Annotated in this window: 57 protein-coding genes (1 of these 57 running past the window's edge); 26 read left to right on the forward strand and 31 right to left on the reverse strand. The window is 43.3% G+C overall.

Going from position 1 to position 57,671, the window contains the following annotated elements:
* Positions 1-210: 210 nt before the first annotated feature.
* The 5 genes from potA to AAGA51_RS07610 all read left to right on the forward strand — a co-directional run bounded on the left by potA (position 211) and on the right by AAGA51_RS07610 (position 5,234).
* Positions 211-1,326 (forward strand): spermidine/putrescine ABC transporter ATP-binding protein PotA, encoded by a 1,116-nt coding sequence (potA, locus tag AAGA51_RS07590; protein WP_042482371.1) that lies wholly within the window; start codon positions 211-213, stop codon positions 1,324-1,326.
* A complete protein-coding gene (potB, locus tag AAGA51_RS07595; RefSeq protein ID WP_174435412.1) occupies positions 1,310-2,167 on the forward strand; it encodes a spermidine/putrescine ABC transporter permease PotB in 858 nt (285 codons plus the stop codon). Before potA ends, potB begins: the two co-directional genes overlap by 17 nt.
* Positions 2,167-2,937 carry a spermidine/putrescine ABC transporter permease PotC gene (potC, locus tag AAGA51_RS07600; protein WP_042482364.1) on the forward strand — a complete coding sequence of 257 codons (771 nt, stop codon included), beginning with the start codon at positions 2,167-2,169 and terminating at the stop codon, positions 2,935-2,937. Before potB ends, potC begins: the two co-directional genes overlap by 1 nt.
* A 105-nt stretch (positions 2,938-3,042) precedes the next feature.
* Positions 3,043-4,074 (forward strand): extracellular solute-binding protein, encoded by a 1,032-nt coding sequence (locus AAGA51_RS07605; protein ID WP_042482361.1) that lies wholly within the window; start codon positions 3,043-3,045, stop codon positions 4,072-4,074.
* Between the two features lie 122 nt (positions 4,075-4,196).
* On the forward strand, positions 4,197-5,234 hold the full coding sequence (locus AAGA51_RS07610; protein ID WP_042482357.1) for an extracellular solute-binding protein: 1,038 nt from the start codon (positions 4,197-4,199) through the stop codon (positions 5,232-5,234).
* 92 nt (positions 5,235-5,326) lie between these two features.
* Here AAGA51_RS07610 and cobB read toward each other — a convergent pair whose 3' ends face one another.
* On the reverse strand, positions 5,327-6,070 hold the full coding sequence (gene cobB / locus AAGA51_RS07615; RefSeq protein ID WP_042482354.1) for a Sir2 family NAD+-dependent deacetylase: 744 nt from the start codon (positions 6,068-6,070) through the stop codon (positions 5,327-5,329).
* Positions 6,071-6,256: 186 nt separating this feature from the next.
* Entirely contained in the window at positions 6,257-7,477 is a 1,221-nt protein-coding gene (locus AAGA51_RS07620; RefSeq protein ID WP_042482351.1) for an ammonium transporter, read from the reverse strand.
* A 676-nt stretch (positions 7,478-8,153) separates the two neighbouring features.
* Here AAGA51_RS07620 and AAGA51_RS07625 point away from each other — a divergent pair.
* A complete protein-coding gene (locus tag AAGA51_RS07625; RefSeq protein WP_042482348.1) occupies positions 8,154-9,557 on the forward strand; it encodes an HD-GYP domain-containing protein in 1,404 nt (467 codons plus the stop codon).
* Positions 9,558-9,783: 226 nt separating this feature from the next.
* Here the strand turns inward: AAGA51_RS07625 and AAGA51_RS07630 are convergent, their stop codons facing one another.
* The 11 genes from AAGA51_RS07630 to AAGA51_RS07680 form a co-directional block, all read right to left on the reverse strand.
* The gene (locus AAGA51_RS07630) at positions 9,784-10,200 is read right to left on the reverse strand and encodes a GNAT family N-acetyltransferase (protein WP_042482345.1); all 417 of its coding nucleotides are present in this window, start codon (positions 10,198-10,200) and stop codon (positions 9,784-9,786) included.
* Between the two features lie 55 nt (positions 10,201-10,255).
* Positions 10,256-10,633 carry a GFA family protein gene (locus tag AAGA51_RS07635; protein WP_042482343.1) on the reverse strand — a complete coding sequence of 126 codons (378 nt, stop codon included), beginning with the start codon at positions 10,631-10,633 and terminating at the stop codon, positions 10,256-10,258.
* 327 nt (positions 10,634-10,960) lie between these two features.
* The gene (locus AAGA51_RS07640) at positions 10,961-11,380 is read right to left on the reverse strand and encodes a hypothetical protein (RefSeq protein WP_042482780.1); all 420 of its coding nucleotides are present in this window, start codon (positions 11,378-11,380) and stop codon (positions 10,961-10,963) included.
* Positions 11,381-11,384: 4 nt separating this feature from the next.
* On the reverse strand, positions 11,385-12,464 hold the full coding sequence (locus AAGA51_RS07645) for a formate dehydrogenase subunit gamma (protein ID WP_042482339.1): 1,080 nt from the start codon (positions 12,462-12,464) through the stop codon (positions 11,385-11,387).
* 6 nt (positions 12,465-12,470) lie between these two features.
* Positions 12,471-13,079, reverse strand: a complete 609-nt coding sequence (gene fdh3B, locus AAGA51_RS07650) for a formate dehydrogenase FDH3 subunit beta (RefSeq protein WP_042482336.1) — start codon at positions 13,077-13,079, stop codon at positions 12,471-12,473.
* Positions 13,080-13,090: 11 nt separating this feature from the next.
* Complete coding sequence (locus AAGA51_RS07655) at positions 13,091-15,946, reverse strand: formate dehydrogenase subunit alpha (RefSeq protein ID WP_042482333.1); 2,856 nt, start codon at positions 15,944-15,946, stop codon at positions 13,091-13,093.
* 10 nt (positions 15,947-15,956) lie between these two features.
* Entirely contained in the window at positions 15,957-16,157 is a 201-nt protein-coding gene (locus tag AAGA51_RS07660) for a twin-arginine translocation signal domain-containing protein (protein WP_042482330.1), read from the reverse strand.
* Positions 16,158-16,220: 63 nt separating this feature from the next.
* On the reverse strand, positions 16,221-16,817 hold the full coding sequence (locus AAGA51_RS07665; RefSeq protein ID WP_042482777.1) for a TorD/DmsD family molecular chaperone: 597 nt from the start codon (positions 16,815-16,817) through the stop codon (positions 16,221-16,223).
* A gap of 27 nt (positions 16,818-16,844) precedes the next feature.
* Positions 16,845-18,506 (reverse strand): 4Fe-4S binding protein, encoded by a 1,662-nt coding sequence (locus AAGA51_RS07670; protein WP_042482327.1) that lies wholly within the window; start codon positions 18,504-18,506, stop codon positions 16,845-16,847.
* Between the two features lie 196 nt (positions 18,507-18,702).
* Positions 18,703-19,248: a DUF3306 domain-containing protein gene (locus tag AAGA51_RS07675; protein ID WP_042482325.1), complete on the reverse strand. Its 546-nt coding sequence runs from the start codon at positions 19,246-19,248 to the stop codon at positions 18,703-18,705.
* Positions 19,238-19,672, reverse strand: a complete 435-nt coding sequence (locus AAGA51_RS07680; protein ID WP_174435411.1) for a DUF3305 domain-containing protein — start codon at positions 19,670-19,672, stop codon at positions 19,238-19,240. The genes AAGA51_RS07675 and AAGA51_RS07680 overlap by 11 nt, the downstream gene beginning before the upstream one ends.
* Before the next feature lie 283 nt (positions 19,673-19,955).
* Here AAGA51_RS07680 and fdhD point away from each other — a divergent pair, with 283 nt between their 5' ends.
* The 3 genes from fdhD (at position 19,956) to AAGA51_RS07695 (ending at position 24,241) form a co-directional block, all read left to right on the forward strand.
* On the forward strand, positions 19,956-20,795 hold the full coding sequence (gene fdhD, locus AAGA51_RS07685) for a formate dehydrogenase accessory sulfurtransferase FdhD (protein ID WP_042482318.1): 840 nt from the start codon (positions 19,956-19,958) through the stop codon (positions 20,793-20,795).
* 194 nt (positions 20,796-20,989) lie between these two features.
* Positions 20,990-23,338, forward strand: a complete 2,349-nt coding sequence (locus tag AAGA51_RS07690; protein WP_042482315.1) for an AAA family ATPase — start codon at positions 20,990-20,992, stop codon at positions 23,336-23,338.
* Positions 23,339-23,362: 24 nt separating this feature from the next.
* Entirely contained in the window at positions 23,363-24,241 is an 879-nt protein-coding gene (locus tag AAGA51_RS07695) for a mechanosensitive ion channel family protein (protein WP_102954884.1), read from the forward strand.
* An 87-nt stretch (positions 24,242-24,328) separates the two neighbouring features.
* Here the strand turns inward: AAGA51_RS07695 and AAGA51_RS07700 are convergent, their stop codons facing one another.
* Together AAGA51_RS07700 and AAGA51_RS07705 are read right to left on the reverse strand one after the other, a co-directional pair.
* Positions 24,329-26,359 (reverse strand): sensor histidine kinase, encoded by a 2,031-nt coding sequence (locus tag AAGA51_RS07700; RefSeq protein WP_042482312.1) that lies wholly within the window; start codon positions 26,357-26,359, stop codon positions 24,329-24,331.
* Positions 26,349-27,803, reverse strand: coding sequence for a sigma-54-dependent transcriptional regulator (locus tag AAGA51_RS07705; protein WP_042482310.1), 1,455 nt, complete (start codon positions 27,801-27,803; stop codon positions 26,349-26,351). The genes AAGA51_RS07700 and AAGA51_RS07705 overlap by 11 nt, the downstream gene beginning before the upstream one ends.
* 295 nt (positions 27,804-28,098) lie before the next feature.
* Between AAGA51_RS07705 and AAGA51_RS07710 the strand changes: the two genes are divergently transcribed.
* The 6 genes from AAGA51_RS07710 to AAGA51_RS07735 are packed head-to-tail and all read left to right on the forward strand — an operon-like array spanning position 28,099 to position 32,985.
* On the forward strand, positions 28,099-28,917 hold the full coding sequence (locus tag AAGA51_RS07710; protein ID WP_255209364.1) for a substrate-binding domain-containing protein: 819 nt from the start codon (positions 28,099-28,101) through the stop codon (positions 28,915-28,917).
* A gap of 9 nt (positions 28,918-28,926) precedes the next feature.
* A complete protein-coding gene (locus AAGA51_RS07715) occupies positions 28,927-29,625 on the forward strand; it encodes an ABC transporter permease (RefSeq protein WP_042482306.1) in 699 nt (232 codons plus the stop codon).
* An 8-nt stretch (positions 29,626-29,633) separates the two neighbouring features.
* Positions 29,634-30,344, forward strand: a complete 711-nt coding sequence (locus tag AAGA51_RS07720; protein ID WP_042482305.1) for an energy-coupling factor ABC transporter ATP-binding protein — start codon at positions 29,634-29,636, stop codon at positions 30,342-30,344.
* The gene (mobA, locus tag AAGA51_RS07725; RefSeq protein WP_042482303.1) at positions 30,322-30,909 is read left to right on the forward strand and encodes a molybdenum cofactor guanylyltransferase MobA; all 588 of its coding nucleotides are present in this window, start codon (positions 30,322-30,324) and stop codon (positions 30,907-30,909) included. Before AAGA51_RS07720 ends, mobA begins: the two co-directional genes overlap by 23 nt.
* A complete protein-coding gene (locus AAGA51_RS07730; RefSeq protein ID WP_042482300.1) occupies positions 30,906-32,675 on the forward strand; it encodes a bifunctional molybdopterin-guanine dinucleotide biosynthesis adaptor protein MobB/molybdopterin molybdotransferase MoeA in 1,770 nt (589 codons plus the stop codon). The genes mobA and AAGA51_RS07730 overlap by 4 nt, the downstream gene beginning before the upstream one ends.
* Positions 32,676-32,706: 31 nt before the next feature.
* Positions 32,707-32,985, forward strand: coding sequence for a DUF2960 domain-containing protein (locus AAGA51_RS07735; protein WP_042482298.1), 279 nt, complete (start codon positions 32,707-32,709; stop codon positions 32,983-32,985).
* A gap of 66 nt (positions 32,986-33,051) precedes the next feature.
* Here the strand turns inward: AAGA51_RS07735 and nagK are convergent, their stop codons facing one another.
* Positions 33,052-33,963, reverse strand: a complete 912-nt coding sequence (gene nagK / locus AAGA51_RS07740) for an N-acetylglucosamine kinase (protein ID WP_042482296.1) — start codon at positions 33,961-33,963, stop codon at positions 33,052-33,054.
* A 244-nt stretch (positions 33,964-34,207) separates the two neighbouring features.
* Positions 34,208-34,939: a tRNA-uridine aminocarboxypropyltransferase gene (locus tag AAGA51_RS07745; RefSeq protein ID WP_042482294.1), complete on the reverse strand. Its 732-nt coding sequence runs from the start codon at positions 34,937-34,939 to the stop codon at positions 34,208-34,210.
* Between the two features lie 170 nt (positions 34,940-35,109).
* Here AAGA51_RS07745 and AAGA51_RS07750 point away from each other — a divergent pair, with 170 nt between their 5' ends.
* Entirely contained in the window at positions 35,110-35,901 is a 792-nt protein-coding gene (locus AAGA51_RS07750) for a sterol desaturase family protein (RefSeq protein WP_042482291.1), read from the forward strand.
* 15 nt (positions 35,902-35,916) lie between these two features.
* On the opposite strand, the gene AAGA51_RS07755 is transcribed toward AAGA51_RS07750, so the two are convergent.
* Positions 35,917-37,950 carry a methyl-accepting chemotaxis protein gene (locus tag AAGA51_RS07755; protein WP_042482289.1) on the reverse strand — a complete coding sequence of 678 codons (2,034 nt, stop codon included), beginning with the start codon at positions 37,948-37,950 and terminating at the stop codon, positions 35,917-35,919.
* Between the two features lie 57 nt (positions 37,951-38,007).
* Here AAGA51_RS07755 and AAGA51_RS07760 point away from each other — a divergent pair, with 57 nt between their 5' ends.
* Entirely contained in the window at positions 38,008-38,544 is a 537-nt protein-coding gene (locus AAGA51_RS07760; protein WP_237292681.1) for an NlpC/P60 family protein, read from the forward strand.
* A 1-nt stretch (position 38,545) separates the two neighbouring features.
* Here the strand turns inward: AAGA51_RS07760 and AAGA51_RS07765 are convergent, their stop codons facing one another.
* The gene (locus AAGA51_RS07765) at positions 38,546-38,887 is read right to left on the reverse strand and encodes a DUF3802 family protein (protein ID WP_042482288.1); all 342 of its coding nucleotides are present in this window, start codon (positions 38,885-38,887) and stop codon (positions 38,546-38,548) included.
* 386 nt (positions 38,888-39,273) lie between these two features.
* Between AAGA51_RS07765 and AAGA51_RS07770 the strand changes: the two genes are divergently transcribed.
* Together AAGA51_RS07770 and AAGA51_RS07775 are read left to right on the forward strand one after the other, a co-directional pair.
* Positions 39,274-40,140, forward strand: a complete 867-nt coding sequence (locus AAGA51_RS07770) for a fructosamine kinase family protein (RefSeq protein ID WP_042482286.1) — start codon at positions 39,274-39,276, stop codon at positions 40,138-40,140.
* Between the two features lie 169 nt (positions 40,141-40,309).
* Positions 40,310-40,513 (forward strand): CPXCG motif-containing cysteine-rich protein, encoded by a 204-nt coding sequence (locus tag AAGA51_RS07775; RefSeq protein WP_042482284.1) that lies wholly within the window; start codon positions 40,310-40,312, stop codon positions 40,511-40,513.
* 30 nt (positions 40,514-40,543) lie between these two features.
* Here the strand turns inward: AAGA51_RS07775 and AAGA51_RS07780 are convergent, their stop codons facing one another.
* Positions 40,544-41,152: a riboflavin synthase gene (locus tag AAGA51_RS07780; protein WP_042482282.1), complete on the reverse strand. Its 609-nt coding sequence runs from the start codon at positions 41,150-41,152 to the stop codon at positions 40,544-40,546.
* 110 nt (positions 41,153-41,262) lie between these two features.
* Here AAGA51_RS07780 and AAGA51_RS07785 point away from each other — a divergent pair, with 110 nt between their 5' ends.
* The gene (locus tag AAGA51_RS07785; RefSeq protein WP_042482280.1) at positions 41,263-42,633 is read left to right on the forward strand and encodes an MATE family efflux transporter; all 1,371 of its coding nucleotides are present in this window, start codon (positions 41,263-41,265) and stop codon (positions 42,631-42,633) included.
* 171 nt (positions 42,634-42,804) lie between these two features.
* On the opposite strand, the gene AAGA51_RS07790 is transcribed toward AAGA51_RS07785, so the two are convergent.
* From AAGA51_RS07790 to AAGA51_RS07830, 9 genes are all read right to left on the reverse strand, one after another.
* Positions 42,805-43,641 (reverse strand): patatin-like phospholipase family protein, encoded by an 837-nt coding sequence (locus AAGA51_RS07790; protein WP_042482278.1) that lies wholly within the window; start codon positions 43,639-43,641, stop codon positions 42,805-42,807.
* Between the two features lie 97 nt (positions 43,642-43,738).
* Entirely contained in the window at positions 43,739-44,509 is a 771-nt protein-coding gene (locus AAGA51_RS07795) for a siderophore ferric iron reductase (protein ID WP_237292683.1), read from the reverse strand.
* 86 nt (positions 44,510-44,595) lie between these two features.
* Positions 44,596-45,771 (reverse strand): BTAD domain-containing putative transcriptional regulator, encoded by a 1,176-nt coding sequence (locus AAGA51_RS07800; protein ID WP_174435410.1) that lies wholly within the window; start codon positions 45,769-45,771, stop codon positions 44,596-44,598.
* On the reverse strand, positions 45,771-46,391 hold the full coding sequence (locus AAGA51_RS07805) for an energy transducer TonB (RefSeq protein ID WP_042482273.1): 621 nt from the start codon (positions 46,389-46,391) through the stop codon (positions 45,771-45,773). The genes AAGA51_RS07800 and AAGA51_RS07805 overlap by 1 nt, the downstream gene beginning before the upstream one ends.
* Entirely contained in the window at positions 46,391-46,795 is a 405-nt protein-coding gene (locus tag AAGA51_RS07810; RefSeq protein ID WP_042482271.1) for an ExbD/TolR family protein, read from the reverse strand. Before AAGA51_RS07810 ends, AAGA51_RS07805 begins: the two co-directional genes overlap by 1 nt.
* A complete protein-coding gene (locus AAGA51_RS07815; RefSeq protein WP_042482269.1) occupies positions 46,792-47,334 on the reverse strand; it encodes a MotA/TolQ/ExbB proton channel family protein in 543 nt (180 codons plus the stop codon). The genes AAGA51_RS07810 and AAGA51_RS07815 overlap by 4 nt, the downstream gene beginning before the upstream one ends.
* Before the next feature lie 9 nt (positions 47,335-47,343).
* On the reverse strand, positions 47,344-48,711 hold the full coding sequence (locus AAGA51_RS07820; protein WP_042482268.1) for a MotA/TolQ/ExbB proton channel family protein: 1,368 nt from the start codon (positions 48,709-48,711) through the stop codon (positions 47,344-47,346).
* Between the two features lies 1 nt (position 48,712).
* Positions 48,713-49,480 (reverse strand): DUF3450 domain-containing protein, encoded by a 768-nt coding sequence (locus AAGA51_RS07825; RefSeq protein WP_042482770.1) that lies wholly within the window; start codon positions 49,478-49,480, stop codon positions 48,713-48,715.
* 225 nt (positions 49,481-49,705) lie between these two features.
* Positions 49,706-50,659, reverse strand: coding sequence for a lactate/malate family dehydrogenase (locus AAGA51_RS07830; protein ID WP_042482266.1), 954 nt, complete (start codon positions 50,657-50,659; stop codon positions 49,706-49,708).
* A 330-nt stretch (positions 50,660-50,989) separates the two neighbouring features.
* On the opposite strand from AAGA51_RS07830, the gene AAGA51_RS07835 reads away from it, so the two are divergent.
* The 6 genes from AAGA51_RS07835 to AAGA51_RS07860 all read left to right on the forward strand — a co-directional run bounded on the left by AAGA51_RS07835 (position 50,990) and on the right by AAGA51_RS07860 (position 56,748).
* Positions 50,990-52,282 carry an extracellular solute-binding protein gene (locus AAGA51_RS07835; RefSeq protein WP_042482264.1) on the forward strand — a complete coding sequence of 431 codons (1,293 nt, stop codon included), beginning with the start codon at positions 50,990-50,992 and terminating at the stop codon, positions 52,280-52,282.
* Positions 52,283-52,347: 65 nt separating this feature from the next.
* Positions 52,348-53,229: an ABC transporter permease subunit gene (locus tag AAGA51_RS07840; protein ID WP_042482263.1), complete on the forward strand. Its 882-nt coding sequence runs from the start codon at positions 52,348-52,350 to the stop codon at positions 53,227-53,229.
* A 9-nt stretch (positions 53,230-53,238) separates the two neighbouring features.
* On the forward strand, positions 53,239-54,081 hold the full coding sequence (gene ugpE, locus AAGA51_RS07845; RefSeq protein WP_042482262.1) for a sn-glycerol-3-phosphate ABC transporter permease UgpE: 843 nt from the start codon (positions 53,239-53,241) through the stop codon (positions 54,079-54,081).
* Positions 54,065-55,237: a sn-glycerol-3-phosphate ABC transporter ATP-binding protein UgpC gene (gene ugpC / locus AAGA51_RS07850; protein WP_042482261.1), complete on the forward strand. Its 1,173-nt coding sequence runs from the start codon at positions 54,065-54,067 to the stop codon at positions 55,235-55,237. Before ugpE ends, ugpC begins: the two co-directional genes overlap by 17 nt.
* 8 nt (positions 55,238-55,245) lie before the next feature.
* Positions 55,246-56,004 carry a DeoR/GlpR family DNA-binding transcription regulator gene (locus AAGA51_RS07855; RefSeq protein WP_042482260.1) on the forward strand — a complete coding sequence of 253 codons (759 nt, stop codon included), beginning with the start codon at positions 55,246-55,248 and terminating at the stop codon, positions 56,002-56,004.
* A 36-nt stretch (positions 56,005-56,040) separates the two neighbouring features.
* Positions 56,041-56,748 carry a glycerophosphoryl diester phosphodiesterase gene (locus tag AAGA51_RS07860; RefSeq protein ID WP_042482259.1) on the forward strand — a complete coding sequence of 236 codons (708 nt, stop codon included), beginning with the start codon at positions 56,041-56,043 and terminating at the stop codon, positions 56,746-56,748.
* Positions 56,749-56,827: 79 nt separating this feature from the next.
* Here the strand turns inward: AAGA51_RS07860 and AAGA51_RS07865 are convergent, their stop codons facing one another.
* Positions 56,828-57,298 carry a YhcH/YjgK/YiaL family protein gene (locus AAGA51_RS07865; protein ID WP_042482258.1) on the reverse strand — a complete coding sequence of 157 codons (471 nt, stop codon included), beginning with the start codon at positions 57,296-57,298 and terminating at the stop codon, positions 56,828-56,830.
* A 245-nt stretch (positions 57,299-57,543) separates the two neighbouring features.
* Positions 57,544-57,671: the final stretch of a Dps family protein gene (locus AAGA51_RS07870; protein ID WP_042482257.1), read on the reverse strand. The gene runs 343 nt beyond the window's last position; the window shows 128 of its 471 coding nt (coding positions 344-471); its start codon lies off the right edge, out of view; its stop codon occupies positions 57,544-57,546.

Below are 57,671 nucleotides of genomic sequence, written 5' to 3' on the forward strand. Positions count from 1 at the left end.
GCATTGGTAGTTATCGCACTGTGGATGTTAATGAAAGTTTGCTTTTAACTACAAAACTTTTTGTGTTTCAAGATGAGAAAACGCTTTGAGATCGCCTTTTTCGTGATTATCATGCGCCACTAATTTGTATTTATTTAACAGGTCCAACAAGTAGATAGTTTACAACTTCTAGTTAACTTATCTGCGGATCAGGGTGGAGAAAGACAGACGTTGAACAAACCAAATTCAGTAGGAAAACCAGTTGTAAAACTATCTGGTATCAGTAAAAGTTTTGATGGCAAACAGATCATCGGAAACTTGCAGCTAGATGTTAATCATGGTGAATTCCTAACCATTCTTGGCCCGTCAGGGTGTGGTAAAACTACCGTTTTAAGAATGATAGCAGGTTTTGAATCTGCTGATAGCGGTCAGATTCTACTGGATAGTCAAGACGTTACTCAAGTTCCTGCTGAACAGCGACACGTCAATACCGTATTCCAAAGTTACGCTCTATTCCCTCATATGACGGTTTTTGAAAACGTCGCATTTGGTCTGCGTATGCAAAAAGTGCCGGCGAATGACATCGAACCGCGAGTAATGGAAGCATTGCGTATGGTTCGTCTGGATCAAATGGCGCAACGCAAGCCGCACCAACTTTCAGGTGGTCAACAACAACGTATCGCTATTGCACGTGCTGTTGTTAATAAACCTAAAGTACTTCTGTTGGATGAATCTCTTTCAGCTCTTGATTACAAGTTACGCAAGCAGATGCAAAGTGAGCTTAAGCATCTACAACGTCAACTTGGCATCACCTTTATCTTTGTCACTCACGACCAAGAAGAAGCCTTGTCGATGTCTGACCGCATTATCGTTATGCGCGACGGCAATATTGAACAAGATGGCTCACCACGTGAAATTTACGAAGATCCTAAGAATCTATTTGTTGCTCGTTTCATTGGCGAAATCAACGTGTTTGCGGCTGAAACCATTAAGCGTCTTGATGAGAAACGTATTCTTGTTGATATCGAAGGCGTTGAATCTGTGGTTTATTACGACAAACCGGTCAATGCTGGCGATAAACTTCAAGTTCTTCTTCGCCCAGAAGACTTACGCATTGAAGAGATCAAAGAGTCAGAGACCAAAGGTATCGTTGGTCACGTGACAGATCGCACCTACAAAGGCATGACTTTAGAATCCGTAGTTCAATTGGATTCAGGCATGAGTGTTATGGTTAGTGAATTCTTTAACGAAGATGATCCTGACGTTGACCACTCAATTGGCCAAAAAGTTACTATCACTTGGGTAGAAAGCTGGGAGGTAGTCCTCAATGATGAGCAAGAAGCTTAATCTTCAGACTTCAATCATCAGTTTAATTGTTGGCTGGTTAGTACTGTTTGTTCTAATCCCTAATCTGATGATTATCATTACGAGTTTTCTGACTCGTGACGAAGCGAATCTGATTGAGTTGACGTTTACCTTTGATAACTACTTAAGATTGCTCGACCCGCTGTACGCGAAAGTAATGCTTCATTCTTTCTATATGGCGATAGTAGCAACCATTTTGTGTTTGATTATCGGTTACCCGTTCGCTTACATCGTTGCGAAGATGCCTGAAAAATGGCGTCCGATTATGCTGTTTCTGGTAATTGTTCCATTTTGGACTAACTCGTTAATTCGTACATACGGATTGAAGATTGTTCTTGGTACCCAAGGGATTTTGAACAAAGCATTGTTAGACATTGGCCTTATTGATGCTCCGTTACGTATTATGTATACAGAAACCGCAGTGATGATTGGTTTGGTGTACATCTTATTGCCGTTTATGATTCTTCCGCTTTATTCAGCGATTGAAAAACTGGATGACACTTATATCGAAGCGGCTCGTGACCTTGGCGCAAATAAATTCCAAACGTTAACCAAAGTTATTTTGCCTCTAACTATGCCTGGCATTATTGGTGGTTGTTTGCTTGTTCTTCTTCCTGCTCTTGGAATGTTCTATATTTCAGACTTACTTGGTGGTGCGAAAAACTTGCTGATTGGTAACGTAATTAAGAGCCAAGTGTTGAATGCTCGTGACTGGCCGTTTGGTGCCGCTACAAGTATTGCATTGACCATCGCGATGGCATTCATGCTTTATGCATACTACCGTGCTGGTAAATTGTTGAATAAGAAAGTGGAGCTAGACTAATGGGAAGAGTTGTTAGATTTAGCTTTATGAGCGTGGTGTACCTATTTTTGTACCTACCAATCATTGTGTTAATTGCAAACTCATTCAATGCGAACAAATTCGGCATTAAATGGGGAGGTTTCACCACCAAGTGGTACCACGCATTAATGAACAACGACAGCTTAATGCAAGCGGCATGGCACTCTATTAGCGTTGCTGTTTTTTCAGCGACGGCAGCCACTATCATTGGTAGTTTGACGGCTGTAGCCCTATTCCGTTACCAGTTCCGTGGTAAAAACATGGTTAACGGTATGCTGTTTGTTGTAATGATGTCTCCTGACATCGTTATGGCAATTTCGCTTCTTGCACTATTCTTAGTGTTAGGTGCGAAGCTAGGCTTTATGACGCTACTGATTGCTCATATTACATTCTGTCTGCCGTTTGTTGTTGTGACTGTATTCAGTCGTTTGAATGGCTTCGATGTAAAAATGCTAGAAGCAGCAAAAGATTTGGGTGCGAGCGAATGGGTAATTTTGAAGAAAATCATTTTACCTCTTGCTAAACCTGCTGTTGCAGCCGGTTGGCTACTAAGCTTTACCTTGTCTCTTGATGACGTAATTATCAGTTCGTTCGTAACAGGCCCGACTTACGAAATTCTGCCATTGAAGATCTACTCTATGGTGAAAGTTGGTATCTCGCCTGAAGTGAATGCACTTGCGACCGTTATGTTGGTCGTGTCGCTGGTACTGGTCGTTACTTCACAGTTACTGGCAAAAGAGAAAGTGAAATAATTTTCAGTTAATTGACTAACTGAAATTCGAAACGGAATAGCAGATGTTATTCCGTTGTCCTTTAAAAATGCCCTTGGGGCAACGTTTGGTTTGGAGCTAACGTCAATGAAAAAATGGGCTACTTTATTAGCTGGTAGTGCATGTGCGCTTTCACTGTTATCTGCGCAAGCAGTAGCAGAGGATAAAGAACTGGTATTCATGAACTGGGGACCATACATTAACAGTGGTATCCTAGAGCAGTTTACTGCGGAAACTGGTATCAAAGTAATCTATTCAACTTACGAGTCGAATGAAACTCTATATGCGAAGCTAAAGACTCACAACGAAGGTTATGACCTAGTTGTTCCTTCTACTTACTTCGTGTCTAAGATGCGCGACGAAGGCATGATTCAGAAGATTGATAAATCTAAGCTATCAAACTTCAAGAATTTGGATACTAACTATCTAAACAAGCCTTTCGATCCAAATAACGACTACTCTATTCCACACGTTGTTGCTATCACTGGTCTTGCGGTGAATACAGACATGTATGATCCAAATGACTTCCAAAGCTGGGGTGATTTGTGGAAACCTGAACTTAAAGGCCAACTAATGCTGATGGATGATACTCGTGAAGTATTCCACATCGCATTACGTAAACTTGGATACTCAGGTAACACCACTGACGAAAAACAAATCGACGAAGCATACGCTGAGCTACAAAAACTAATGCCAAACGTATTGGTATTTAACTCAGACAACCCTGCTGACCCTTACCTAGCTGGTGAAGTTGGTCTAGGCATGCTTTGGAACGGTTCTGCAGCTGCTGCACAAAAAGAAGGTCTACCACTTAAACTTGTATTCCCTAAAGAAGGTGGTATCGGTTGGGTTGACAACTTTGCTATCGCTTCAGGTGCAAAGAACATCGATGCAGCACACAAGATGATCGACTTCTTACTACGTCCAGAAATCGCAGAGCAAATCTCTAACGATACTGGTTACCTAACTGCTGTGGCTCAGTCTAACGAGAAATTCAAAGACGTAGCTCCACTATTCCCTTCTCAAGAAGATCTTGACCGTGTGGAATGGCAAGCAGCTGTTGGCGACAAAACAGTGAAGTACGAAGACTACTTCATGAAGCTTAAAGCGGGTCAATAACCCAATAAAAAGAATTAAATAGGCAGCTTTGGCTGCCTATTTTTTTTCGAGCTGTTATACTGTTTTTCCTATTTGATCACGCGTTTGCCTAGGTAGGCTCTTGCACAAAACATGGAAAAGTAATGAAAAGTAAACTGTATGCTGGCGCTCTTTTTGCCGCGACTCTATTCACTACCAATGCAATGGCTAATGACCAAGAACTCTATTTCTATAACTGGTCAGAATATATTCCAAGCGAAGTTCTAGAAGACTTTACCAAGGAAACAGGTATTAAAGTCATCTACTCTACATACGAATCGAACGAGAGTATGTACGCTAAGCTAAAAACACAAGGTACGGGTTACGACTTAGTTGTCCCTTCAACGTATTTCGTTTCGAAAATGCGTAAGGAAGGCATGCTTCTTGAGATTGATAAGTCGAAGCTATCTAATTTTGCAGGTTTGGATTCTAACTATTTAAATAAACCTTTTGATCCAAATAACAGCTACTCAATCCCTTACATTTGGGGCGCGACAGGTATCGGTATCAACACTGATATGCTGGATAAATCAAACATCCATAACTGGGGTGATTTATGGGACGCTAAATGGGAAGGACAACTGATGATGATGGACGACTCTCGAGAAGTCTTCCACATTGCTCTTGTTAAGCTAGGATACTCACCAAATACTACCGACCCGAAAGAAATTGAAGCAGCTTATGAAGAACTGAAAAAACTAATGCCAAATGTGTTGGTATTTAACTCAGACTTCCCTGCTAACCCTTATTTAGCGGGTGAAGTATCGCTAGGCATGCTGTGGAACGGTTCTGCATACATGGCTCGTGAAGAAGGCGCAAACATCGATATTATTTGGCCAGAGAAAGGCGCGATCTTCTGGATGGACAGCTTAGCTATCCCTGCTGGTGCAGCGAACATCGAAGCGGCTCATAAAATGATCGACTTCCTACTTCGCCCAGAGAACGCAGCGAAAATTGCAGTAGAAATTGGTTACCCAACACCAGTTAAAGCAGCGTATAAGTTACTTCCAGAAGAGTTTGCGAACGATCCAAGCATCTTCCCTCCGCAAGCCATTATGGACAGCGGTGAATGGCAAGACGAAGTTGGTGACGTAAGCGTTCTGTACGAAGAATACTTCCAGAAACTTAAAGTCGATAAGTAATCGAACAAAGAATGAATTGAAAAAGCGGCTTGTAGCCGCTTTTTGTTTATCGTAATAATTTGTTTGTACAAGGAAACTTGAGAGTAACCTCGCTAATGATTACCGAATTTGAAATCTGGCTGCTGAAGTTCAAGAATTTCTTCAACTAAGCGCGGAACTTCAATACTCGCCTTTCCGTAACGTTTTTCTGCAAATTCACTCTCCACCGCACTAGGCTCCAAATTTATCTCAATTGTGTGTGCTCCGTGCATTTTGGCATCGTGAACAAAACCGGCTGCTGGATAAACAACGCCAGAGGTGCCAATTGAAATAAACAAATCTGCTTCTTCTAATGCTGAGTAGATGTCTCCCATTCGCAGAGGCATTTCACCAAACCAAACGATATGTGGACGCATCTGCGCAGGTATTTGACAACAGTGGCACAGGTCACCAGTCAACAAGTCACCTGTTTGTTCTATGGTTTGATTAGAGACACTACAACGGGCTTTAAGCAGTTCGCCATGCATATGAATGATGTTTTGGCTTCCGCCACGCTCATGCAAGTTGTCGATGTTCTGAGTAATGATAGTGACTTTTCCATCCAGCTCTTTTTCAAGCTGACCCAAAGCAATATGTGCCGCATTGGGTTTAATGGCATCAGACTGTAATTTGCGGCGACGTTGGTTATAAAAGTCCTGAACTAAATCTGGGTCTTTAGCAAAACCTTCCGGTGTAGCAACATCTTCGATTCGATGATTTTCCCAAAGTCCATCTTGAGCTCGAAAGGTCTGAATACCCGATTCCGCAGAGATTCCAGCGCCTGTTAGCACAACAACATTGCGATACGGAAATTTCATACAACATCCTTATTCTGAATAGCTTTTGGCTAGATTAGCACTGAAGCAAACTCAACTGTAGTTTTCGCCGTTAGACAATAGTCTTAATTTTAGTACTTATTACTTGTTATGTGATTCAGAAAAGCCAAGAGCAGACCATTGGCCTGCTCTCGTTTAACGCTCAAATATTAAAAATAGAGCGAGATATTATTCTTCGTTGACCGAAGAAATTTTGTGTACAGCTAAGTCAGCACCAATAAACTCGTCTTCTTCGGATAGACGTAGCCCTGTTAGAGCGTTAAGCGCTCCATAAACCACGAATGCACCAACAAGAGCAACAACGATACCCAACACAGTCCCCATCACTTGAACCGCAATGCTAACACCACCTAAGCCACCTAGAGCGGTTTGACCGAAGATACCTGCTGCAATCCCACCCCAGGCACCACACACACCATGTAACGGCCAAACACCTAGCACGTCATCAATCTTGGTTTTGTTTTGAAGTTGTGTGAATAGCCATACGAATAGCGCACCAGCAACAACACCTGTTACTAACGCACCTAGCGGGTGCATGATATCAGAACCCGCACACACGGCGACAAGCCCAGCTAAAGGTCCGTTATGAATGAAGCCTGGGTCGTTTTTGCCAACTACAAGCGAAGCTAGGATACCGCCAACCATCGCCATCAACGAGTTCATCGCCACAAGGCCGCTAATGCCCGCTATAGCTTGTGCAGACATGACATTAAAGCCAAACCAGCCAACACACAGAATCCAAGCGCCTAGCGCCAAGAATGGAATGTTTGAAGGTGCAAAGTTGGTATGTTTACCTGCGCGAATACGACCTTTACGCATCCCTAGGAAGTATACGGCTACCAGTGCGATCCAACCGCCAACGCTGTGTACCACAACGGAACCAGCAAAATCGTGGAAACCTGCGCCAAAACGATTTTCGAATGCTTCTTGAATTCCATAATTGCCGTTCCAGATGATCCCTTCAAAGAAAGGATAAACCAGACCAACAGTGAAAAACGTAGCAATTAGAACCGGATAAAAACGCGCACGTTCCGCAATACCACCCGAAACAATTGCTGGGATAGCGGCGGCAAACGTCAGTAGGAAGAAGAACTTAACTAACTCGTAACCATTGCCTTGAGCCAATGTTTCAGCGTCAGCAAAGAAGTTCGCACCATAGGCAATCCAGTAACCAATAAAGAAGTAAGCGATAGTTGATACACCAAAGTCCGCTAGAATTTTTACTAATGCGTTAACTTGGTTTTTCTTACGAACCGTCCCTACTTCCAAAAATGCGAACCCTGAATGCATTAAAAACACCATAATGGCGCCAAGCAGCAAAAATAAAGTATCTGAACTTTGGGTCAGGGCTTGTACAGCTCCATAAACCTGACTTTCGGTTTGAGTCATTCTCGTTACACTCCATGCAGAATAAAAAAGCGCACCAACTAGGTGCCAAATGTTTTGCAATTCACAACATTGGTGAATTTATTATGTTTGTGCCCTGCATGAGCAAGATGTATTCCAGTTTGGAACTACTGGAATAATAAAGACATTAACTAATTGATTATTAATAATATTGGCTTTAAAAGTAGGAATGTTTGAATGATAAAAAATAGGATTTCTGCCAATAAATAGCACCATATTGGTACGTATGAACCAATTTAGTGCGCACTATTGTTGTACAAAAATTACCCGAAACTGGCGCAGGTGGTTCAGTGAGAATTTATAGCTAGCCTCTATTGGCGCTAAACCATCATAAATCTGACGGTACATTCGGGCTTTTACATATGGTATGTGGAACAAATATTACATGGACAATTTATGGCAATAGATGAATTAAAAGAGCTTTCACATCTATAGATTAGATATCGCCTTTTCGTTGCTACGTAACAATGTTTTGGACAGAAGTTTGTTAGCGTCTTTACTAGCTAAGCGTTTGAGGTTTTATTTGAGATATTGCGCCCCCCCTTTCTAACGGGTCAAAATTACTCATCCACCACAGTATTTTTGTTGTTATTTGTCATTAGATTAGAGTGTAAGGTTGCACTATAATTTTTGTTTAAATATTGATAAGTAGAGTGCGATGCTACTACAAGGTTCGAATCTCAATATGCCCCTAGCCGAGCTGATTTCTTCACTGACAGTAGCATTAGACATGACAGAGGGGCAGCCCTATGAACACAGTATGCGTTGCTGCTGGATTGGAATGCATATTGGTGAACGAATGAACCTTTCATCATCAGAGCTTCATGATCTTTATTTTACGTTACTTCTCAAGGACGCTGGCTGCAGTAGCAATGCTGCGCGTATTTGTGAGCTTTACGCCACAGATGATCTCATTTTTAAACAACGTTATAAAACGGTCGGTACTAGCCTGACCAGTGCGATTAATTTCGTCTTAAAAAATGCAGGTTCAGGAGAACATTGGCGCAAGCGTATCTCGACCACGATTGATATTTTGAAAAATGGCACAGATTACGCACAAGAACTGATTCAAACACGTTGTACCAAAGGCGCAGACGTTGCTCGTGAGCTTTTGTTCAGTGAAAATGTAGCACAGGGCATCAAACATTTGGATGAGCACTGGGATGGCTCAGGGCGTCCTGATGGATTGATGTATGATCAAATTCCATTGTTTTCAAGAATTGCTCTTCTTGCTCAAGTGATGGATGTTTTTCAACGTGAACATGACTTGAATAGTGCATTTGCTGAACTAGAAAGTCGTTCTGGAAACTGGCTGGACCCAAACTTAGTGGCCATCTCTAAACAGTTGAAAGGCAGTCCTGATTTTATTAAGGCACTTAATGCACCATCCATAGTCCCTTTTGTGCTTGCCATGTCTCCCGCCCAAGCGATGATTCCACTAGATGATGACTATTTTGATCGAATAGTAACTGCCTTTGGCAAAATCATCGATGCTAAGAGTCCTTTTACCTCCGGACACAGTTCCAGAGTAGCTGTTTTCAGTACGCTCATTGCTGAAGAACTCAATTTAGACCAAGAAGATCGACGCTGGCTAAAACGTGCGGCACTGTTACATGATCTCGGAAAACTTGGGGTAAGTAACACTATCTTAGATAAACCAGGAAAATTGGATGATGACGAGTGGGCACAGATACAAAATCATGCAGTGTTTACCAGAGAGATCATCGATAAGATATCTCCCCTAAAACAATTTGCCAAAATGGCAGCGGCTCATCATGAAAAATTAGATGGTACAGGCTACCCCGACGGACTGCTTGCCGATGAAATTTCTATGATGACACGGATTATTACCACCGCTGATATCTTTGATGCTATTACGGCTGAGCGCCCGTATCGAAGCGCCATTCCGATTCCGAAAACGTTAGAAATCATGGAAGAAAATGTGGGTACAGCCATCGACCCATTGTGCTTTAATGCGCTAAAAGTGGCACTGAACAAACTCCCTGAGAAATATATAAAAGATATTGGTATGAGTGAGGTTCCCGCGTCACCTATGCTCTAGATTGATTTGAAAAATAATAATTGGGTTAAATTTATCTCTCCAATAGAGCGATTGGTTAGCTCATTAATAAGAGCAAGTAAACACGACTACTAACATCAGGCCTTTACTTTTTACAAGGATGACTTCTTATAGATCAAACACCAAATAACAGGATGCGAACTAATGTTTACGCTAACACACAAAGGGGCAAATATGAGTTTGTATTAACCTCTAATGCTCAATGGCCTTATGTGAATTTACACATCCCGTGCCCTAGAGCTTCCGTAGGCCGAATAACATAACCATATCGTTCATAGAAGCTTTCCTTACCAGTAGCAGCCAGCAGTCCAACAGTAGCATTAGAGGGGGCATTTTGTTCCAGATATCGTTCTATCTCCTGCATCAAAATACTACCTAGACCTTTTTGTCTATGGTTTGGTGAGACAACAACGTCTTGGATGTAGAAATACATCACTCCATCACCAACTATTCGAGCCATGGCTATAAGATCCTTTCCAGTGCGTATAGTCACGTGGAACAAGCTATTTTGAATGCTCTGAGTAACATGCACTAGACTAGGGCTTTTCCAGTTCGCGGTTTCTCTAAGCGTTATGAATTCCTCAGCGCTAGGTGCTTCAAGAAGTATTGATATGTCACTGTCCATTTTTTAACTACTGTCCCGTTTATCATGTGATTAGATTACTAACATTAGGAAATGTTTACTCATGGGCAAGATACCATTTAGCCTTCTGTTCCTTGAAGAAGTTTAACTCTTCGTTTGGAGTAAACGGTGTATCAAGTAATCCTAGACTGAACGAAATTTTACCTTCACCAAAACTATCACCAGATTTATGCCACTGAAGAGGAGAGCCACATTTCTTGCAAAACGTTCGTTGAGTATCAGGCGATGAATTAAAAATACCTATGGCTTCTTGTCCAATCCATTGGAAAGCACCCTGAGCCACAACACCAAATGATGCAAACGCTGCTCCATGTGATTTTTTGCACATATCACAATGGCAATGTATTACTTGTTCAATTACACCGTTAATTTCAAAAGAAACGGAACCACACAAACAACTTCCATAATATTTCATTTAACACCTATATCTGCTTGAAGCCTGTCGTGACGCTAATCCATTACTTAAAAATGGTCAAAGAATAGTCAAATAAAATGAAAACGAAGAGCATCGTAAAAAGAAAAGCGGCAAAACCGTGTTTACGGTGATTGGTACTGGCAATGCTTTGTATACATGAAATCAAGAAGGTATTTACCAGACCTTCGTTCACGGTATGAATGGTGCGAAAATGTTCATTCTGATTTGAGTGAGAACAACTATTTTCGCCCATTCTGATTTACCTAATTAACCGTTTGATAATTCACTCATGTCATTCTGACTCTCTGTGAGAATTTCCAATCAGTTTTATAAGTTTGGCCCTTTAGAGGGCGCATGAGGAATATTGTTTCTCAACTGCTGCATCCCTTTAACCATTCGCACAAACCAAAGTGAAATAGCAAACAAAGCGATTAATGCTCCGACATAGGGAATAGCGCCACCAACGGTCGTTAACCATGAATGTGCGTACCAGTAACGATTAACGCCCATGATAAGCCCGTTGGTAGTGGCAACAGTGACAATCAGTACCACAAAGAAAGTTAAAAAGAGGAAGAAGCTGCGGATCAAACCATAGTAATGAGAGTTTGCGACTTCCCCATCCTCGTTTTTATCCAGACGATATCCGGCATAAATAATGCCGATAACGCCGGAGATTAGACAGGTGAACGGAGTTAACAAATTCGCGATATAAACGAACCACACTGACTTGTTATCCGAAGCTTGCATAGTATTAGCGCTTGTCATGCATTGGCTCCCCCATCGGTGGAGATTGAGTCTTGTTAGAAACGGCATCCGCTTCTTCAATTTCTCCTTTGGCTTTCATTTCCTCATACCATAAATCGTGATGCTCTTTAGCCCACGTTTCATCGACTTTGCCCGTCACCATGCCTTCTAATGCGCCTTCCATACCAAACAAGCCGATATAGATATGGAACACGAAACCACAGATTAAAATCAGTGCCGAGAACATGTGGACAAGGTTAGACATCTCCATGTCGCGACGAGTTTGACCAAAGATAGGGAAATCAAGGAACAAACCGCTCACAGCGGCGAAAGCACCAAACACAATCAACAACCAGTAAACCGCTTTTTCACCAGCGTTAGAGAACCCAGCAGATGGATGTGTACCTTTATGCTTACCAACCATTCCACCCAGTTTCATTGCCCATTGAACATCCACTTTAGTGAACAGCGATTTACGCCACCACTTGAGCAGGATAAACACTAGCAGCACAAAGAACAGAGGCCCTACATAGTTGTGATACTGTTTTGCGGCGAAAACGATGTAACCCCATAAGTCAGTTGGGATGTAAGGTTTCAAAAAATGCTTACCGTAAACCAGCATCAAACCACTGAATGCTAACGTCAGGAAAGTAAAGGCCATTGACCAATGCAGCGCCCTATCTAGTCGCGACCAGCGATTTAGTTTTCTCCCCGTTCTTGGTTTGCTCAACATGATTGGGCCAACAATCACATACGCCAGAATAACCAAAGCAATACTGCCGAAAATCGCGACAGCACCCGCAGGAGACATCCATTTCTCTTTCAAAATAAACCACGTTTCGCCCGGTTTACTGATCAGAACACCATGCTCAGGAGACTGAGAGGTAGTATATCCAGACACTCCTTGACGGACTTGTCGCCAGTAATCAGCACCAGCAAGTTGGCTCATCTCACTCTGCGCAACATCTGCCTTGCCATTTACGGCTTTGCCACCCTCTTCTGCGAACGCAGGCGGAAAAGCCAAGCACAGCAGTGCTGCCAATAAAGGCAGCACTCGACCAGCAGCGCGAACAATTAAATTTCGCATAGGCTACTAGCTCCTTGTTGCGTCATAGGAAAGATCTTCACCATTAGTCCAGCCAGCACCTTTTGCGCCACGCTCAACAACACGTTGACGGAAGATATCTGAAACTGTCTCTGCATCACCCGCCATAAGCGCTTTGGTTGAACACAGTGAAGCACACATTGGAAGTTTGCCTTCCGCAATGCGGTTCGCACCGTATTTTTTACGTTCTTCTTCAGAGCCCACTTCCGTTTCAGGGCCACCTGCACAGAAAGTACATTTGTCCATTTTTCCACGCTCACCAAATGCAGTTTGCTTAGGAAATTGAGGTGCACCGAATGGGCAAGCGAAAAGGCAGTAGCCACAACCGATACAAAGATCTTTGTTGTGCAGAACAATACCGTCTTCCGTGTGTACGAAACAGTCTGCTGGGCAAACTGCCATACAAGGCGCATCGGTACAGTGCATACACGCAACAGAGATCGAGTTTTCACCCGGCTCACCATCATTGAGTGTTACAACGCGTCTACGTTGGATACCCCACTCTAATGCGTCGTCGTTTTCGTTTTTACATGCAGTCACACAACCGTTGCATTCGATGCAGCGCTTGGTGTCACATAGGAATTTCATTCTAGCCATCGCGGTGCTCCTTACGCTTTACGGATGTTACATAGTGTGACTTTAGTTTCTTGCATCTGAGTCGTTGGATCGTAACCGTAAGTGGTTGCAATGTTCGCTGACTCGCCAACAACATATGGCTGTGTACCTTCTGGGTACCTGCCTCTTAGGTCTTCACCTTGGAACTTCCCACCGAAGTGGAACGGAATGAATGCCATTCCCGGACGTACACGACGAGTAACCATAGCTTTAACGTGAATGCGCCCTTTCTCCGCGCCTTCAACCCAAACCATATCGCCATCTTTGAAGCCTAAATCGTTGGCATCTTTAGGGTTGACCTCAACAAACATCTCTTGTTGAAGCTCTGCTAGCCATGGGTTTGAACGTGTCTCATCACCGCCACCTTCATACTCAACCAAACGACCAGAAGTCAGAATGATTGGGTATTCTTTCGATTTATCCTGATCCTGAATGGATTTATATAGCGTTGGCAGACGATAGATAGACTCTGCATCATCCCAAGTCGGATAATCCGCAATCAAATCTCTGCGTGGTGTGTATAAAGGTTCACGGTGTAGCGGCACACGGTCTGGGAACTCCCATACAATGGTACGAGCTTTCGCATTACCAAACGGAATACAGCCATGCTTGATCGCCACGCGCTGAATACCGCCAGACAAGTCGGTTTTCCAGTTTTTACCTTCCGCTTCTGCTTTCTCTTCAGGGGTAAGATCATCCCACCAACCAAGATGTTGCAGTAGCTTAGCGCTAAACTCTGGATATCCGTCTTCGATCTCACTTCCTTTTGAGAAGCTATCTTCAGCAAGTAAGTTCTTACCTTCGAACTCGACACCGTAACGAGCACGGAAATTACCGCCACCTTCTGCAACAGTTTTGGACGTGTCATAAAGAATATGAGTGCCTGGGTGTTTCATCTCTGGTGTGCCCCAACATGGCCAAGGCAAGCCGTAGGTTTCACCGTTCACTGGTCCACCCTCGGCTGAAAGCGTTGTTTTATGAAAGGTGTGCCAGTTTTGTTGATGCGCTTTCAAGCGTTCCGGACTTTGTCCTGTATAGCCAACCGTCCACATCCCTTTATTAAATTCACGAGTGATGTCTTCGATGACTGGTTGGTTATTTTCGACTTTAATGTGCTTAAACAGCTGATCTGCGAAACCCAGTTTGCTTGAAAGCAAATACATGATTTCGTGGTCTGGTTTCGAATCAAATAAAGGCTCAATGACTTGGTCACGCCACTGAATAGATCGGTTAGATGCAGTCACACTACCGTGAGTTTCGAACTGAGTTGTTGCTGGAAGAAGATAAACGCCATCTGTACGGTCGTTCATTACAGCCGCGACCGTTGGATATGGGTCGACAATGACCATCATGTCCAATTTCTTCATCGCTTTTCTCATTTCAACGCCACGAGTTTGCGAGTTTACAGCATGCCCCCAGTAGAACATGGCGCGAATGTTGTCGTTCTGCTCGATATTAGATTTGTCTTCGAGCACGCCATCAATCCAACGCGATACAGGAATACCCATATTATTCATTGGCTTGTGACCTCGATACTCTTTCTGGTCGAATCGATTTTTAATCCACTCGAAATCGACATCCCACACGCGAGCCCAATGCTTCCAAGAACCATCAAGTAAGCCGTAGTAACCCGGAAGAGTATGAGAAAGTACGCCTAGGTCGGTTGCACCTTGAACGTTATCGTGACCACGGAAGATATTTGCACCGCCACCAGATTTGCCTAGGTTTCCAAGAGCCAATTCGAGCACACAGTATGCACGAGTGTTGTTGTTACCTGTGGTGTGCTGAGTACCACCCATACACCAGACCACACAACCAGGACGGTTTTCTGATAGCAATTTCGCCGTGTGATAAACGTCTTCTTCGCTCACGCCCGTAACGCGCTCAACCTCTTTAGGGTTCCATTTCGCCACTTCAGAGCGAATTTCATCCATACCGAATACACGCTGACGAATGAATTCTTTATCTTCCCACTGGTTATTAAATATGTGCCATAGCAAACCCCAGATAAATGCCACGTCAGTACCTGGACGCAAAGCGACGAAATGATCCGCTTTTGCCGCAGTACGGGTACGTCTTGGGTCAGCGACAACAATCTTACAGTTGTTCTTTTCTTTGGCGATTAAGATATGTTGCATCGCCACTGGGTGAGCTTCCGCAGGGTTCGAACCAATGAACAGAATCGATTTGCTGTTATGCATATCGTTAAAAGAGTTGGTCATCGCCCCGTAGCCCCAAGTGTTTGCTACACCGGCTACTGTTGTCGAGTGACAAATACGCGCTTGGTGGTCAACGTTATTGGTGCCCCATAGCGAAGCCATTTTTCTGAACAAATACGCTTGTTCGTTGCTGTGTTTCGCGCTGCCAAGCCAGTAAACAGAATCAGGACCTGACTCTTCACGGATTTTCAGAACATTGTCGCCGATTTCGTTAATGGCTTGATCCCATGAGATCTTTTTCCATTTACCGTTTTCGAGTTTCATCGGGTATTTCAGACGACGCTCACCATGACCATGTTCACGAAGAGCTGCACCTTTTGCACAGTGTCCACCGGCGTTAAATGGGTGGTCAAATGCGGGTTCCTGACCTGTCCAAACGCCATTTTGAACTTCAGCGTAGATACCACAACCCACAGAACAGTGAGAACAGATGGTGCGCTTCACTTCAGTTTTGGCATTGCGATCAACTTCTTCCGCTTGCGCCTTTTTGATCATTCCCGGAGCAAACATGCTTGCACCGACAACCGCACCACCAGCAGCTAAAGAGCTGTTTTTCATGAAGGCACGACGGCTAATTCCGAGCTGATTCTTTTCTTTTGTTACGTTATCAGAACGTTTAGTTAGTCTCATCTGCGAGCTCCTATAGCGTGTCGTAGTAATCACGAATGTGTTGTGTCTCGTGATAACCTTCTTTTTTAGTGGTAGGTACATTCAAAGACGGTTCTTGCGCACTGACACTCTGAGAAACTGTTGCGCCTACAGCGCCAGCAACCGCGGCAGTTCCAAGTCCTTTGAGCAGGTCACGTCTGCTTTTATCGATGTCTTGTTGTTGTTTTTTCATCATTGCTTCCTTATCTCGTCCCTATTGTTGCCAACAAGGTAAGTCTGAAAGCGCTTTACGCGCTTATTCAGTCAGGTTCTTTACTTCTATTTTGTGAGTATTACGTTTACTTACCTTTGCCTCGGTAAATGACACATTTTCTAAGGACAAAAATGCACGCATTAAGGTGGCAACTGCATGGTAATAACGGGTGTGTTGCGCTTCGGTAATTTGAACAGCAAGACGTTCATACCAAGGCGCTAAATGACGATTGAAAAATGATTGTTGAACGGATTCCGGCTGTTCGCACAAATACGCCATGGTTTCGCAAAGCGCTGAAATATGATCTTCAGGCTCTTTCACATTTTCACTTCGCTCTAAACCTAGCTGACTTAAATGTGTACGAATTTCCGCCAAAGGCTTTTCCATTAGCGAGCCAGTTAAATGCCAAGATGCAAAAGGTACGACTTCCCCCCGACCAATACCGATAAACAGTTCTTGGTACTCATCTTCAAGTTGCTCAACATTAGCATTCTTAGACGCATGAACGATTTCAGACCAAGCCTGAGCCATAGGCGTACCGTTGTCTTCAAACTCTAACTCAGAGAGAAAATCGAGCAGTTCTTTGCTAGGCGCTTGGCGAAATAGCGTCGCCAATAACAGATAGATATCTGAACGCATTGATTGTGCCTGTTCCATTTCCTTCTCCTAATATCTCAGCTGTTGTTCTGGGTCGTTAGCCATAGACTCAAATACATCAATCACACGGCAGTCTTCACACATAGCAATACGGTTCAAAGCTTCCGCAGTAGCAAAGTGTGAGTGACCTTGTAACTTATTCTGCAACATAGTGATCATAGATTGAGGGGCGAATGGCTTATGGCAGCGCAGACATTTCGCTGGTTCTTCCTGATGGAGCGTGATCGCCGATTGACGAGCTGCTTTATCCCAGTTCATTTGCTTAACACTTGTTAGAGCATTTTCAGGACAAGCTTTGATACACAAGCCACATTGAACGCAGTCTTGTTCAACAAACTTAATCCCCGGAATATCACCTTCATGATGAAGCGCTCTTGTTGGACACACAGCAACGCATCCCATACATAAAGTACAGTCTTTGGTTGAACACTCTATCGCGCCGTAAACTGAAGAGGCTTCTAATGGCTGCGCCACTTTCTCTAAGTTGAATTGTTCAGCAAGTGCATCAAGCGAGGTAAATAGACGGGCACGCTTGTTCCCTTCTAACTCACCTAAACGTAATTGAAGATCGTCGGTGATTAGGTTTGGAGCCCCTTCGCGAAGCGACTCTAAGTAGAGGATGTTTATTGTCTCTTTCGCTAGGCCTAACTGAGAAAGCAATGTTTGAGCGGTTGCGACTTCTTGTTCCAGAATACGTTGAATGGTTTTCGGCATTCGACGACTGGCAGCAAAAAGAACTTGAGTCGCTCCATTGGTTAATGCGGCAAACCAAGTATCAATACCGACAGATGGCAGTTCATCGACCGTCACTGGAATAACGTTTTCTGGTAGTGCCTTTAACGCCATCAGGTTATACGTCTCATGTTCTGAGCTACAAATCAGAACGACAGGTTTTTCACCGCCCGCTTGAAAATAGTTTTTAAGCAAACGTTCGATAAACTTTTGTGTCTCTTTAGGTGTGGGTAATGCGTAATGAATAGCTTCGGTAGGACAAGCGGTGGCACAAGTTCCGACGCCTTGGCATAGATAAGGGTTAATCTCAATTCTATGACCTGTTTTGTCTGAACCTTCGCTTGATAACGCACCCGCAGGACAGGCATCCACACAGCGTTCACAACCTTTTACACCGCGTGAACTGTGCGCGCATAAATCGGTATCAAGTCGGAAATATTTAGGTTTATCAAAAGTGCCGACCAAATTTGGGATTTGCTCAAGTGCGTCAGCCAGTTTTGGATAACCTCGCCCTACAGGGAAATACCCCGGAACAGGAACTTCTTCCGTCATGACGCCATTCAGAGACATATCAAGGATGATATCGAACGAATCTTTTCCTATAGCGACTTTTGAAAGGCTGGTTGTGACACCATGGTTTTGTACCAGCACATCAAAACTGCCGAGGTATCCACTAATTTGAACGCTATCTGCAAAGTAGATATTGGCTTCTTTGCCCTTTTCCCCATCTATGGAGAGCAAAGAAACAGATTGAACTTGAGGTAATTGTTCTGCGATACGTTCAATCAGACTGGTAGGCCCAATAATCAGAGTATCGCCAGAGGACTCATAACTCACCGTGGGAGGAATGAGGTTAGATAATTCGACGGTATTTTCAATGGCAGAGTACCGCGCGATTCCATTTTGCGAAGTCGATTGTTGTAAGTATTGTTTTAGCATTTGCTCGCTTCCAGTGTTTATCCACACACTTTTTATCTGGATATGAACCTACATTAGCAAATAGCGTTCCAAGAAAACTTTTCAATATTTACAACAAGATACAAGGATAACACTAAGCTAATTAAGGGCATTATTATCTTGTGTGACAATTTGTCCCAACTGCTAACTTACCGTTTAGTCAAAATGTACCTATGATTTATATGGTATTTTTTGTCTCACCTTCTAAATCAGAGAGTTCAGTGTGGGTCTCTAATGCTGTTTCTTCCGTTTGCTCACCCTCTTCCACCTCACTATGCTGCGCAAGCAGCTCTGGCTGTTCAGACTCAAACTCTTCCTGTTGCTCAGGGTTTTCGGTCGACTCTTTCAACCATCCTCTCAATGTTTTCGCAACTTCCGGTGAAAGAGGTTTGAGAGCACTGAAGTCCTGAGCGTAGTCGTTCATTCGGCACACTTCACTAAACTCGCCGCCGAAAAATAGCTTACGTAGCGCGGCTTTTTTAATGTCTTTATCGGCTTCCGAAGTCAGTAATGAGGCAAGTGATTTAGGTTCGCTACCCTCTTGTAATGCTTCAACATCTGAAGATAGGTTTTCGTCTGATCTGTCTTCGCTTGTAAGGTCAATGGCAGCATCAGAGTTAATTGAATCAGCTTCCAATCCTGTCTTCGCGTCTTCTACCTGAGCGTCTTTCTCTCCCTCAAGCTTGCGTTTTGACCAGCGCGTTAAGAATGAATCATTGACCACTAGACCTCCCCGCGCCTTTACGCTTCTTACCACGCACTTCTAACAGTTCGCCGTGTCTGCCGATAAAGGCTTCCATCCAAGCTTGCACTGGTAATGGCATGTCGTTCGACAACACCAAATACTCTCCATCCATATACTGACCCGCGACACTTTGCGAGGCGATTAAACGGATGATTTTTGGTGTTTCGCCATCTTCTGGCTGTTCTAAAATCAAAAACAATTTTGGACTTTTGGAGCTGAGGTTAAAGCGATAGTCTGTACGCTCGTCTCGATATAACTCTAGCGTCGCAACATGCTGTGAGTTCTCGTCTACGGTTAGATCAAAGCCAAGTAACTGCCATTGGGTTGTTACCCACATTCCGGCAGTAATCTCATGTTCTTTTAAGCGACAGCTAATCGGCCAACTGTTTTCGGTTTTTGCCATCGTTTGTTTAGCTACAAGAGGTTGAGCTTGTATTTGTTTTTCTGACATAAGAAACCTAATCAATTCTTGTTTTAGTATATGTTGTTAGTGTTATTTAAGGTGACACAAAGCAAATATTGAGCCATTGACTCAAGCCTAGTTGGAAATTTGCGAATGTCATGGGTTAAATGTCGCATAAATTTGCGGTTAAATGATGAAAATGTCCTAATCGACGCAATAAACAAAGCAATGGAATGAAACTTGCTGTTTCGTTGTTCTCCGATCACTCCATCAGGAATCTCACGTGGCACAACCGAAAATCATAAAAACCAGTGAAAACCCATTTCAAACTATCGAAGTTGAAGTTTTTGACGAATATGGTGAGCGCTTAACTAAATCTATCGCCTGTGAGCGCCCGTTAACGGTCATGCTTAACTGGAAAGAGATAGTCACCTTGATGACATTAGGATCCCGCCCTGAAGCACTTGTCTTAGGCTACCTCAAGAACCAAAGTTTTCTTAACGATCCTGAAGCGCTTGAGTCAGTTATTATTGACTGGGAAACCAATACCGCTGCCATTGTCACCAAAGAATCGCTAGAACATTTAGAACCCGCATTAAAGAAAAAGACCGTTACTTCGGGCTGTGGTCAGGGAACTATGTACGGCAACGTCATGAAGCAATTGGAAGGTTACAAAGTTCCTCAAACTGAAATTAAACAGTCTGAAATTTACGACGCGCTCGAAGCACTCACCCATCACAATGATACTTACAAGGCGGCAGGAGCTGTTCATGGCTGTGCTGTTTGCCAAGGTAACTCTGTGCTTTCTTTTGTCGAAGATGTTGGTCGCCATAACGCTGTTGATACTTTGGCGGGTGAAATGTGGCTTCAAGGTGAAAGCGGTGATGACAAAATCTTCTACACCACCGGAAGATTAACCTCAGAGATGGTCATCAAAGTGGCTCAAATGGGCATACCTGTATTGCTATCTCGTTCTGGGGTGACACAAATGGGATTGGAGCTTGCTCATCAGTTTGGCATTACCACTATTGCCCGAGCGAAAGGACGTCGTTTTCAGGTCTACAGTGGCGTTGAGAAAATAGAATTTGATGTTAAAGGTCATTTGGCCGATGAATCCGACTAACGGATTCAATTGCTCAACAAATGACTCATCCAAAAAAGTAAAAACTCTTTATACAACCTTACATACAAGGGCGTATCAGATTTGATACTGCGTTATTTTGATTGCATTTTTTAGTCTGGATATCTGTATCTAAAACCGGATATACGATCTACACTGTTTTATGAAATCAATGGCTTACTTTAACGATAACGCATATGCAAAATTTGTTACGTCTTTTTTTGATGTTTTGGCTAGTGAGTGGACAAGCAGCCCATGCCGAATGGGATGTGAATAATATCAACACCACGCCAACAGCGAACAACAGCGCTTTAGAAATCGAGCAGCAGATTAAAAAACTGCCAGACTCTTTGTTCATGACCCAAAGTGAATATCTTGAGGTCTCTAGACTGTTGCATTCAACACTCTCTCTACAATCGAATAACATTAATGATTTCTCACAGGCTTTAGTTGCCTACCGCAATCAAGATGATGACTTCAATTGGTTTAACTTGGAGCAAAGCTATCTCACTCAGGTGAGTTTAACCCATTCAAAACAACAATTACTTCGTTTGGCGGATGAACACACGAGAGCAGAAGTTACCGGATTTGGCCCTACAGGCGTTCTTCAGTTCAAACAGGAATGGAAAGTGGCTCAACTGAGCGCCGAATACCTGTTTTATTTCCAGATACGCAGTTTTCAGTCCCTTATCGATGATTTGCTAATCTCCCCTGTACCGTTTATCTGGTCAGTGTGTAAGGTGCTGTTTATCTACTTTTTATTGGTGTGGTGGCTGAGACACAGCAAGAGACTCATTGAACTGTTTCGTAACACCTATTTAAAAGACAAATCAGAACCTTCGCTTTGGGCGCGTATTGTCTGGTATGCCAGCAAGGCAAACAAAGCTATAGCGTGGCTGATTGCGATAACTTTCTCACTGCAAGTACTTGCGGAAATTAAGAGTTTGCAGCACCTCGTCTATCTCGAAATTTTCATTTGGTGGATCTGGGGCGGCTCTATCGCCGTCAGCTTGATTCTGGAATTTACCTACAGAACCAGTCATACCTCGAATAAGGCGCTAATGGCGTTAAGGCTCAGCACTATTCGCCGTATTGTTTGGACGGTGATCATTACGGGTGTGATTCTCCAGCTTTCTATGCGCACATTGGGTAAAGGAACCATCTATTACTGGATTCTCAATACCATGTATGCATGGTTCTTTGTCATGATAGTGTCGGTGCTAAACCTGTGGCGTGAACGTATTTTCGCGTATGCGGAAAAGGCTTCAGACAGACCGCTTTGGGTTAACTGGACCATCAGTAAGAAAGATGCGTTCGCCGTCAGAGTGTTCGCCACCACCATTACTCTAGCGTGGCTGTTAATGCATACGTTGCAATACCGACTTATTGCAGCGCTTTCAAACTACACCTTCTTCAGTCAGGCCCTTGCTTATCTGTTCAGAATCGAAGTTGCTAAACAGAATGAAAGTATTTCATCTGACCATAACCACGTCCGTATAAAAGGTGATGAAGCTTTTGAATACATTCTACCGGGTTCTATGGATAGCGAACTGATAGATTATGCCGCTGACGAAATAAAGCAGTTATCCCGCTACTTACTGACCGACAGTCCAGCAATCTGCGTTGTAACGGGTGAACGTGGTATTGGCACCACAACTTTACTTTATACCTTGCTGCACAAGGTAAAGAACGCTGAGCCTTTGTACCTGAACTGCCCGTATTCAGGCTACGCAGAACTGCTTGAACTGCTGGCGTTAAGCTTAGGTTTAGAAGCGGAGTCATCCGAGATTCAAATTCTTTCCCATTTACGTAAGAGTGAACAAACCTATCTGATTGCAATAGATAACGCTCAACGTTTGGTAAAACCTATGGTCGGTGGACTAAACAGTTTAATGAAACTCACCAACCTACTTCGTCGCTCTAAGAAAAATCACCGTGTGATTATGGCCATCGAGAAATCGAACTGGCGCTTCGTCGACAGAGCGCGTGGTGAACGACTGTTGTTTGACTGGGTTACGGTTCTTCCTCGCTGGAATGAGAAACAGATGGTAAACCTGCTTGATAGCCGGATTAACCGAGAGATCGAATCGCCTGTCAGTTTTGAAGGGCTTGTGGTACCCCGTCAATGGGATCAGGACGATTCCAGTGATGACGAACGTGCGAAACAAGGCTTTTACCGTATTCTTTGGCACTATTCCGACGGTAACCCTACGGTTGCGTTGCGATTCTTCCGCCGTTCTTTGAACCGCAATAAAGAAACGGGAGTGGTTAATGTCAATTTGTTCCATGTTCCTGACTCGCAAGATCTGGAACAGATGCCGAAACCTATGTTGGCCGTTCTACGTTCTATCGTGCAGCTTGAGGTCGCTTCTAGTGAAGAGTTGTCCAAGTGTACTCAGCTAAGTATTGCTGAAGTCATTGGTATCGTGCGTTATTTCCAAAGTCGCGGATATTTGGAATGGGCAGAAGATAAAGCGCGTGTTTCTGATCACTGGTATCGCACGATTACCAATGTTCTCGATCGCCAACATTTACTGGTGAAATAAACAATGAAGAAAAGTACTACTCACATGTTTTCACGTTTTATTGTTTTAGTTTTACTCTGCCTCGCATTGCCAAGTTATGCGAGTGAAGAGTCCGTTAACGCGGAGAGCTTTCAACAGATCGCCAGCTTAGTCCGATGGAGCGGCGTACTATTCTCTATTCTGATCATTGCTGCCACTTGGCTGTTACTGAAGTTCATGAGCTCATTAGTTGAGACGATTGGCAGTCAGTTTGCGCAATATCGCATGTTGCTGCAAAAGCTCCAGTCGTTTCTCCAGTTCTTTATTTACATGGGTGCTGGTGTGGTGGTGTTTGTCCTCAGCTTCAGGATCAATGACCATATTTTAGCTTTAATTGGCGGTACGTTAGCGGTGTCTGTGGGCTTTGCTTTAAAAGACTTGGCAGCATCGTTTATCGCTGGAATGACGGTTATGATTGACCGCCCGTTTCAAGTGGGTGACCGTGTCACATTTGAGGGGCATTATGGCGACATCATTACCATTGGCTTACGTTCTGTCCGTATGCGTACTCTCTCAGACGACATTATTACCATCCCAAATAACAAGTTCTTAAACGAAGTGGCTGTCAGTGGTAACTATGGAGCTCTAGATATGCAGGTGGTGATTCCATTTTATATCGGTATGGATGAAGACATCGTTTTAGCGAGAAATCTTATCCAAGAAGCCGCCTCTTCCAGTCGTTACATTCATTTACCCAAACCTGTCACTGTATTGGTTAAGCAGACCATTACGGATAACTATTTGGCGGTTCAGTTAACCTGTAAAGCTTATGTGGTCGATACGGCATATGAGAAGCTGTTTGAGACAGATATTACTTTGCGGGTCATGGATGAATTCAAACAACACGGAATTAAACCACCGAAGATTGCGATTCACGCACAATAGACCTTCGCAACTGTTTGAAACGGTAGTTTTAGACTGATAACAAAATGCCTCGGTATCGAGGCATTTTGCTTTTTTGCGTTATCGAAATTAAGAGACTGATTTAGCGATAATCAGGTCTGTGTCTGCCTTAACTGGCAGGAAAACACTGAATACACTGCCCTTACCGACTTCCGACTGCACTCTGATCTCGCCGCCAGTTTGGCTGAGCATACTTTGAGATACCGATAATCCTAACCCCGTACCATCACGCTTAGTGGTATAAAAAGGATCAAATATACGTTTGAGGTTCTCTGGCTTAATACCGCATCCTTCATCTTCAATCGTAATGATGGCGCCGCAACAGCGATCTTCTTCAAACCAGTCTTTGCTCTGAATTGTCAGTTTGCCTTTAGCATTCATGGCATGGATAGCATTCATCTGTAAGTTAACTAGAATCTGCAACAGCAGATGGCGATTAACTTCGACGGATTTATGAGCGTTAAGATCGACAACAAACTCAATATCTCGCTTTTTAGCGCCGGTTTTCACCAGAGTGATACTTTCTTCAATGATTGGGTTAACGTGCTGCCAGGTAATTTCATCCTGTACACCACCTTGCCGGCTGTATTGAAGCAAACTGCGTGTAATATTTCGGATTCTGTCCACCTGCTCCAAGATCGCCTGAATCTCTTCCTCAATGCGAGCGCCTTCTTCACCTAATTCAAATTGAATAAGCTCCGTGTTACCCAAGATCACTGCGGTTGGGTTATTGATCTCGTGGGCTATCCCCGCTGTCAGTTCACCAAGCGCAGCCAGTTTTTCGTGCACAATCAGTTTATCCCGCGTGGTATGCAGTAATTCGATATGGTGTTCAAGCTGTTCGGTTTTTTCTCTCAGCTTCGTCGTTCTAGAGTGAACCTTTTCTTCCAGTTCGTTAGCCGCGTTCTGAATTTCATCATTTCGTTGTTGGAGCAGATCCAGCATGTTGTCGAACTGCTTCGCCAGTTGTGCTAGCTCGTGCTTTTCATCTAAGCCAAGCGGACCAATGCGCTGGTTCTTACCCAATTGAACAAGCTTTACTACGCGATGTATACGCTCAATCGGTCGGAAGAGATCACGTGACCCGCGATAGACAAACAGACTTGATATCGCCAATAGTACTAACGTTGTCACCGCGATTTCAAAGATGTTGGTAAGGTAAGTTTTGACAAACGGCCACATCAAATAGCCGGTATAGAGCATACCGATTACTTGGTTATTCTGATTTCGAATCGGTTGATAAGCAGTGATATACCAAGCATCGTACACATACGCTCGATCAATCCAGTCTTCACCACGACCAAGAACGACTTGTTTCACTTCGTTCGATACTCGAGTACCGATGGCTCGCCCTTCTCTTTCATCGCTATTGAGCGGCACGTTGGTACTGACGCGTAAATCATCCAAGAACAAAGTGACGGTACCGACTGGCCTTAACTTATCGTGTGTATACGGATAAACAATATCGCGAATTTCGTCGATTAATCCGCTACTGTTATTCAGTAGCTCACCACCATCAAGAAAGCCAATCGCCTTATTGTTGCTGTCATATACCGTCACTACTGTACGGCTGACCAAACCTCTGCTCTCAAACGCTTCGCCGCTCAACTCTTTGACTTTTGCGCGTTGCGCTAAGCTCGGTTCTAGCTTTTGCAGTTCTTCACCACTAAGCACATCAAAAAACGTTTTATTTGGGCTCAGCTCAGTATAGTGAGCATCGTTTTCTGTTGAGTTAATGGGGTGGAAAGTCAGGAAATCGAGTTGATAACGCTGTTTTTGGTTTTTCACCCAAACGTCTACAGAAGTTATGGACTGACCGTTCAAACGCACTCGAAACTCATAAGAATCAGCTAGCGCCTGAATCCGATTCACCTGATTCTGTTGTTGGATTGAAATTGATTTATTGGCAACGCCAAGTCTTTCGGCAACATCAACAAGTGTACTCTGCCATGTGTAATGAAGAGACCAATAGATTGAAATCGCAATCAGCGCGAGTAAGGTAAAGCCTATGGGAACGGACGTCAGGATCAAAAGACGGTAGCGAACCATGGTCTGAAAGCGATGTTTCCATTTACGCCATAGCGGAAAATCATTCCACATTTTCAGTCCCTTCGCTTTCCCACTCTTTGTACTTACGTTCTAACGTTTTTCTTGCGACGCCAAGATCTCTCGCAGCAGCTGATTTATTTCCTTCATGGAAATCAACCAGTTGTTCAATATGCGCTCGCTCTACATCTTTAAGTGTCCAAGCATTAGGATAACCCGTTGCCTTATCTCGCTTTTTGTTTTCAATGTACTCAGGCACGCCTGCTACATGTGACACCGTCACTGATATATTCGCTGGATGTGCTATGCCATTCATCTCACGCCAATAATGGGCAGGCGGTTTACCCAACAAGATGCAGCGTTCTATAAGGTTTTTCAGTTCTCGGATATTGCCCGGCCAATCATAATCGTTCATCGCACTGACATCTTCATGCGCCCACTTCGGAACAGGCACTGCCAGCTCTTTACACAGTTTTTGCGTAAAAAATGGTACCAACTCTCTTAAGTCACTTTTGCGGTCACGTAAAGGCGTGACATCAATTTTGAGCACGTTTAGACGGTAATAGAGATCGCTTCGGAAACGACCATGTTCGACTTCTTTTTGCAGATTGCGGTTTGTCGCAGCAACGATTCGAACATCGACGTTTATCTCTTTCTCAGAACCTACTGGGCGAATGGCTCGTTGCTCTAATACTCGCAACAAAGAAGATTGCATGGTGAGTGGCATTTCACCTATTTCATCGAGAAACAAAGTGCCGCTATTAGCCACTCGGAACAGACCTTCACGGCTTTTCTTCGCGCCAGTAAATGCGCCTGAAGTATGTCCAAACAATTCGCTTTCCAACAACTCAGGAGCAATTGCGCCGCAGTTAACAGGAACAAATGGGCCTTTTCGGCCACTGGCCTCGTGAATACCACGCGCTACCAACTCCTTACCTGTTCCCGATTCACCTTCAATTAACACCGAAGCTCTTGAAGGGGCAAACTGTAAGATTAGCTGCTTGAGTTGTTTGGTTTTTTCAGACTGACCAATAATCTGGCTTGTGGTATGTCGCTCAAAGTCATGCTTCAACGCATATTGCATGCGGGCACTTAAGCATTTATCCATACAGCGTTTAACAGCCTGCATCATCTGTTCTAAGTTAAATGGTTTAAGAATGAAGTCTGACGCACCGAGTTTTAGCGCTCTGATTGCTGTTTCTAAGTCGGCATAACCCGTCATAAAGATCACTTCGGCTTTATGATACTCGTCGGTGAAGGCTTCTTCCCATTCAATGCCAGATCGGCCAGGTAAATTGATATCGAGAATGATTAAATCGTAATGATTGGCCGTACGCAGTGATTCCGCTTCTTCAATAGAGCTCGCACAATCCACTTTAGAAAACCATTTGCTTAAGGCTTTCTTCAAAATGGCCTGCATACCCATTTCGTCATCGACAACAAGAACCGAAAACGCCTGATATAAAGGAGCTTGCTTTGAATCTATTGTATTGCTCATGAGTTTCTCAACGATAATTCATTAGGACAGAACGACTCACATAACCATACTACTGATGTGCCCATGTTGAGACATTTTGTCCCTACAAATGTGCGCTATCGCCTAATTTTGTAAGATTAATCATGATATTGTCTAATTCCCATACAAAAAGCCTAGTTTTAAATGTGGCATCCAGTTTGCTATGTCTGATCTGCTATAAGTCAGATTCACTCATCGTTTAGACGTAAATTGGCGCTCGATCTAGCTCAGCCCACAATGAATAAAATTAAAATGTAAAATTAAAATGGATTTCATAATGAATAATAAGATTTCTCTTGCTCTTGCAGCAACGTCATTGGTTTTAGTCAGCTATTCAGCATCCAGCGCGGATGATACACAACGCATTCGCTTAGCCACCACGACCAGTACCTACCATTCAGGATTGTTAGACTACTTACTGCCAATTTTTGAAAAAGAAGCCGGCTATAAAGTGGATGTCATCGCGACAGGAACCGGTAAAGCACTAAAAATGGGTGAAAACGGTGATGTTGATTTGGTAATGACACACGCACCTAAAGCAGAAGCAGACTTTGTTGATAAAGGATTCGGTGTACTGCCTCGCAAACTGATGTACAACGATTTTGTTTTAGTTGGTCCAAACAGCGATCCCGCTAAAATCGCGCAACAGAAAAATGTCCTTGATGCTTTTAGCCATATTGCCAAAGACGGTGTGACATTCATTTCTCGTGGTGACGATTCCGGCACACACAAGAAAGAATTGGGCATCTGGGCTCAGGCTAAAATTGAACCAAACTTTGGTGGTTATAAGTCTGTAGGACAAGGCATGGGACCAACGCTCAACATGGCTTCTGAGCTGCAAGCCTATACACTGACAGACCGTGGTACGTGGTTGGCCTATCAGAACAAACTGGACCTTAAAATTGTTTTTGAAGGCGATGACAAACTGTTTAACCCATACCAAGTGATTCTTATCAATCCAGAGCGTTACCCTGCTACCAATTATCAAGCAGCAAAAGCATTTAGTGATTGGCTGGTTTCTAATGAAGGACAACAGAAAATCAACAGCTTTACTCTTAACGGACAACAACTTTTTGTTGCGAACGCAGACAAATAACGGTCGTGTATGAGCCTTTGGCAAACTACCCAAGACGCACTGACATTACTGATTAATTTTGACGCTGAACTCTGGGAGATCGTTGCGGTCTCCTTTAGCGTTTCATTATCAGCTATTTGTGTGGTGTTAATTCCAGCGATGCTTTTTTCGTTTTTGCTTGCTTACAGCAACTTTCGCGGCAAATGGCTTTTGCTGTCAGTGATAAACACACTTCAAGCGGTTCCAACCGTCGTGATCGGCCTGCTGTTGTATATGTTGCTTTCACGCTCCGGTCCATTGGGAAACTGGTCATTACTTTTCACCCAAAAGGCAATGATCTTAGGTCAGATGTTGATTTGCTTCCCTATTCTGGTGTCTATGATGCACGGCACTCTTCAATCCAGTGACCGACGTTCTGTTGAAACCGCTATGACTCTTGGCGCTTCGACACCAAGGATTGCAGCGACCATTATCTGGGAAACACGTTTTCCGTTATTAGCAGCCGTGATCGCAAGCTTTTCCAGAATCGTGACCGAGGTGGGCTGCTCTATGATGGTTGGCGGAAATATTATGGGCTTAACGCGAAACATCCCTACTGCCATTGCTATGGAGAGCCATAAAGGCGCTTTTGCTCAAGGAGTTGCATTAGGAATGGTGCTACTATGCTTAGCACTGGCCTTGAACTTTGCACTTTCCGCAATGCGTGGAAAAGGCTTTTTGAGAACGTAAGGATAAGAATGACAATAACACTTAACGCTCAAAAGTTATCAATGCGCTTTAAAGATCGAGTGCTATTCCACATCGATCATCTGTCTATTGGACCAAATGATGCTATTTATCTAAAAGGCGATAATGGTGTCGGAAAAACAACCTTACTTAAAATTTTGGCGGGTTTGCAGAAACCTTCCACAGGAAGTGTTTCAAACTCTTTGCCTTGGTGGCAGCGAGTTGTTCATTCGTCCGCCCGTCATCAAGTTATCTATCTGCATCAAACCCCTTACCTGTTTGATGCTACCGTATATCAAAACGTACTGTACGGAATTAAATTCTCGGCACTGAGTGCAAAAGAAAAACGTTCTACCGTGATAAATGCTTTGCGGATGGTGGGTTTAGAAACGCTGGCAGATGAACATATCTCGGTGTTGTCTGGCGGTGAGAAACAGCGTGTGGCAGTGGCACGCGCTTGGATTCTTAATCCTTCTATTTTGCTCATGGACGAACCGAGTGCGTCACTTGATCAGGAATCTATCGACAGACTGGTTATAATGGCAAAAGATTTGTTGGCCAGAGGTTCAAGTCTTGTCATCACGAGCCATCAAGCCAACGCTTTAACCGCAATATGCAAAAAACAGTGGTGGATTAATGATTGCACGCTTATCGAAACACCATTGCTACACATAGTAAAACCAGAAAAAGAGAGAACCAATGTTACTTCCCTCTCAAACTAGTTGGGTCATTCTTGCCGGTGGGCAAGCGACTCGAATGGGTGGAAATGATAAAGGGCTTATTAAGCTTAATAACAAACCGCTAATTGAACATGTCATTGAACGATTGCAGCCACAGGTTTCGCAAATTCTGATCAATGCCAATCGTAATCTCGATAAATATAGTCACTATGGAACCGTCATTAGCGACAACTTCACTGGTTTCCCCGGACCTTTAGGGGGAATTCACAGTGGTTTAGTTAACGCGCAGACAGATTGGGTCGGTTTTGTCCCTTGTGATAGTCCGTTAATTTCCGATGATCTTGTTGAGCGTTTCTGTCACGCTGTCAACGACGAAAGCGATATCATTGTTGCCCACGATGGAGAGCATTCTCAGCCCGTATTTACGCTCTACCATAAACGTGTTTTGCCAAAACTCACTGCATTCTTAGAGCGTGGCGACAGAAAGATAATCTTGCTTTATAACGACTGCCACACTTACTACGTCGACTTCAGTGATTCGCCACAGTGTTTTGTCAATTTAAATACGCCAGATGAACTGGCGCAATTCGGAGCGTTACAAATATGAGTCCTCAACGCCCTTCACTGCCTTTATTAGGTTTCGCCGCTTACTCAGGAACAGGCAAAACGACATTGCTTGAAGCGCTCATTCCTAAATTAACGAATGCAGGGCTTCGCTTAGGTGTTTTAAAACATGCTCATCATGACTTTGATGTCGATATTCCAGGCAAAGACAGCTATCGATTACGCAAAGCTGGTGCTAGCCAAATGCTCGTCGCATCGCGTAATCGTCATGTAATGATGACGGAAACTCCGGATGCCGAAGCAGAATTCGATTATCTGCTTAGTCGTTTTGACTGCGAAAAACTAGATATTATCTTGGTCGAAGGTTGTAAAAACATAGCCTTCCCTAAAGTTGAGTTACATAGAAACGAACTCAATAAACCGTGGTTGTACCCAAACGATAAAAACATCATCGCGATTGCTGCAGACGAAGTAGTTGAAAGCGAACTCCCGCAGCTTAACATCAACGATTTAGACGCTATCGCGCAGTTTGTTGTCGATTACGCAAAAGGTTTTGGCACAGAAAAACCGACCTCGGGTAGCTGTGATACCTTGTCTCCAGCCTTTTTATCGGTAGAACAAGGACGACAAGCGATACTCGAACGCGTTCAGACGCTGACAGATATTGAGACTACTGAGTTACCAAGCGCATATAACCGAGTATTGGCGAGAGACATTACATCGCCAGTGAATGTGCCGAGCTACAGAAACTCTGCTATGGATGGTTTTGCTATACGCGGCGATGACTTAAATCGAGAACACTATCAAGTGGTCGCAGAGATAATGGCTGGCGACAGTTACGCTAACGTTGTTGAACATGGTCAGGCGGTGAAAATCATGACCGGAGCTGCGGTTCCGCAAGGCGCTGATACTGTCATCATGCGTGAACAAGCAAGCGTAACTGGTGAAACCGTGACTTTTGGCAGTGCAACAATCAAAGCAGGTCAGAATGTCCGCCAAGCGGGCGAAGATTTAGCCATTGGCCAAAATGTTTTCTCCATCGGTCAGCGTTTATCTTCACCTGAAATAGGCATGCTGGCGTCATTGGGAATGAACCTTGCTCCGGTTTATCGCAAATTAAAAGTTGCTATTTTTTCTACAGGCAACGAAGTTCAGGCTCCAGGCACACCTGCCAGTGAGTCACATATCTTTGATTCTAATCGATACACACTCATGGGGCTGTTAGCCCATTTAGGCTTTGAGACTATTGATCTTGGAATCATCGAAGATGATGAGCAATCCATGATGAATGCTTTGAACAACGCTTCTCAATCGGCAGATGTTGTTTTGACCTCTGGTGGCGTATCGGTTGGTGATGCCGATTTCATTAAGTCTGCACTAGAGTCTTTAGGCACAATAGAATTCTGGCGTATCAACATGCGTCCCGGCCGCCCTCTCGCGTTTGGCAAAATTAACAACACACCTATCTTTGGTTTGCCGGGTAATCCAGTTGCCGTTATGGTCTCGTTCATTAATTTTGTTGAGCCAGCACTGCGTAAAATGCAAGGTGAAGTAAACTGGAATCCATTGAAAGTTCCTGCGGTCGCAACAGAAGATCTCCGTTCTCGCCAAGGGCGAACTGAGTTTACTCGTGGCATTTACAGCTTTAATGAACTTGGACAGCTGACAGTGAAATCGACAGGAAAACAAGGTTCAGGGATTTTACGCTCGATGAGCGAAGCTAACTGCTTAATTGAAATATCTCCGGCAGTAGACACAGTTAAAGTCGGCGAAAGCGTGACAATTATCCCACTTCAAGGCAGAATCTAGCGCTTAGAATTTGCTGCAAACGAGAGAAGCTATGGCTCGCACAATTATTTATACCTACAAAGATGAAGAGAAGACGCTGACTTTCTCTTACCAACAGCACAGAAATATCCACGAAGCTGTTGCTGAAGCAGAAGGCATAGACATTACAGACTATCTGAAAATGGAGCTGCAGCTAGAACTTATTTCTGACTCTAAGGCAGTTCGCAACTATCGCGACAACCATTTCAAAAAGTTAGGTTTTGGTGTCATCACCATGAAACCTAAAGAAAACTTAGGTGTAGGTAAAAAGCCAAAACCTCAAGTTAAGTAAGCAATTAGAAGTAAAAAAGAAGGGCTTGATTATTCAAGCCCTTCTTCGTTTTTATTCTCTACTGCATTACTTGATATTCAAGAATGCTGCACCGCGTACGCCGCCTGAATCACCGTGTTTTGCTTTGATGATTTTCGGACATTTAGCAACAGAAAGTAGGTGCTTTGAAATTCGCTTAGGCACTTCTTGGTAAATCAACTCAAAGTTTGACAGACCACCACCAAGAACCACAACATGTGGATCATGTGCAGTGAAGATGTTGCCAAAGCAGATTGCTAACAGTTCCATGAACAGATCAACATGTTTTACTGCTTTCTCTTCACCTTCGTTATAAGCGTTGATGATGTCGATAGCTTTCTTTTTCTCGCCATTGTTGTGAGCATAAATCAGCTCAAAACCGCGTCCTGAAAGATAGTTATCCATACAGCCTTTATTGCCACAGCCACATTCTAGAAGTGGTGCTTTATCACCGCCTAAATGGAACCATGCATCAATAGGAAGACGCATATGACCGATTTCACCCGCAACGTGGTTACGGCCAGAAAATACCTTACCGTTATAGATAAGACCACCACCGAATCCAGTACCTAGGATCAAACCTAGCACTGATGGTTCGTCTTTTAGCTCATCGTCCCATGCTTCAGAAAGAGCGAAACAGTTCGCATCGTTTTCAATTTTTACACTGCGGCCAATCTTAGCTTCTAGATCGGCACGTAGTGGTTTACCTTTTGCAGATGGAACGTTTACTGTCAGTACTGTTGCATCGTCAGCATCTTCCATACCCGGTAAACCTAAACCAATTGTGCCTTCTACACCAAATTCAGCATCATACTTAGCGACAAGACCAGCAATGGTTTCAACAAGCTGTTGGTAATCTTCAGTTGGTGTCGGAACACGTTCAGTTGCAACACGTTCAAGTTTCTCGTTGAACGCACCAAATTCAATCTTAGTGCCACCGACATCAAAGCCGTAATACATGCAAACCTCTCCTACTCTATCCCGGTAATAGGGAAATCATTAAAATCGACTCACTCACCAATTGCACCATCTGTTATCCGATTTCAATTCAAGGTATCTATCTGATATCTGCACAATTAATTCGCGATTAAAAAATATTGGCTTATTATCCATAACCGACCCTATGCAATCCGTGACCAAACACTTATTTATCCGGCTACAAGTGCTGATTGCGCAAATGTGAAGCAGTATTGAGTGCTGAGTCTCAATCTAAATTTTGCTTAAACAGCAAATAATCTCTCAGTGCGGTTTTTTCTTCTTTCGGTTTAATTCTTGTTTTACCTAACAGATAACTTTCTTTGAACGTTTCAAACCATAAACGCAAAGTTTCTGCGCCAAGCCGCTCACCAAACTTGTCCAGTACGAGACTGGCCACTTCAGCGGTGGCAAGATGCTGTTCATTGTCCGACTTTCTCATCACATATTGTGAAAGTACCTGCGGCTCGATGGAGATCAATGGCAAGTCAGCGAGATAAGGAGATTTTCGAACGATTCGTTTTGCTTCGCGCCAACTGCCATCGACAAAGATAAGCAATGGCTTTTTGTCAGAAGCAATACTCTCAACTTGATTCATGACTCTTGAATGTTCTTCTTCTGTTTCAGCAGGAAAAACGAGCACAGGAAAATAAGCAGGATTCTGTAAAAGATCTAACATCTGAGAATCAGGATCCGTGCGACTCCACTGATAGACATAAGTTTCTTTTACTGTATCGGCAATAAGTCTGCCCGTGTTACTTGGCTTAAAGACTTCCTGCTGAGAAACAATAAGTAAAACCGCTACTTGCGTCTCAATGTCAGGTTGGTGTTGACATAAACAATGAGTCAAACCGACATTACAATAAGCGCAACGTTGAATTTTACAGCCGCGAGCAAGAAAAGGTTTTGTTGATCGTTCGAGCCGATATTGGTACAAACGATGGAAAGCATGGATTCTCATATTTTGTAGAAGTACTGAAATGTTTGAAGTACTGAATACTTAGAATGACTAAAAGTGGCGCAGAGTTTAACTGCTGTTACTTGAGTTCTCCAGCGCAATTTGAACTGGAGACGATGATTGGATTACATAAGCATTGTAAAACCGTAAATGGGTATCACACGGAGGTGGATATGTCCTACCAACCAGAAACCATCAGACTAGCGTTTTTTGTTCTTGTGTTATTGATTTGTGCATTTTGGGAGTCAAATGCACCTCGTAAACATCTTTCTCAGAGCAAGTCGATCCGCTGGATAAATAACTTAGGTTTAGTCGGTTTAAACAGTGTGTTGATCGCCCTGTTAATGCCGGTCGTCGCGATTTCAGCAGCTAGTTGGGCAGAAGCTCACTCATTTGGTCTTATGAACTGGCTGAATGTTTCTCCAACCTGGGCGCTTATCTTTTCTGTTGTGTTACTTGATGGCGTGATTTATTGGCAGCACATCATGTTCCACAGCATCCCTTTTCTATGGCGACTCCATCGCATGCATCATGCTGATCAGGATATTGACGTGACGACTGGTGCACGATTCCACCCTATCGAAATATTGATTTCCATGTGGATCAAAATCGGAGCCGTCACCTTAATTGGTGCGCCGGTTTGGGCTGTGGTTACGTTTGAAATTGTGCTAAACGCCAGCGCTATGTTCAATCACAGCAACGCGAGACTGCCGTTAAAACTGGATTCATGGCTACGCAAATTGATTGTGACACCGGATATGCATCGAGTTCACCACTCGGTAATTGAGCGCGAAACCCACTCCAATTTTGGCTTTTTCTTATCTATTTGGGATCGCTTGTTTGGTACTTACATCGCCCAGCCTTATTTGGGTCATGATGAAATGAGAATTGGCTTACCGATGTTCAAGCGTTCTAGAGAACAATGGCTGGATAAAATGCTTACCCAACCATTTAGAGAGAAATAGAGAATGACGAGTTGATTAGCTCAGAGCATATTTATCAAGCATCGCTTTTTGTTGCCCAGCGATGTTTGCCACTTGTTGTGAGCTATCAACCATAGACTCTATCTGCTGCTTTGTTTGTGTTGCCTGATCTGAAATCTGTACGATTGAACGGCTAACATCCGCGGTCGCACGCTCTTGTTCTTCAGTCGCAACTGAAATCTGCTCTATTCTCGCTCTGATGTGGTTCACAGCACTTTCGATATCCGCAAAAGTCAGTTTTACTTCTTCGCTAGATTGAAGCGCCGACACCATTTCATTTCTCGAATCTATCACTGCTTGACGCGATTTAGCTGCAGAAGCTTCAAGCTGACTCATCATGTCGCGAATACTACCGGTTTGCTGTGTTGTGTCTTTTGCCAGTTTGCGTACTTCATCTGCAACTACAGCAAAGCCACGACCGTGATCGCCTGCTCGTGCGGCTTCGATCGCTGCGTTTAATGCCAGCAAGTTTGTACTTTCTGCAATACCTGTTATGAGGTCCACCAACTCACTGATGCGCGAAACACTAGTATCTAGTTCAGACATCGCAGTCTCATTGGTATTCAGAGAATCTTCTAACGCTTCCAATCTATAACGATTCTGCTCTACTGCTTTCACACCTTGGGAAGAATGCTCTGCCGCTGTGACAGAATCTGTATAAGAATCATTGGTAACCCCTGCGATTTCTCGAATAGAGGCTTCTAGTTGGTTGATGGTTGTTACCATACTTAACAGAGCTTCGTTCTGGATGGTTAATCCTTGATTCGAATGCTCCGCAGCATCATGGCTAAACTGCGCTGTCTGATAGAGCGATTCACAGTTGGAAGTGACTGTTGTCAGTGACTCGTTAGTAGATAGGATAACTTGATTGAGCTTGCCTGAAATATCATGGAATTCCATAGGCCCCACTAGCTGAGCGGTGTGGCTGAAATCATGCTCTGTCATATACGTAAGATGATTCGTAATGTTACGCATTCCTTTGTTTACCCAAACTCGTAAACCAAGCCAAGAGAGCACAACAATAGCAACCAATACACCACCGCCGACAAGTAACGCCAGTGTTATTTCACTGATGGTATTTTGCACTTCTGTTTCTTTGGTTTGAATAATGCTGGTTGTGATATCTGACAGTTCCGAAAGCTGTGCCGCAATGGTATCTGCCATCAAGGCAGCTTGCGTAAAATCAGCGTTTTGTGTTTGTGCGGTTTCCAAACGAACCATGATTTGATCCAGAATGCCGCCAGTTTTGAACCCTTCAAGAACCATTTGGTAAGGCGCAGTCAGGCTTGCAAACTCACTGATATCAGGATGCCACTCTTTGAAATCATCAAACGCCAGCTCTAAACCAGAAATACGAGTTTTCAGCTCTTTATACTCTTTTTGCGCCAGTTCCATGTCTTCTTGAACCATAAAGAGCAGGAAGGTACTCTCCATCACTCCTGAAGCAGCAACAAAGCGGTTCGCGGCATCCATTGACTCAGGATTATCTATTGCTAAGAAAGACGCGATACGGTTCATTTCAGGCCCAATTGAACTTAATCCATATCGGAAACCTGTTGCCTGCTCGGCGATCTTGGCAGTTTGCTCAAGCTGAGTTTGTTGTGACTGTATAATTGCAGCAGAAAATTTAGAAAACTCGTCAATATTACTTGTTAGTTGCTGATGAACGGTTGGAGCAATAAGCGTACCGAACTCCTGAGTAATTCCTTTCATCTCTTCTAGACGAAGATCCGCATTTTGATCCAGCGTCAATAATTCAGCACGGATATTATTTAATTCATCGACTGTTTTTACTCTGGTGCTGTAACCAATATATTTCGCTTGCTCAAGGATATTTTGAGTTAACGCTGCATTGTTAGTTGATAACGGTAATGCTCGCTCTGATAAGTGGCTAAATTGATAACCTATTTTGTCGATACCACGAACACTCGTGACAGAAAGCACTATGACAAGTATGGTTATGGTGATAAAAATAAAGGAAAGTGTTTGAATAAGTGAAAACGTTATTCGGTGCTTGGCAGAATTATTCATTTCAAAGGCAGTCCAGTACCAGTTCAAATATAACGATGGGTATATTAGGTAATTTTTATGACACATTTATTTCATAAACCAATAATTAGACGCCCTATGTATTGGGTTTTTATGGTTTCTTTAGTCACTGGATGTGCTCAGAATCAGAGTTCGAAATATTCAACAACTCAAGATAAAGAGTTGTTGGGTTCAAATATTGGAATAGAAAAAGTTACCGAGCGAGAAGCGTCTTTTTTTAGCGTCTATAACCAGTGGCAAGGCGTGCCATACCGTTTAGGTGGGAATAATAAAAATGGAATTGATTGCTCTGCATTTGTGCAGATAGCCTATCGTGACGCATGGCAGCTTCCATTGCCTAGAACTACCACATCACAAAGTAAAATTGGCGAAAATATCGGTTATAAGGCAGCCAAATACGGTGACCTTGTTTTCTTTAAAACGTCAAAAACAACGAATCATGTTGGGGTCTATTTGGGGAATCTTAGATTTATGCATGCATCCACTTCGCAAGGGGTCATCATATCTCGTCTTGATAACCCCTATTGGGCATCCAAATTTTGGCAATTCAGAAGAGTGGATAGCTTGACTGATTGATTTAATCGTAAGTCGCTACCGCGGTATCAAATAAATTTTTAACCAGTGCTATGTATTCATCCAGAAAAATGATTTGATCGTTCGTTGCGGGTTTTGCCCATACGCCAGCTAACACCTCTCCTAAATCCTCCACTACAGAATCAGCTTCTTTAAGAAGTTGAAAGCGTACACTTGAATGAAGTTCAGGATTCTGTTCGAAAACAGCCATGATGTTACTCGCTACCATATCAGTAACGACATCTTCTACGCTTTCTTTACCGGTGTCACCGCCACGGGTGAATACATCCATGTTGAACGCAAGATGTTCTATTAGCGCTAAATAACCATCGGTTTCTACAACCACTTTAATTCTCCGCTTTACTGCTTCGTCACCAGTAACTCACTGTACCTTCAATAATACTAAGCCATGTGAGGAAAATTTCACACATTTGATATGTTTGCTTGATGAAATTTCAAACGATTCATTGATAAAAGTCTAACTTAGTGCAAGAAAGCTATAGACTTTATACTCTCAGTTAGCGACTAAATCATTTGTTAAACGCATTGTGACTTTCTATTGAATCAAAAGGCAATATCGTTCGTGAAACGTTTTATGAGTAAGTTCACAAATATGCGGATTAACTGTCTAACAAAACTAAGTTAATGAAATTATTTGCTTTACGGTTCAGTAAAGTCACATCGATTGTTCTAAACTAATATGGACTAAAAGACGGTCGTGGAGTTCAAACTATGTGGCAAGCTATCACCCAGCAACTCTCAGATACTTTAATGTTTCAATTCGATCTTGTAGAGAAAACAAAACTACAAGGCGGTGACATTAGTGAAAGTTATATGATTACCGACGGTAAAGAGCGGTATTTTGTGAAGCTTAATGACCGCAATTTTTTACCCAACTTTGAAGCTGAAGCTGAAAACCTGCGAGTTTTGCGAGAGAGCAGCAGTATTCATGTTCCTGAACATGTCCTTACCGGCAGTACCAAAGATCACTCTTTTATTATCCTAAACTATCTCGTTACCAAACCTCTTGATGACGCGACGAACAGTTTTAAGTTCGGACTTGAATTGGCTAAGTTACACCAATGGGGTGACCAGAAAGAATACGGTTTCGACATTGATAACTACTTGGGCTGTATAGTTCAACCAAACAATTGGACCAAAAAATGGTGTCAGTTTTTTGCGGAACAAAGAATTGGCTGGCAACTTCAACTGATGCATGAAAAAGGCGTGCATTTGGTCAACATAGACGAATTCGTTGACGTGATTAAGCAAAGACTCGCAAACCACACTCCCCGACCAGCTTTGTTGCATGGTAATTTGTGGAACGAGAATGTCGCAAATTCGCCAATTGGTCCTATCTGTTATGACCCTGCAACTTATTGGGGTGACAGAGAGTGCGACATTGCCATGACCGAGCTGTTTAATGGCTTCCAACCAGAGTTCTATCAAGCCTATGAAGAAGTGCTGCCTTTAGACTTTGGCTACGTCGAACGAAAAGACATCTATAATCTCTATCACATACTGAATCACTACAATCATTTTGGTGGTCATTACTTAGATGAAGCGGAGTATCTAGTTAAGAAAATTCTGTCTTTCTAAACTTATTGATTAGACTTCTATGTTGTTAAAAATAAACAAGAAAAGAGCTAATAGACTTTAGCTCTTTTTTCTTTGTGACAAGGTCTAAAATTGCACTTATTTCTCGTTCAGAATCAACTTCTCGTCTTACTATTAAAATGAGAACAAAAGAAAAAGAGCGAGAATCAAAATGAAAAACTTTATACAAAAATCGATTCTATGTCCCCATTGTGGGCACCATGTTCCTGTGACTTTGGATTCTTCAAATGGCAGCCAAGAGTTTTATGATGACTGCCCTGCTTGCTGTAATCCGATTCACATTAATTTGATGGTCAACGAACAGTTAGACACAGTAGAACTTCAAGTCGATGCGGATGACGAACAAATCTTCTAACCGCCTTTGATTTTTGATCTGGCAAATAACCTATTGTTTGGCAGCCAGCACTCGTTCAACGGTATCTACAATCGCTTGAGTTTGTGGATCAAGTTCAACATTCACTTTGTCACCAACCACACGTTGACCAAAGAGCGTTCTCTGTAACGTTTCAGGAATGAGGTGAACATTAAAACGATTCTCTCTGACTTCCCCAATTGTCAGCGAGCAACCATCTAAGCCAATAAATCCTTTCGGCAAAACATACTTCATATATCGAGGTGATAACTCGAACCAAATCGTCTTATTGTTTGGTGTTTCAATCACGTCTTTAATAGTAGCGGTATCCATAATGTGACCAGACATCGTATGGCCGCCAATTTCATCACCAAATTTTGCTGCTCTTTCGATGTTGACCATCGAGCCGATTTCAAGCTCCCCTAAATTGGTTAGCTTAAGCGTTTCTTGCATTAAATCGAATGAAACACGATTTTCATCGATATGAGTGACGGTTAAACAGCATCCGTTGTGAGCGATAGAAGCACCAATCGATATCCCTTGATTTAATAAGGGTTCTAGCTCAATAACATGGGTTTGAAATTTGTCTTTTTTATCAATAGCCACGACTTTCGCCATGCCTTGCACAATCCCAGTAAACATTTAGTATTTCCGATAGTTTTTCGTGGTGATCAGTGTGACATTTCTTTATCATTCCCACCAGTACGACCCGCCGATTAATTAAGCAGTAAATATTCCGTTCGGAGAAGTTTGTGCAACATTATAAAAATGAAATAAAAAAATTAGTAAAGTTATCAACGCCAGTTCTCATTGCTTCCATTGCTCAAACAGGTATGAGTTTCGTCGATACCGTTATGGCTGGTGGCGTAAGCGCTACCGACTTAGCGGCAGTATCGGTTGCTTCGAGCATTTGGATGCCGACCATTCTATTTGGTATTGGCCTTTTGATGGCATTAGTGCCTGTCGTGGCCCAGTTAAATGGGTCTGGAAGACAGCATAAAATCGCATCTGTTATACATCAGGGTGGATTTTTAGCTCTAATCGTTTCGATTCCAACCATCATAGTGCTTCTTCAAGCTGGTGCTATTTTGGAAGTGATGGAAGTTGAAACCTTAATGGCGCAAAAAACCATTGGCTATATCACTGCGATGATCTTTGCCGTGCCTGCATTCTTGCTCTTTCAGGTATTGCGCAGTTTTGCTGAGGGTATGTCTCTGACTAAGCCCGCGATGGTAATTGGTTTCTTTGGCCTATTGATCAACATCCCGCTCAACTGGATCTTCGTATATGGTAAGTTAGGCGCACCGGCTCTTGGCGGCGTTGGTTGTGGCGTAGCGACGCTGATTGTGTATTGGCTGATGTTCCTGATGTTGTTGTTCTATGTAGCGACATCGAACCGTCTTGCGCACATCAAGTTGTTCGAACGCTTCCATAAGCCAGAATTCAAACCACAATGGCGCTTATTCAAACTTGGATTACCTGTTGCAGCATCTATATTTTTTGAGGTCACACTCTTCGCTGTTGTAGCTGTTGCCTTAGCTCCTTTAGGTTCATTGGTTGTTGCTTCACACCAGGTAGCCATTAACTTCTCTTCGTTGATTTTTATGTTACCTATGAGTATTGGTGCGGCGGTATCCATTCGAGTAGGACATACTCTGGGTGAAGAAGATGTTAAAGGTGCCGCTGTCGCGTCGCATGTGGGACTATTTTTCGGTGTAGCAACGGCATTATTGACCGCTGCCCTGACGGTGATTTTCCGCGAACAAATCGCGTATCTTTACACCGATAACAGAGAAGTAATCAACTTGACTATGCAACTGTTGATTTTTGCAGGAATCTACCAATGTACTGATGCTATTCAGGTAATTGCTGCCGGATCTCTGCGTGGTTATAAAGACATGAATGCCATATTTGTCCGAACCTTTATTGCCTATTGGCTGCTTGGTTTACCGACCGGATATGCGCTGGCAATGACAGACTGGATTGTCGAGCCGATGGGAGCTAAAGGTTTCTGGATAGGCTTTATTGTGGGTTTAAGCTCTGCAGCCATAATGCTGAGTTTCAGATTATTGTGGATACAAAAACAGGATGAGCAAATTCAACTGGATTTTGCGTCTAAGTAATTTGCTTTACAACAATAGATTAAAGGTCAGCAATTGCTGACCTTTTTCATATGCGGTTTAGTCGTTTTCACTTTCTAAATAGGTATCTTCTAACCCTGCTATTACGCTCTGATACGTGTCGATTTCACACACAAACACGACGATTTTCTCTATAAAGCTCATAATGTGCTCCTACTCTTTCAAACCGTGAACATGCATACGACCTGCAATCAATCCCATGCTGTATCCATGATCCAACAATGCCTTGTTCATGGTTAGGCGTTTAACTGCAAAATGCTCTGGTGGTGCAATCACCCGTATGTGAGCGTCTTTCGGTGGATTACGAATAAACTCAAGTGAACCATTATATTTTTCAGCGCGCACAGTGACTGATTTTGCCACTTCCGGATAGCGGGCAAAGAGTTTTTTCATCATCCATTTGCTTTTTACTTTCGGCATTTCGTAACTTTCTGGGTGTGAAAGTACGACGGTAATATCTCTGGCTCCTCGACGATAAGCTTCTTTAACTGGAATGGAATCTGAGACACCACCATCGGTATAGCATTGCCCATCAAAACAAGGTGTTTTTTTATATACGAGTGGCAACGCTGAAGTCGCCTCTATTGCCGTAACAAAATTTTCTGGTGTTACTTGATAGTAGTCCGGCTTGCCTGTTTGGATATTTGTCGCGGCAGCATAAAACGGTACTGAAGAAAAAAGCGCTTCTTCATTAATGGGATAACGTTTATTCGCTTCATCAAGCAACCAGCGAACATCGACCAAATCACCACCTTTTAAAAAGCGGCGCGGATTATAGAATTCGCTACTGGTAGCAAGTTGCGTAATCACTTGGTAACTGCGTAACGGTTGATTAGACAAATAGCTGACAAGATTAGAAGCACCAGCAGAAACACCCATTACAAAATTATATGGGCGGTGGTTTAGTTCCATAAACGAATCAAGTACGCCGCTAGCAAATATGCCACGCATCGCCCCACCTTCTACTACTAACGCTTTCTGTCCTGCCATTATTAAACCCTTATTATTGTTCTAACCATATAAAGATAAATCTTAGTGGTTAAGCTCGCAAATGGGTTTGATTTATCAATTGGATAGATATAACCGATTAAGCAGTAACTTCTTTAGCTGTAATCAGATTCGTCAATTTGTTTGCTTCGAGACGTGGGCAGTTTGCGCATAGTGACCGCCCTTCACATTTATAGACCAGACAACAACTGGTTCTGACCAATTTTAATTTATTGGTGGTGCTATCAATTTTGAGGTTACTGATATGCTTTTGTGGCAAATCGAAGGCCTCTAGCCAAAGTTGCGCATGTCTAAGGATGGTGTTGTTTGAGTAGCTTGGTCTGATTTCTTGTAAACGTACTAAACAATTAAGGAGATGATCAGCGAGTAGATGATGCGTGAATCCCGGACGAATTCTTCCCCATTGATTGATCGCATCCCTATAAGTTTCAAACAGGTGAGATAATTGCTGCCCCGCTTTTTTAATCAGTGTTGCTCGACGGGCATGTGTCCATTCATGGTCTCTAAAACTAAACCCTGCGATAAAACAGTTCTGTTTGTTTTGAGAAATGGTTGAAACGTCAGGTAGTGCTCGCTGTGCATAAATCGCGACGAAAGAAACGAAAACAGGCTGCCAGCAAAGCAAATCCCATGTGCGAGTTAACCAATACGGTTGACCAGCTTCTGGATTCCGCTCGGCGATTTCATTGTAAAGCCGTTCAATCGACTCAGGACTTAAAGAAGGAGGCGGCTCATTGAATGTGGTTGTCTCTTCAAGACAGCCATCCAAGTATGGCGTTATCTGTCTGGCATGAAGGAATAATTTTTCGAAATGTAGAGTGGATAAACCCATTGATAATAGCTGTAGCATTAAGAATTTATCAAATAATATCTATTATCATTACCAGTTGCAAACCATTATCATTACAAGAAAATAGCCTATAAATAGGCCATCTCTTAAGAAGTTTGGTTGTCTTTTACTTTGCGTAGCTGCGTTAAATACTTTATCCAGCTTTTTGCTTCTTCTGATGGCTCAAGATTGTTGGCTTTCTTCGCTTCAATCAATGCTGGTTCGAGTTGGTTAAGTTTATACAGAGCCTTGGTTCGGGCTAAAGCAACTTGAGCTTGTTTGCCCTTCTCTTTGACATTATCCAACTCAGATAATGCATCATCATAGCGCGCTTGTTGCATGAGTATCTGAGCAATATTCCAGTGGTATTTCGCATCGAATTTAGAAGCTAATGCCCAAGCATCGATTGCTTTATCCCACTCTTTTGCTTGTTGCCAGTAATAAGCACGCTCAGTGATTAAATCCACATTCGTCTGCGCTTCTTTCAAGAGCTCTAATACAAGTCCTGCACGCTCAGGAATACCGTTATGCGCATAAAGCTGAGCTAATAAACGTAAATCCGCATCACTCAATTCGATTTTTTGCAATTGAGCTAAACCTAAACTGCTCAATGCATCTTTTTTCTTGCCGGTTCGCAGCTCCAAGTTAACTAGTTGCAACCACCAGTTACTACGTTGTGGCTCCAGATTTATCAGCTTCTTAAGGGTTGGAATAGCTTGCTCCCAGCGCTCAAGCTGAAGCTGTGCTCCCAACTTAACTGAAAGTGGGGTCACGCTATCCGGTTGTTTGAACTTGTCATATTCAGAGATTGCAGTAAGTGTTTTTTGCCACTGCTCCATCTGGTAATGAACTTGAGCAATTCGCAACCATAGTTCGCTGGCGTTCTGGGTCGTTGGTATGTTTTTGCTTAATTGATAGTAATGAGGCAATGCTTGCTTATACTGCTGATTCATCAGAAGCAGGTCTGCTAACATACGCTCTGTTAACCAACCTTGGTCATCTTTGAGTTCGCCACTAACAACCGCTTGTTCCAAAGCAGTGATGGCCGGTTTGAGCTGTTCATTCTGCCAATAGAAAACGCCAAGCATTCGAGAAAAGTAAGCCTTGTCATAAGCTCGCGAAACATCGGCTGTTTTCAGCGTTTCAATCGCCTGAGACAATTTGTTCTCTTGCGCCAACTGATTGGCTTTCAGCGCTTTATTGGCTGCATACTGACTCAGTTCCGCCGCAACACTCCAAGATGCGGAACTTATCAGTAATAGACAGATGATCATTCGTTTCATCATTTGGCTAACTTAAACTCCAATTTCACAGATTGTCCGGGTTGAGTAACCGCTTTGCCATCTACTAGTTTAGGCTGATACTTCCAGTTTCTTAGCGCACGTATCGCTTCACGCTCAAACACTCGCTTAGGTTCAGCTTCCAGAACTTCGATATCTGTTGGTTGCCCTGTTTCGTCAATAGTAAAACTCATCACCACGTACCCTTCAATCCCCCTTTGTAAAGCACGAGCTGGGTATGTTGGCTCGACACGATGCAGCGGCATCGCTTGTTGATTCGCACCAATATCACCAAAGGTTGGAGCGTTGATAGCAATACCATTGATCGCTGTATCTAAACCTAGTGATGGAACACTCGAAAGCTGAGAACTGTTTGCTACAGCAGTCTGTTTTTTAGAAACCGGTGATTCAGGCGGTGGCTCTGGTAATTCTGGTTGTTCTGGAACACTTCGTTGTCTGCGTTGCACTTGGTTTTCTTGCTCTAACATCACCATGTTGAAGCTAAGAGGCTGGATCGCTTTAGGTGCACCTTGATTACCGTTATCAACCATCCAAGCCATAAATGCGAACAAGCTGAGAGAGATAAGTGCAGCTATCGGCGTCGCGAACAATAAACGCAGCATCAACGCTTCTCCGCGGCAAGTGCAATACTTTTAACCCCTGCACCTTTGGCTGCATCCATTACTTGCACGACAGTTCCGTTATACGCATGCTCGTCAGCCTGAATCACCAACGAAGCTTCAGGTTGTTCCAGCAACAGGTGCTCTAGTGTCGCCTGCACTCTTTCTACATCCACTTGTCGTTTATCAATAAAAATGTCGTTCGCTGAGGTAATCGCTACGAAAATACCCGCATCTTTTTGACTGACGACATTTGAAGCCGTAGGACGATTAACTTCCACGCCTGATTCACGAACAAATGAACTTGTCACGATGAAGAAAATCAACATGATAAATACGATATCCAACATCGAAGTGAGGTCTATTTGAGCCTCTTCTTGCTGAGATTGACGTCGACCGAGTCTCATCGTTGACTCCTTAAAGATTTTTCTAATTTCATTTCTAACAAACGACAGGTTTTCACTAGACGAGCATGAACAAACATACCTGCTAACGCAGCAACCATACCAGCCATAGTCGGTAATGTGGCCAGTGAAATACCTGACGCCATCAATTTTGGATCGCTGCTGCCCTGAGTTGCCATCACATCAAAGACTGAGATCATCCCCGTCACTGTGCCTAGTAAACCCAGCATTGGGCAGATAGAAACCATCACTTTAATGACGTTGAGATTCTGAGTTAATGCGATGTGTGCTTGCCCAATCCAACCTTGCTTAATGGCGTGAGCATGCCATGAGTGATGCTCACTACGTTGGTGCCATTGCTCAATCCACTGTTTACGCTGCTTAGGAAAAGTAAATGCCAGATATAGAATACGTTCGATAACCAACAACCAATACACCGCAACAACCGCAGCCAACCACCACAATACTGCGCCACCCTGATCCATAAACTCAATCAGTGGTAAAAACAGATCATTGAGTGGCATTAACCAGTCAGCTTGCATTTTCAACCCTTACGCCGCATTGACCATCTTCGCAGAACCGGTTTCGCTGCTTTCACGTTCAGCTTGCTCTGCCACTAAACCAATACCCTGTTTTTCCAAAATATTGCGAATGTTCTCTGCCTGAGTACTTAAAATATTGTGGGCAAGTAACAGCGGCATAGCAGCAACAAGACCTAATACAGTCGTCACTAGTGCCATCGAAATACCACCCGCCATTACTTTAGGGTCGCCATTACCGAACTGAGTGATCACTTGGAAGGTTTCGATCATACCGGTTACGGTACCCAGCAGACCAAGCATAGGCGCAAGTGCTGCTAGCAGTTTGAGCATTGACAAACCTTTTTCTAAACCTGATTGTTCATCAACAACGGCTTCTAAAAGACGCAATTCTAAAGCTTCAACGCTGCGATGCTTTTCTTTATCGTGAACTGAAAGAACTCGACCTAGCGGATTGTTTCCAGGCTGCTGTGGATTTTTAAGCTGCGCGGAAATCTTTTGTCGAGCAATGGCCAGTGAACCACCACGATATAAAGCAATCACTAAACCGATAGCCAATAGTACTAGTATGATCTTTCCGACTACACCACCCGCTTCAAGGCGCTGTTCAAGCGTAGGCGTCAAGGCTAACTGCTCCAGCAGAATACCGTGTGACGGATCCATAACAACAGATGAAACATTTCCGTTTTCTAAAGCTTTTAGCGAGTTGAGCGTCGGTGCATTTTCAGGCTGAACCGAATACGCGACAGCATCTTTGCGACCATTATTCCACTGCAAATAACCTTGCTCTGAAACCAGTCCAAAAGCTCCGAGACGAGTAGCTTGAACCGTTTGTTTGCGACCTTCACCATCAATCAGCGTTACGTTTGTGGTAGACGTTTCTCCACTTGCTGTGATCTGCTCTTGCATCGCTTGCCACAAACCCGACAGCTGTTTCATCGAAGGCAAAGATTTAGCAGCAACGATATCTTCAATCACGCCAGCATTAGTTTGGCGATCAACACCTGTTACAGATTGGGAAAGATCCCCTTGGATTTCTTTCGCGTTTTGACGAACAACACCAAAAATTTCGCCGAGACTGCCCGTCTCCAGACGCAGTTTTTCTTCTAAACGTGCCAGTGAATCTTCATTTTTCGAAAACTCGGCAGAAAGTTTGTCAGCTTGGCTTTGCAGATTGTTTCGCTTCGCCATTAACTGCGCTTTTTTATCCTTCAGTTGTTGTTCAGTAAGCTTAAATTCCGCTTCACGTTTAGCATCGTGATTACGTTGAACGGTATTTTCTGTTTTCGCTTGGCTAACAATATCCGTCGCAGCAACTGCAGATGCATTAGCACCAATCAATAACGCAGCACAGAGTAACGGAGCAAATTTGTTGTTCATATTAGTTTGCCTCCGCATTAACAAGTGACACAGGCAGAGTAATCAGCGTTGGCGCTATTTGTTTCGCCGCTAAACTATAAGCTGTATCAAGGTCTGATTTATAACTGCTTTCAAGCGGTTGCCATTGCTTCTGCGCTTGATTCCAAGTCCAGTATTGGGTTGCATTTGGATTACGGGCAATTAAAGCCACTCTACCAAGATAGAGAATATCGGCATCGACTGACTCATTGTCATTTAAGCTAATTTGGCCTTGATAAGAACCAAGTTTACGGCCGTAATCCATTTCGATTTGGTAGGCTTCGAGAATTCTTCTGAATTTTTCAGCATCGCTGACATCTGCTCTTGGCATAAGAGACTTTAACTGTTCAAGACGATCAGTACGCGCTTGTAAACGGATAGGTTTGTCTTGCTCAAGAATAGTCTGCAAACCATCAATCATCTGGTACATAAGAGGCACTATGCCCTGACGAGTATCTTTGATCTCTTCAATTTGTTTATCCAGACTCACCATTTCTTGTTTCTGGTTATCCACCAGAGCCTGCAAGTGATTTCGATACACTTCTAAGTTTTTTACTTGCTCGCTTAGCTGTTCAATTTCAGCCTGCAATTCGATTGCAGAATCTGAGCTCTTATCAATTTTCTTTTGACTCGCGGCAGAAGCTGCGTTGGTTTTATTTTGAATCGCTTTTGCGTCATCAAGCGTATTGGCGTGAATGGGCAAAGCTATTGATGCAGAAATAAGGATAAAACTGGATTTTAGAAAATTCATCATGTTAATCAGATAGCGCGTTGTTGTATTGGGATGGTAATGATAAAGGCTCTCATTATCAACTGTAATTTCAATTATCAGTTATTTTTTACTTACAACCTTTATGGCTACAGACAATATGTGCTGAATTTGCAGCGATGGAAAGTGTTTAAAGAGAATAGAGATGAGTTATGGGGTTAAGAATGAAAAAAGGTGGCATTAACCACCTTTTTATATCTGCAAATTTTAGTAGCTTAATCCAGTAAGTTTAGCCACATGAATCATTTGATTACGTAAGTTTGCAGCGATTTCGTCCAGACGCTGCTTTTCTTCTTCTGTAAATGGATGGATGAGAATCTTCTCTACCCCATTCTTACCGATGACAGCAGGTAAGCTCAGAACAACATCTTTGTAGCCGTATTCACCACGTAACAGTGTCCCGACTGGCAGTACTGAGTGTTCGTTGATCATGATTGCCTGAATAATGCGGAACACGCTCGCAGCTATACCATGAACGGTATTGTTTTTACGTTTGAAGATTTCAAACCCCGCTTGCTTTACCGATTCCAATAGCTCATCAGCGTCAATTCGAGGAATATTGTTTGAATCACAGTAGTAGTCAGCAGGCTGCCCAGCAATGCTGATCAAACTCTTAGGTGTAAAACACTCACTGCCATGTTCGCCTAGCACGTAACCAAACACGTTTTTAGGGTCTAAGTTGACACGGTGAGCCACAATAGCCATCAAACGAGCTGTATCAATAACACAACCTGCAGAAATGACGCTCGAAGGACTGTAACCCGTGTTAGCCACAATACTATGTGTGACAATGTCACAAGGGTTAGTCACCACAATAAGTATTGCTTTAGGTGCAACACGCTCGATTTTCTTCGCAATATCGACACCAATCTTTGCGTTGATTTCAGCCAAGTCCATACGTGTCTGGCCTTGTTGAATTTGCGCACCTGCGGTAATGACCACGATATCAGCACCAATCAACTCCATGTAATCATCGGTCGGCGTAATACGGGTATTTTTAGAGAAAGTTAGCGCCGCTGTGTGTCTGAAATCGAAAGCTTCGCCTTCTGCTCGTTTCACATCGCGGTCAAGAATAGTCAGCTCACTCACACTACCTAAGGTTAATAAGTAGTTACAGATACCTACTCCAACAGCACCAGCACCAATAACACCAATTTTCATATTCGTTCCTTGAACAACTTAACAAGATCAAATTTAGGATTGTAGATTTTACTAGTATTAGCAACATTCATTCCAATTATATTTTGCAATATAGCTATATTATGGCGTTATTGGCTGCAATATCGCTCTTTTATAGTTCATTAATCAATCATTACGATCCAGATTGGTGCAGCGGTTCTGTCCTTTATTAATGTGATTTAAGTCACCTGATCCATAAATCTTTAACCTTAGTGACATTTTTCGTCCACCTACGTGAAACATTTCTTCGCCACCATAGCATCAAACGAAACACAAACAGTATCGTTCGAAACTTAACAAGGAATAAAGTCAATGAATAAGCTATGGGTAGCAGGGTTGCTTTCGGCAACAGTTTCAGGAACTTCATTTGCAGCGACTGAAATTACGTGGTGGCACGCAATGGGCGGACAACTGGGCGAAACAGTAAACAAAATCGCTTCGGACTTTAACGCTTCGCAAACCGAATACAAAATCACGCCTGTTTTTAAAGGTTCTTACACAGAAACATTAACCGCGGGTATTGCTTCGTTTCGTGCTGGCCAATCGCCAAACATTCTTCAAGTGTTTGATGCCGGCGCTGCAACGATTATGAACGCTCCGGGCGTAGCGAAACCTGTTCAGGACATCATGATTGATGCCGGTTTCCCATTCTCTGCACAAGACTACTTAGCGGGTGTTCGCAATTTCTATGCGGACCAAAACGGCAAAATGGTCGGCATGCCATTTAACAGCTCTACACCTGTTCTTTATTACAACAAAGATATCTTAGCGAAAGTCGGTGCCGAAGCGCCTAAGACTTATGAGCAGCTAGAAGCATTAGCTGAAAAGCTAAAAGCAAAAGGCTATGTTGCATTTTCAGAATCACACACGCCTTGGATCATGTTCGAGAACTTTAAGTCTCGTCATAACCTACCTCTAGCTGATAAAGAAAATGGCTATAAAGATCTGTCTTCAAAAATCATGTTCAATACCAAAGACATGGTGATGCATTTCAGCAAACTTAAAGAGTGGTCGGACAAAGGTTACTTCAAGTATTACGGCAGTGACTGGGATGCAAACCAAACACCATTCGAACGTCAAGAAGTGGCTATGTGGATGGGTTCTTCAGGTTCATTCGGCGGCCTGCGTAGTCGCGTGAAGTTTGAGCTGGGCACAACTTACCTTCCTTACTGGGAAAAACTCAATGACAAAGGCGTTCATACCTTCATTGGTGGCGCTGCGCTATTTGCCATGAGTGGTCACTCTAAAGAACAAGACAAAGGTGTTGCGAACTTCTTTGCTTACCTGACTAAGCCTGAAGTACAAATGTACTGGCACAAAACAACAGGATATGTGCCTGTTACTAATGCTGCTTACGAACTGACTAAGCAATCTGGTTACTACAATGAACAACCAGATGCGGAAGTGGGCGTTAAACAATTGAGCTTAGCCTCAGGTGAATGGAACAAGGGCTATCGTCTAGGTTTCTACCCACAGATTCGTGAAGTAATGCACCGTGAATTCGACAACATTTTCGCAGGTCGTTCAACCGTTCAGGCAAGTCTGGACAAAGTGGAAGACGAAAGTGACAAACTGCTGGATCGTTTTGCACGTACAGTGAAATAACTCTGTATCAGCCCACTGAATGTAATGTTCAGTGGGCATTTCTTTTTATCAATTGGACAAAGCTTGTGGAACGTCGACAACAATTTTTTCACTCTCCAATGCCCTACTTTTTGCTTGCTCCGCAAATCGCAATTATTGCTATTTTTTTCGTTTATCCAGCAGCAAAAGCCGTTTATCTCTCTTTCATGCTTGAAGACCCATGGGGCATGTCTTCAACGTTTGTCTGGTTTGAAAATTACCAAATTCTTTTTCAGTCTTCAGACTATTTAGAATCACTCGGATTCACTCTCATTTTTTCAATCCTAGTATCGTTTTTGTCACTAGCGATTGCGCTCTTACTAGCTGTAAAAGCCGACAACATTATTCACGGACAAAGCGCCTATAAAGTCACTCTCACATGGGTGTATGCGGTTGCACCGGCAATCGCTGGTATCATCGGTGGTTTCTTATTTAACCCACACATTGGCGTTCTTACTGATTTCTTAGAACATCTGGGTTGGAAATTCAGCGTACAAACCGACCCTCTTGATGCCACTATCGCACTCATTTTAGTTTCTGTCTGGAAACAGGTTGCGGTGAACTTTGTTTACTTTCTCGCAGGTCTTCAGTCGATTTCGTACGCCGTAAAAGAGGCAGCAACACTGGATTGCGTCAGTGACAGCAAACGCTTCTGGACCATTACCTTTCCGCTTCTCGCTCCAACCGGATTTTTCCTGCTGGTGATTAACCTCACCTACGCATTCTTCGACACCTTTGGCGTTATTGACACTTTGACAGATGGCGGCCCCGGAGGCTCAACCACTTCGCTGGTTTACAAAGTCTACCGTGACGGCTTTGTTGGCGCAGATTTAGGCGGCAGCTCAGCACAATCTGTGGTGCTGTTACTACTGGTATTGGCATTGACCTTTATACAGTTCCGTTTTGTTGAAAAGCGCGTGCATTACTAAGGGAAACCGATGAAAAGTAATTCTCTCTCCGATCATTTGATATTGATTCTTGGCGCTCTGTTTATGCTGGTGCCGTTATGGTTGATTTTTGCCAGTTCAACCCATGAACCTAACGTGCTGGTAAGCCAAGGCCTGCAATGGGATATCGGCAACAACCTGTCAGCTGTGTATAGCGAAGCGTGGAACAAAAGCCTTGGTTTTACTGGTGATGTCACTGCAAAAACCATGATCTTCAACTCCGTCATCATGGGGCTTGGTTTTGCTATCGGTAAAATCATCATTTCAATGATGGCGGCTTATGCTCTGGTCTATTTCCGCCTGCCTTATGCAAGTGCATGGTTTTGGCTGATATTTGTCACCCTGCTTCTGCCGCTCGAAGTTCGAATCATTCCCTCTTATGAGGTGGTATCGAGCTTAGGCATGCTCAATAGTTATTCAGGATTAATCCTGCCTCTAATTGCTTCAGCCACGGCGACTTTTTTCTTTCGTCAGTTTTTTAAAACCATTCCTGATGAACTGCTGGAGGCGGCGCAATTAGATAACGCAGGCCCAATTCGATTTTTTATCGATATCTTGTTTCCGCTATCGAAAACCATGATGACCGCCATCTTCATCATCATGTTTGTTGTGGGTTGGAACCAGTACTTGTGGCCAATCATGATGACCACAGATGAGCAGTACAACACCATAGTTATGGGCATCAAACAGATTCTTAATAACATCAATGAAACCAATAGCCCAAGATACGACTATGCCTTTGCTATGGTCATTCTCGCTATGCTGCCACCTGTATTGGTTGTGGTGATATTCCAACGTTGGTTCGTTAAAGGATTAATTGAAAGTGAAAAATAATAACTCAATGCATCTCGTACATAGCTCTGCGAGCATTAAGCAGGACAACGTAATGTTAGATATCAAACAATTAGTAAAAACATACGAAAATGGCCATCAAGCAGTGAAAGGCGTAGACCTTTCCATTAACGAAGGCGAGTTCTTGGTACTCGTGGGGCCATCTGGCTGTGGTAAGTCTTCGATCCTACGTTCAATTGCCGGTTTAGAAAGCATTAGCAGCGGTGAAATACATTTGGCTGGGCGTCGCGTGGATACAGAAAAACCAGCAAAACGCGATATTGCAATGGTCTTCCAGAACTACGCGCTTTATCCGCACATGAGTGTATACAACAACTTAGCCTATGGTTTGAAGAATCGCGGCGTTGATAAAAGCACCATAGATGAGAAAATTCAAAAAGTTGCTAAGACACTCAAAATAGAAGAATACCTAGACCGCAAACCAGCCAAATTGTCCGGCGGGCAGCGTCAGCGTGTTGCCATGGGACGCGCGATCGTTCGCGATCCTCAACTATTTTTATTTGATGAACCTTTATCGAACCTTGATGCTGCTCTTCGCGCTCACATGCGACTGGAGATCAAAAAGCTGCAAAGAGAACTGGGTGTAACCAGCGTGTATGTTACCCATGACCAAGTGGAAGCAATGACGCTGGCCGATCGCATCGTAGTTCTCAAACTGGGTGAAATTGAACAAGTTGGTACCCCTGCCGAGGTGTATCACAAACCAGCGAGTACTTTTGTTGCGAGCTTTATTGGTAGCCCAGCAATGAACTTTATGCCCGCTTCCTTAGTTCATGGTCAGTTGCATGTCGCTAGTAAGCAATTCTTCCTGCCTGAATATGAAGGTCTCAGTATGGAAAATCTCACGCTGGGCGTTCGTCCTGAACACGCGGAGATCACTCATTCAAATTCAAGTAGTGATGCAATTACACTGACGCTATCCATTCATGTCGTAGAGCCACTCGGACCAAACCAACTGGTTCATGGCAGCTTAAACAGCATAGACAGCGACGACAATTTTATTGCCGTGACGCCTGAAATGAATCTGGATAACAACGCTCCGCTGAGTATTTCGGTCTCTCGCACCAATCTTCATCTGTTTGATGAGCAAGGCAAACGTCTCTGCCCTGTCTCTCTTGCTAAACGAGCTATTGCGTAAGGATTGATGTGAGTTTATCTACCAGACAAAAACAGATTTTGGAGTACCTGCAACACGCTCACGGCGTGTTGTCCAGCGACCTATTGTCACAGCGCTTTGATGTGTCCGTTCAGACGATTCGTAAAGATATGAATGACTTGAGCGACAAAGGTATGGTTCGACGAGTTCACGGTGGCATTTCGCTACCCAGTCCAAATGACAATCTGTCATTCACCAATCGCGAGTTGATCAACCTCTCTGCTAAGCAAAAAATTGCACAACGAGTAGTAAAAGAGCTGCCCGAAGGCACCAGTATTTTTCTCGGTATTGGAACGACGCCCAAATACGTTGCACAGGCTCTGCTTGATCATCCGGGGCTAACGGTCGTAACCAACAACATCAATGCGGCGTTAACCTTAAGCCGCAATCCAAATATTGCTGTCTATCTCGCCGGCGGCGCTGTTCGCCCTTCCGATGAAGATACCGTGGGTGAAACCACTACCCGCTTTTACCGACAATTCAATATTAAAATTGGAATTTTCGGTGTCGGAGGCTTCAACGATAAAGGACAATTACTGGATTTTACGCCAGAAGAGTCAGGGCTTACGCGTGCAATTATCGAACAAAGTCAGCAATGTTGGTTAGTTGCAGACAAAACGAAATTTGGGCGCTATGCTCCCGTTGTTAGTGGTGAACTATCAGAAATGAAGCGACTGTTTGCCGATGAAGCCACCAATGAATTTATGACGTTATGCCACTCTCACCAAGTCGAACTGGTGGTTGCGTAGAACTGTTCAGCTCTCGTTTTCAATAAAGGAATTTGTATGTCTCTGATCGTTGTCGGTCACAGAGGTGTTGCAGGCACCTATCCGGAAAATACTCGTGTGAGTGTTCAAGCGGCTATCGATATGGGTTTATCCTGGGTCGAAGTTGATATTCAACCCACCAAGGACAACATACTCATCGTTTGTCATGACCACACCATTAATCGTTGCAGTAATGGCAAAGGTCGTGTGGATGCATATACCCTTGCAGAGCTCAAGAGTTTCGATTTTGGCGCGTGGTTCTCTGAGCAATTTGCAGGTGAAAGCATAATGACGCTGGATGAGTTGCTTGAACTGGCGCAGCAGCATCAGTTAGGTTTGAACCTTGAAGTCAAAGTAGATAAACACGATGTCACCAGTGTGGTTTCTCAACTCAAACAGCAATTGGATCAGCACCCTATCGCTAAAGAGCAGATTGTGTTGTCGAGCTTTAGCCACGATATCATCCGAGAACTACACCAGCACTGCTCTGGCTATAAATTGGGTGTATTGAGTGAGCGTTTATCGACAAAAGACAAAGCGCTGCTTGATGAAGTGAGTGCCTTTAGCTGTAACCTGAACTACAAGTGGATCACTGAAAAACACATTCAGTATTTGAAACAACGCCAATACCAAATTTGGTGCTATACGGTCAATGAAGCAGAACGTTTCCCACATCTCGACAAAGTCGATGCTATATTCTCTGACTGGCCAAGTCGCTTCATTTAACTGAAATCGTTAACTGATTATTAGCTTGCAAAAACGCCCGCGATTGCGGGCGTTCTATTAATTTAAACTTGCTGAATAATTACGAGAACAGAGACTTATCTACTTTGATGATCGCTTTACGCACTGGCATCGGTTTGTTATCCGTTGCTACCAACGGACGATGAGGCTGACCTGGGTAGAAAACAATAAACTCACCAGCAGTAAGTGATGCAAAGTGTTCTTCCTCTAATTGCTCACTGAATGCGAGATCTTTTTCAGCAAGGAAATCTTCATCCAAACCTTTAAATGGCGTTAGGCTGTAGCCAAACGACTCTTTACCTTCAAGCAGAATTTGCACGTCTAAATAACGGCTATGGCATTCAGATTTTCGTTGTTCTAAAAGCTGAGTGTGGTCATCCACCAGCATGAAGAATACATTCGAGCCATCAATTTCGTGACGACCATTTTCAATCGGAGTTTCTAAACGATCTAATACTGATGTAATAATTTTTTTAAGTTCTGGCGCTAGAAAGCCAGCAAACTCAAGGTGTGACGTTTTACCTACAAACACGACAATGATCCTATATAAGTGTTACAACTGCACGCAGTTTACCGCTATTCATCAAGATAAAACGTGATAATTGAAACAATGTTTTAATTTAAATTGAATACCAAAGATTATTTGCCGCTATTCTGATGTAGGTCAATCACAAGGTCAATCACAAGGCATTACACGATATAACTTAGGGGCAAACGCAAAAACGCCAATCAACAAATGATTGGCGTTCAAAAGATTATCGGCAGAGCAAACAAGTATTAATCAAGCCATGCACTTAACATCCAGATCAGCTTTTCTTGCTCGCGGATATAGTCACTCATTAATGCAGCAGTACCTTCATCACCCACTTCTGACGCGTAACTCAATACCTTGCGTTGCTGTCCAA

This window comes from Vibrio diazotrophicus, assembly GCF_038452265.1.
Classification (GTDB): domain Bacteria; phylum Pseudomonadota; class Gammaproteobacteria; order Enterobacterales; family Vibrionaceae; genus Vibrio; species Vibrio diazotrophicus.

Excerpts from the sequence above, each read along its gene's own strand:
- AAGA51_RS07630 (WP_042482345.1), bottom strand. The coding sequence starts at position 10,200 with ATGGACAGTGACATATCAATACTTCTTGAAGCACCTAGCGCTGAGGAA.
- AAGA51_RS07660 (WP_042482330.1), bottom strand. The coding sequence starts at position 16,157 with ATGAAAAAACAACAACAAGACATCGATAAAAGCAGACGTGACCTGCTC.
- AAGA51_RS07770 (WP_042482286.1), top strand. The coding sequence starts at position 39,274 with ATGTGGCAAGCTATCACCCAGCAACTCTCAGATACTTTAATGTTTCAA.
- AAGA51_RS07625 (WP_042482348.1), top strand. The coding sequence starts at position 8,154 with ATGCTACTACAAGGTTCGAATCTCAATATGCCCCTAGCCGAGCTGATT.
- AAGA51_RS07690 (WP_042482315.1), top strand. The coding sequence starts at position 20,990 with ATGCAAAATTTGTTACGTCTTTTTTTGATGTTTTGGCTAGTGAGTGGA.
- AAGA51_RS07835 (WP_042482264.1), top strand. The coding sequence starts at position 50,990 with ATGAATAAGCTATGGGTAGCAGGGTTGCTTTCGGCAACAGTTTCAGGA.
- AAGA51_RS07700 (WP_042482312.1), bottom strand. The coding sequence starts at position 26,359 with ATGTGGAATGATTTTCCGCTATGGCGTAAATGGAAACATCGCTTTCAG.
- AAGA51_RS07695 (WP_102954884.1), top strand. The coding sequence starts at position 23,363 with ATGTTTTCACGTTTTATTGTTTTAGTTTTACTCTGCCTCGCATTGCCA.
- AAGA51_RS07705 (WP_042482310.1), bottom strand. The coding sequence starts at position 27,803 with ATGAGCAATACAATAGATTCAAAGCAAGCTCCTTTATATCAGGCGTTT.
- AAGA51_RS07860 (WP_042482259.1), top strand. The coding sequence starts at position 56,041 with ATGTCTCTGATCGTTGTCGGTCACAGAGGTGTTGCAGGCACCTATCCG.
- AAGA51_RS07720 (WP_042482305.1), top strand. The coding sequence starts at position 29,634 with ATGACAATAACACTTAACGCTCAAAAGTTATCAATGCGCTTTAAAGAT.
- AAGA51_RS07670 (WP_042482327.1), bottom strand. The coding sequence starts at position 18,506 with ATGCTAAAACAATACTTACAACAATCGACTTCGCAAAATGGAATCGCG.
- AAGA51_RS07730 (WP_042482300.1), top strand. The coding sequence starts at position 30,906 with ATGAGTCCTCAACGCCCTTCACTGCCTTTATTAGGTTTCGCCGCTTAC.
- cobB (WP_042482354.1), bottom strand. The coding sequence starts at position 6,070 with ATGAAATTTCCGTATCGCAATGTTGTTGTGCTAACAGGCGCTGGAATC.
- AAGA51_RS07620 (WP_042482351.1), bottom strand. The coding sequence starts at position 7,477 with ATGACTCAAACCGAAAGTCAGGTTTATGGAGCTGTACAAGCCCTGACC.
- AAGA51_RS07760 (WP_237292681.1), top strand. The coding sequence starts at position 38,008 with ATGACACATTTATTTCATAAACCAATAATTAGACGCCCTATGTATTGG.
- AAGA51_RS07780 (WP_042482282.1), bottom strand. The coding sequence starts at position 41,152 with ATGTTTACTGGGATTGTGCAAGGCATGGCGAAAGTCGTGGCTATTGAT.
- AAGA51_RS07830 (WP_042482266.1), bottom strand. The coding sequence starts at position 50,659 with ATGAAAATTGGTGTTATTGGTGCTGGTGCTGTTGGAGTAGGTATCTGT.
- AAGA51_RS07610 (WP_042482357.1), top strand. The coding sequence starts at position 4,197 with ATGAAAAGTAAACTGTATGCTGGCGCTCTTTTTGCCGCGACTCTATTC.
- AAGA51_RS07715 (WP_042482306.1), top strand. The coding sequence starts at position 28,927 with ATGAGCCTTTGGCAAACTACCCAAGACGCACTGACATTACTGATTAAT.
- AAGA51_RS07755 (WP_042482289.1), bottom strand. The coding sequence starts at position 37,950 with ATGAATAATTCTGCCAAGCACCGAATAACGTTTTCACTTATTCAAACA.
- AAGA51_RS07775 (WP_042482284.1), top strand. The coding sequence starts at position 40,310 with ATGAAAAACTTTATACAAAAATCGATTCTATGTCCCCATTGTGGGCAC.
- ugpE (WP_042482262.1), top strand. The coding sequence starts at position 53,239 with ATGAAAAGTAATTCTCTCTCCGATCATTTGATATTGATTCTTGGCGCT.
- AAGA51_RS07665 (WP_042482777.1), bottom strand. The coding sequence starts at position 16,817 with ATGCGTTCAGATATCTATCTGTTATTGGCGACGCTATTTCGCCAAGCG.
- AAGA51_RS07745 (WP_042482294.1), bottom strand. The coding sequence starts at position 34,939 with ATGAGAATCCATGCTTTCCATCGTTTGTACCAATATCGGCTCGAACGA.
- AAGA51_RS07710 (WP_255209364.1), top strand. The coding sequence starts at position 28,099 with ATGAATAATAAGATTTCTCTTGCTCTTGCAGCAACGTCATTGGTTTTA.
- AAGA51_RS07635 (WP_042482343.1), bottom strand. The coding sequence starts at position 10,633 with ATGAAATATTATGGAAGTTGTTTGTGTGGTTCCGTTTCTTTTGAAATT.
- AAGA51_RS07825 (WP_042482770.1), bottom strand. The coding sequence starts at position 49,480 with ATGAATTTTCTAAAATCCAGTTTTATCCTTATTTCTGCATCAATAGCT.
- AAGA51_RS07790 (WP_042482278.1), bottom strand. The coding sequence starts at position 43,641 with ATGGCAGGACAGAAAGCGTTAGTAGTAGAAGGTGGGGCGATGCGTGGC.
- AAGA51_RS07640 (WP_042482780.1), bottom strand. The coding sequence starts at position 11,380 with ATGCAAGCTTCGGATAACAAGTCAGTGTGGTTCGTTTATATCGCGAAT.
- AAGA51_RS07735 (WP_042482298.1), top strand. The coding sequence starts at position 32,707 with ATGGCTCGCACAATTATTTATACCTACAAAGATGAAGAGAAGACGCTG.
- AAGA51_RS07750 (WP_042482291.1), top strand. The coding sequence starts at position 35,110 with ATGTCCTACCAACCAGAAACCATCAGACTAGCGTTTTTTGTTCTTGTG.
- AAGA51_RS07800 (WP_174435410.1), bottom strand. The coding sequence starts at position 45,771 with ATGAAACGAATGATCATCTGTCTATTACTGATAAGTTCCGCATCTTGG.
- nagK (WP_042482296.1), bottom strand. The coding sequence starts at position 33,963 with ATGTATTACGGCTTTGATGTCGGTGGCACTAAGATTGAATTTGGTGCG.
- AAGA51_RS07655 (WP_042482333.1), bottom strand. The coding sequence starts at position 15,946 with ATGAGACTAACTAAACGTTCTGATAACGTAACAAAAGAAAAGAATCAG.
- AAGA51_RS07810 (WP_042482271.1), bottom strand. The coding sequence starts at position 46,795 with ATGAGACTCGGTCGACGTCAATCTCAGCAAGAAGAGGCTCAAATAGAC.
- AAGA51_RS07680 (WP_174435411.1), bottom strand. The coding sequence starts at position 19,672 with ATGGCAAAAACCGAAAACAGTTGGCCGATTAGCTGTCGCTTAAAAGAA.
- potC (WP_042482364.1), top strand. The coding sequence starts at position 2,167 with ATGGGAAGAGTTGTTAGATTTAGCTTTATGAGCGTGGTGTACCTATTT.
- AAGA51_RS07795 (WP_237292683.1), bottom strand. The coding sequence starts at position 44,509 with ATGCTACAGCTATTATCAATGGGTTTATCCACTCTACATTTCGAAAAA.
- AAGA51_RS07605 (WP_042482361.1), top strand. The coding sequence starts at position 3,043 with ATGAAAAAATGGGCTACTTTATTAGCTGGTAGTGCATGTGCGCTTTCA.
- fdh3B (WP_042482336.1), bottom strand. The coding sequence starts at position 13,079 with ATGGCTAGAATGAAATTCCTATGTGACACCAAGCGCTGCATCGAATGC.
- mobA (WP_042482303.1), top strand. The coding sequence starts at position 30,322 with ATGTTACTTCCCTCTCAAACTAGTTGGGTCATTCTTGCCGGTGGGCAA.
- AAGA51_RS07645 (WP_042482339.1), bottom strand. The coding sequence starts at position 12,464 with ATGCGAAATTTAATTGTTCGCGCTGCTGGTCGAGTGCTGCCTTTATTG.
- AAGA51_RS07815 (WP_042482269.1), bottom strand. The coding sequence starts at position 47,334 with ATGCAAGCTGACTGGTTAATGCCACTCAATGATCTGTTTTTACCACTG.
- AAGA51_RS07805 (WP_042482273.1), bottom strand. The coding sequence starts at position 46,391 with ATGCTGCGTTTATTGTTCGCGACGCCGATAGCTGCACTTATCTCTCTC.
- AAGA51_RS07820 (WP_042482268.1), bottom strand. The coding sequence starts at position 48,711 with ATGAACAACAAATTTGCTCCGTTACTCTGTGCTGCGTTATTGATTGGT.
- potB (WP_174435412.1), top strand. The coding sequence starts at position 1,310 with ATGAGCAAGAAGCTTAATCTTCAGACTTCAATCATCAGTTTAATTGTT.